General features: G+C 65.9%; 55 protein-coding genes and 1 pseudogene (3 of these 56 running past the window's edge). 11 read left to right on the forward strand and 45 right to left on the reverse strand.

Going from position 1 to position 56,719, the window contains the following annotated elements; all coding sequences use genetic code 11:
• The 3 genes in view from H0193_RS03010 to H0193_RS03020 are tightly spaced (at most 17 nt apart) and all read left to right on the forward strand, a layout consistent with a single transcriptional unit that may run on beyond the window.
• Window positions 1–307, forward strand: partial view of a polysaccharide deacetylase family protein gene (locus tag H0193_RS03010; protein WP_181888490.1) — the end only. 677 nt of this gene lie to the left of the window's left edge; the window shows 307 of its 984 coding nt (coding positions 678–984); its start codon lies beyond the left edge, outside the window; the stop codon is at window positions 305–307.
• Between the two features lie 17 nt (window positions 308–324).
• Window positions 325–684 (forward strand): hypothetical protein, encoded by a 360-nt coding sequence (locus H0193_RS03015; RefSeq protein ID WP_181888491.1) that lies wholly within the window; start codon window positions 325–327, stop codon window positions 682–684.
• 3 nt (window positions 685–687) lie between these two features.
• On the forward strand, window positions 688–1,539 hold the full coding sequence (locus H0193_RS03020; protein WP_181888492.1) for a hypothetical protein: 852 nt from the start codon (window positions 688–690) through the stop codon (window positions 1,537–1,539).
• On the opposite strand, the gene metK is transcribed toward H0193_RS03020, so the two are convergent.
• The 11 genes from metK to pyrR all read right to left on the reverse strand — a co-directional run bounded on the left by metK (window position 1,536) and on the right by pyrR (window position 13,153).
• The gene (metK, locus tag H0193_RS03025; protein ID WP_181888493.1) at window positions 1,536–2,753 is read right to left on the reverse strand and encodes a methionine adenosyltransferase; all 1,218 of its coding nucleotides are present in this window, start codon (window positions 2,751–2,753) and stop codon (window positions 1,536–1,538) included. The genes H0193_RS03020 and metK overlap by 4 nt on opposite strands.
• Before the next feature lie 122 nt (window positions 2,754–2,875).
• The gene (gene coaBC, locus H0193_RS03030) at window positions 2,876–4,111 is read right to left on the reverse strand and encodes a bifunctional phosphopantothenoylcysteine decarboxylase/phosphopantothenate--cysteine ligase CoaBC (protein WP_181888494.1); all 1,236 of its coding nucleotides are present in this window, start codon (window positions 4,109–4,111) and stop codon (window positions 2,876–2,878) included.
• A 100-nt stretch (window positions 4,112–4,211) separates the two neighbouring features.
• Window positions 4,212–4,508, reverse strand: coding sequence for a DNA-directed RNA polymerase subunit omega (gene rpoZ, locus H0193_RS03035; RefSeq protein WP_202032159.1), 297 nt, complete (start codon window positions 4,506–4,508; stop codon window positions 4,212–4,214).
• A gap of 35 nt (window positions 4,509–4,543) precedes the next feature.
• Window positions 4,544–5,131, reverse strand: coding sequence for a guanylate kinase (gene gmk / locus H0193_RS03040; RefSeq protein WP_181888496.1), 588 nt, complete (start codon window positions 5,129–5,131; stop codon window positions 4,544–4,546).
• 2 nt (window positions 5,132–5,133) lie between these two features.
• A complete protein-coding gene (mihF, locus tag H0193_RS03045; protein ID WP_181888497.1) occupies window positions 5,134–5,457 on the reverse strand; it encodes an integration host factor, actinobacterial type in 324 nt (107 codons plus the stop codon).
• Between the two features lie 223 nt (window positions 5,458–5,680).
• Window positions 5,681–6,508, reverse strand: coding sequence for an orotidine-5'-phosphate decarboxylase (gene pyrF, locus H0193_RS03050; protein ID WP_181888498.1), 828 nt, complete (start codon window positions 6,506–6,508; stop codon window positions 5,681–5,683).
• Window positions 6,508–9,864: a carbamoyl-phosphate synthase large subunit gene (gene carB, locus H0193_RS03055; protein ID WP_181888499.1), complete on the reverse strand. Its 3,357-nt coding sequence runs from the start codon at window positions 9,862–9,864 to the stop codon at window positions 6,508–6,510. The genes pyrF and carB overlap by 1 nt, the downstream gene beginning before the upstream one ends.
• Window positions 9,865–9,887: 23 nt before the next feature.
• Complete coding sequence (locus tag H0193_RS03060) at window positions 9,888–10,358, reverse strand: carbamoyl-phosphate synthase domain-containing protein (protein WP_181888500.1); 471 nt, start codon at window positions 10,356–10,358, stop codon at window positions 9,888–9,890.
• A 3-nt stretch (window positions 10,359–10,361) separates the two neighbouring features.
• Entirely contained in the window at window positions 10,362–11,645 is a 1,284-nt protein-coding gene (locus tag H0193_RS03065) for a dihydroorotase (protein ID WP_181888501.1), read from the reverse strand.
• Window positions 11,642–12,592 (reverse strand): aspartate carbamoyltransferase catalytic subunit, encoded by a 951-nt coding sequence (locus H0193_RS03070; protein ID WP_181888502.1) that lies wholly within the window; start codon window positions 12,590–12,592, stop codon window positions 11,642–11,644. Before H0193_RS03070 ends, H0193_RS03065 begins: the two co-directional genes overlap by 4 nt.
• Window positions 12,593–13,153 carry a bifunctional pyr operon transcriptional regulator/uracil phosphoribosyltransferase PyrR gene (gene pyrR, locus H0193_RS03075; RefSeq protein WP_181888503.1) on the reverse strand — a complete coding sequence of 187 codons (561 nt, stop codon included), beginning with the start codon at window positions 13,151–13,153 and terminating at the stop codon, window positions 12,593–12,595.
• Between the two features lie 130 nt (window positions 13,154–13,283).
• Between pyrR and H0193_RS03080 the strand changes: the two genes are divergently transcribed.
• Genes H0193_RS03080 through H0193_RS03090 form a run of 3 tightly spaced genes read left to right on the forward strand, consistent with a single transcriptional unit; the run spans window position 13,284 to window position 15,597 of the window.
• A complete protein-coding gene (locus H0193_RS03080; RefSeq protein WP_181888504.1) occupies window positions 13,284–14,615 on the forward strand; it encodes a TIGR01777 family oxidoreductase in 1,332 nt (443 codons plus the stop codon).
• A complete protein-coding gene (locus tag H0193_RS12435; RefSeq protein WP_181888505.1) occupies window positions 14,612–15,094 on the forward strand; it encodes a YbjN domain-containing protein in 483 nt (160 codons plus the stop codon). The genes H0193_RS03080 and H0193_RS12435 overlap by 4 nt, the downstream gene beginning before the upstream one ends.
• Window positions 15,094–15,597: a YbjN domain-containing protein gene (locus H0193_RS03090; RefSeq protein WP_181888506.1), complete on the forward strand. Its 504-nt coding sequence runs from the start codon at window positions 15,094–15,096 to the stop codon at window positions 15,595–15,597. Before H0193_RS12435 ends, H0193_RS03090 begins: the two co-directional genes overlap by 1 nt.
• Here H0193_RS03090 and H0193_RS03095 read toward each other — a convergent pair.
• From H0193_RS03095 to aspS, 16 genes and pseudogenes are all read right to left on the reverse strand, one after another.
• Window positions 15,594–16,436, reverse strand: a complete 843-nt coding sequence (locus H0193_RS03095; protein ID WP_181888507.1) for a PPK2 family polyphosphate kinase — start codon at window positions 16,434–16,436, stop codon at window positions 15,594–15,596. The two genes, H0193_RS03090 and H0193_RS03095, sit on opposite strands and share 4 nt — an antisense overlap.
• 238 nt (window positions 16,437–16,674) lie before the next feature.
• Window positions 16,675–17,181, reverse strand: a pseudogene (gene nusB / locus H0193_RS03100) (transcription antitermination factor NusB); the annotation flags it as partial.
• Entirely contained in the window at window positions 17,181–17,744 is a 564-nt protein-coding gene (gene efp, locus H0193_RS03105) for an elongation factor P (protein ID WP_181888509.1), read from the reverse strand. The gene efp and the pseudogene nusB, both read right to left, overlap by 1 nt.
• Window positions 17,745–17,795: 51 nt before the next feature.
• Window positions 17,796–18,887: an aminopeptidase P family protein gene (locus tag H0193_RS03110; protein WP_181888510.1), complete on the reverse strand. Its 1,092-nt coding sequence runs from the start codon at window positions 18,885–18,887 to the stop codon at window positions 17,796–17,798.
• A complete protein-coding gene (gene aroQ, locus H0193_RS03115; protein ID WP_181888511.1) occupies window positions 18,887–19,321 on the reverse strand; it encodes a type II 3-dehydroquinate dehydratase in 435 nt (144 codons plus the stop codon). The genes H0193_RS03110 and aroQ overlap by 1 nt, the downstream gene beginning before the upstream one ends.
• Before the next feature lie 2 nt (window positions 19,322–19,323).
• Window positions 19,324–20,376 (reverse strand): 3-dehydroquinate synthase, encoded by a 1,053-nt coding sequence (gene aroB / locus H0193_RS03120; RefSeq protein ID WP_181888512.1) that lies wholly within the window; start codon window positions 20,374–20,376, stop codon window positions 19,324–19,326.
• 24 nt (window positions 20,377–20,400) lie between these two features.
• Window positions 20,401–20,880: a shikimate kinase gene (locus tag H0193_RS03125; protein ID WP_236883491.1), complete on the reverse strand. Its 480-nt coding sequence runs from the start codon at window positions 20,878–20,880 to the stop codon at window positions 20,401–20,403.
• 191 nt (window positions 20,881–21,071) lie between these two features.
• A complete protein-coding gene (gene aroC, locus H0193_RS03130; RefSeq protein WP_181888514.1) occupies window positions 21,072–22,295 on the reverse strand; it encodes a chorismate synthase in 1,224 nt (407 codons plus the stop codon).
• A 37-nt stretch (window positions 22,296–22,332) separates the two neighbouring features.
• Window positions 22,333–22,758 (reverse strand): prepilin peptidase, encoded by a 426-nt coding sequence (locus H0193_RS03135; protein ID WP_181888515.1) that lies wholly within the window; start codon window positions 22,756–22,758, stop codon window positions 22,333–22,335.
• Window positions 22,759–22,768: 10 nt separating this feature from the next.
• Entirely contained in the window at window positions 22,769–23,587 is an 819-nt protein-coding gene (locus tag H0193_RS03140; RefSeq protein WP_181888516.1) for a shikimate dehydrogenase, read from the reverse strand.
• A 3-nt stretch (window positions 23,588–23,590) separates the two neighbouring features.
• Entirely contained in the window at window positions 23,591–24,718 is a 1,128-nt protein-coding gene (gene mltG / locus H0193_RS03145) for an endolytic transglycosylase MltG (protein WP_236883492.1), read from the reverse strand.
• A gap of 23 nt (window positions 24,719–24,741) precedes the next feature.
• Complete coding sequence (gene ruvX / locus H0193_RS03150; RefSeq protein ID WP_181888518.1) at window positions 24,742–25,230, reverse strand: Holliday junction resolvase RuvX; 489 nt, start codon at window positions 25,228–25,230, stop codon at window positions 24,742–24,744.
• A 146-nt stretch (window positions 25,231–25,376) separates the two neighbouring features.
• The gene (gene alaS, locus H0193_RS03155) at window positions 25,377–28,040 is read right to left on the reverse strand and encodes an alanine--tRNA ligase (RefSeq protein WP_181888519.1); all 2,664 of its coding nucleotides are present in this window, start codon (window positions 28,038–28,040) and stop codon (window positions 25,377–25,379) included.
• Between the two features lie 73 nt (window positions 28,041–28,113).
• Complete coding sequence (locus H0193_RS03160) at window positions 28,114–29,475, reverse strand: replication-associated recombination protein A (RefSeq protein ID WP_269509656.1); 1,362 nt, start codon at window positions 29,473–29,475, stop codon at window positions 28,114–28,116.
• Window positions 29,476–29,486: 11 nt separating this feature from the next.
• On the reverse strand, window positions 29,487–30,749 hold the full coding sequence (locus tag H0193_RS03165) for a phosphotransferase (RefSeq protein ID WP_181888520.1): 1,263 nt from the start codon (window positions 30,747–30,749) through the stop codon (window positions 29,487–29,489).
• A gap of 7 nt (window positions 30,750–30,756) precedes the next feature.
• Window positions 30,757–32,577: an aspartate--tRNA ligase gene (gene aspS / locus H0193_RS03170; RefSeq protein ID WP_181888521.1), complete on the reverse strand. Its 1,821-nt coding sequence runs from the start codon at window positions 32,575–32,577 to the stop codon at window positions 30,757–30,759.
• 157 nt (window positions 32,578–32,734) lie between these two features.
• On the opposite strand from aspS, the gene ypfJ reads away from it, so the two are divergent.
• From ypfJ to H0193_RS03185, 3 genes are read left to right on the forward strand one after another with little or no spacing between them, the layout of a single operon-like run.
• Window positions 32,735–33,658, forward strand: a complete 924-nt coding sequence (gene ypfJ / locus H0193_RS03175) for a KPN_02809 family neutral zinc metallopeptidase (protein ID WP_181888522.1) — start codon at window positions 32,735–32,737, stop codon at window positions 33,656–33,658.
• 53 nt (window positions 33,659–33,711) lie between these two features.
• Window positions 33,712–34,434, forward strand: a complete 723-nt coding sequence (locus H0193_RS03180; protein WP_181888523.1) for a CBS domain-containing protein — start codon at window positions 33,712–33,714, stop codon at window positions 34,432–34,434.
• A gap of 54 nt (window positions 34,435–34,488) precedes the next feature.
• Window positions 34,489–35,883 carry an L-serine ammonia-lyase gene (locus H0193_RS03185; RefSeq protein WP_181888524.1) on the forward strand — a complete coding sequence of 465 codons (1,395 nt, stop codon included), beginning with the start codon at window positions 34,489–34,491 and terminating at the stop codon, window positions 35,881–35,883.
• A gap of 3 nt (window positions 35,884–35,886) precedes the next feature.
• On the opposite strand, the gene hisS is transcribed toward H0193_RS03185, so the two are convergent.
• Window positions 35,887–37,173: a histidine--tRNA ligase gene (gene hisS / locus H0193_RS03190; protein WP_181888525.1), complete on the reverse strand. Its 1,287-nt coding sequence runs from the start codon at window positions 37,171–37,173 to the stop codon at window positions 35,887–35,889.
• Window positions 37,174–37,220: 47 nt separating this feature from the next.
• Window positions 37,221–37,856, reverse strand: coding sequence for an MBL fold metallo-hydrolase (locus H0193_RS03195; RefSeq protein ID WP_181888526.1), 636 nt, complete (start codon window positions 37,854–37,856; stop codon window positions 37,221–37,223).
• Between the two features lie 105 nt (window positions 37,857–37,961).
• Between H0193_RS03195 and H0193_RS03200 the strand changes: the two genes are divergently transcribed.
• Together H0193_RS03200 and H0193_RS03205 are read left to right on the forward strand one after the other, a co-directional pair.
• Window positions 37,962–38,921 carry a peptidylprolyl isomerase gene (locus tag H0193_RS03200; protein WP_181888527.1) on the forward strand — a complete coding sequence of 320 codons (960 nt, stop codon included), beginning with the start codon at window positions 37,962–37,964 and terminating at the stop codon, window positions 38,919–38,921.
• Window positions 38,922–39,063: 142 nt separating this feature from the next.
• On the forward strand, window positions 39,064–39,363 hold the full coding sequence (locus tag H0193_RS03205) for a hypothetical protein (protein ID WP_070843972.1): 300 nt from the start codon (window positions 39,064–39,066) through the stop codon (window positions 39,361–39,363).
• A gap of 225 nt (window positions 39,364–39,588) precedes the next feature.
• On the opposite strand, the gene H0193_RS12440 is transcribed toward H0193_RS03205, so the two are convergent.
• A complete protein-coding gene (locus H0193_RS12440; protein WP_181888528.1) occupies window positions 39,589–41,841 on the reverse strand; it encodes a 5'-nucleotidase C-terminal domain-containing protein in 2,253 nt (750 codons plus the stop codon).
• Window positions 41,842–42,026: 185 nt separating this feature from the next.
• Window positions 42,027–44,303 carry a RelA/SpoT family protein gene (locus H0193_RS03215; protein WP_181888529.1) on the reverse strand — a complete coding sequence of 759 codons (2,277 nt, stop codon included), beginning with the start codon at window positions 44,301–44,303 and terminating at the stop codon, window positions 42,027–42,029.
• 47 nt (window positions 44,304–44,350) lie between these two features.
• A complete protein-coding gene (locus tag H0193_RS03220; protein WP_181888530.1) occupies window positions 44,351–44,926 on the reverse strand; it encodes an adenine phosphoribosyltransferase in 576 nt (191 codons plus the stop codon).
• Window positions 44,927–44,942: 16 nt separating this feature from the next.
• Entirely contained in the window at window positions 44,943–46,565 is a 1,623-nt protein-coding gene (locus tag H0193_RS03225; protein ID WP_181888531.1) for an ABC transporter substrate-binding protein, read from the reverse strand.
• 14 nt (window positions 46,566–46,579) lie between these two features.
• Entirely contained in the window at window positions 46,580–47,770 is a 1,191-nt protein-coding gene (gene secF, locus H0193_RS03230; RefSeq protein WP_181888532.1) for a protein translocase subunit SecF, read from the reverse strand.
• Window positions 47,771–47,772: 2 nt separating this feature from the next.
• On the reverse strand, window positions 47,773–49,698 hold the full coding sequence (secD, locus tag H0193_RS03235; RefSeq protein WP_338026580.1) for a protein translocase subunit SecD: 1,926 nt from the start codon (window positions 49,696–49,698) through the stop codon (window positions 47,773–47,775).
• A gap of 157 nt (window positions 49,699–49,855) precedes the next feature.
• On the reverse strand, window positions 49,856–50,932 hold the full coding sequence (ruvB, locus tag H0193_RS03240; RefSeq protein ID WP_181888534.1) for a Holliday junction branch migration DNA helicase RuvB: 1,077 nt from the start codon (window positions 50,930–50,932) through the stop codon (window positions 49,856–49,858).
• A 10-nt stretch (window positions 50,933–50,942) separates the two neighbouring features.
• Window positions 50,943–51,557 (reverse strand): Holliday junction branch migration protein RuvA, encoded by a 615-nt coding sequence (gene ruvA / locus H0193_RS03245; RefSeq protein ID WP_181888535.1) that lies wholly within the window; start codon window positions 51,555–51,557, stop codon window positions 50,943–50,945.
• Window positions 51,554–52,087: a crossover junction endodeoxyribonuclease RuvC gene (gene ruvC, locus H0193_RS03250; protein ID WP_181888536.1), complete on the reverse strand. Its 534-nt coding sequence runs from the start codon at window positions 52,085–52,087 to the stop codon at window positions 51,554–51,556. Before ruvC ends, ruvA begins: the two co-directional genes overlap by 4 nt.
• Before the next feature lie 101 nt (window positions 52,088–52,188).
• Complete coding sequence (locus H0193_RS03255; RefSeq protein WP_181888537.1) at window positions 52,189–52,941, reverse strand: YebC/PmpR family DNA-binding transcriptional regulator; 753 nt, start codon at window positions 52,939–52,941, stop codon at window positions 52,189–52,191.
• A 66-nt stretch (window positions 52,942–53,007) separates the two neighbouring features.
• Window positions 53,008–53,463, reverse strand: coding sequence for a hypothetical protein (locus tag H0193_RS03260; RefSeq protein ID WP_181888538.1), 456 nt, complete (start codon window positions 53,461–53,463; stop codon window positions 53,008–53,010).
• The gene (locus H0193_RS03265) at window positions 53,460–54,548 is read right to left on the reverse strand and encodes a glycosyltransferase (protein ID WP_181889592.1); all 1,089 of its coding nucleotides are present in this window, start codon (window positions 54,546–54,548) and stop codon (window positions 53,460–53,462) included. The genes H0193_RS03260 and H0193_RS03265 overlap by 4 nt, the downstream gene beginning before the upstream one ends.
• A 5-nt stretch (window positions 54,549–54,553) precedes the next feature.
• Window positions 54,554–55,498, reverse strand: coding sequence for a phosphatidylinositol mannoside acyltransferase (locus tag H0193_RS03270; protein WP_181888539.1), 945 nt, complete (start codon window positions 55,496–55,498; stop codon window positions 54,554–54,556).
• Window positions 55,499–56,134 (reverse strand): phosphatidylinositol phosphate synthase, encoded by a 636-nt coding sequence (gene pgsA, locus H0193_RS03275; RefSeq protein ID WP_181888540.1) that lies wholly within the window; start codon window positions 56,132–56,134, stop codon window positions 55,499–55,501.
• A protein-coding gene (locus H0193_RS03280) for an ATP adenylyltransferase (RefSeq protein WP_236883403.1) crosses the window boundary here: on the reverse strand, window positions 56,127–56,719 show its 3' portion. It continues 16 nt past the right edge of the window; only the last 593 of its 609 coding nucleotides appear in the window; the start codon falls outside the window, past its right edge; its stop codon occupies window positions 56,127–56,129. Before H0193_RS03280 ends, pgsA begins: the two co-directional genes overlap by 8 nt.
• A protein-coding gene (gene thrS, locus H0193_RS03285; protein ID WP_181888541.1) for a threonine--tRNA ligase crosses the window boundary here: on the reverse strand, window position 56,719 shows a 1-nt sliver of it. Its footprint extends 2,054 nt past the window's final position; a 1-nt sliver of its 2,055-nt coding sequence is all that appears in the window; its start codon lies off the right edge, out of view; only part of the stop codon is in view: it crosses the right edge, with 1 base visible at window position 56,719. The genes H0193_RS03280 and thrS overlap by 17 nt, the downstream gene beginning before the upstream one ends.

The raw sequence follows: 56,719 nt of genomic DNA on the forward strand, positions 1-56,719 counted from the left end.
GCGCCCGCCCTACGGCTCCCACGACCCGCGCGTGGCGTCCGCCGCGGGTGCCCGCGGCATGGCGCTGGCCGTGTGGGACGTGGACACCGCCGACTGGCAGCACCGCAACCCCGCCACCACCTGCAAGCGGGCGGTGGACGGCGCACGCGAGGGCTCCATCATCCTCATGCACGACATCCACCAGCCAACCGTCGACGCGGCGGAGTGCGTCATCGACGGCCTGCGCGCCAAGGGGCTCAATCCCGTTGGCCTGGACGAGATGATCAAACGACCCGAGGCGGGCCACGTCTACACGCGCGCGGATTAGTTCCTATACTCTTGCCCGTGACTGAACAGCAGGACAACGGCGGCCGCCACGGATGGGTCAAAGCCATCCCCTACGCCATGCTCGCCGCCTACGCGCTCGGGCCCCTGCTGCTCATCCCGTTGGTGGGTAACCCGTGGGTGATGGTCGGGTTCATCTTCGCAGTGGCGATCATCGCCGGGCTTATCGACGGCATCGCCTTCCGCCCCACTTTGTCCCTGCCCCTTTTGACCGGGGTGGGCTTCTGGATCTCCAAGGCCCTGTACTTCAACGACGGCACGTTCATCTACTCCATCGCGGTGACGCTCGCCTGCGCGGCAGCGATGTGGGTGGGGTCGTTGGTGGGCGGCAGCTCGTCGAGAAGCAAGGCGGAGGCGTAGCCGATGGAAACCTGGAGCCTCAACCACCCCGAATACGGCCTGATCGAGGTCCGCGTCGGTTTCGACCGCGACTTCGCCGCCGAGGATCCCAGCTGGCCCGGCGACGAGGCGGACAAACCCGGCGCCCTGGCGACGGCGGAGAGCTCCCTCAAAGAGCGGATCAAACTGTGGACGAAAAACCCCACCGAGCGCATGGAGGTGCGCGTCAACGGCGAGGTGCAGCACCGCTACAACGACGTCGCAAGCGCCCGGCTGCCGCTGTTCGGCGACGGCCCGAAAGGCGGGCTGGAAACGCCGACGGGGCTCGGCACCGACCGCAAGAAACCGCACCTGAAGCTTCGGGTCAGTAGTTTCGACGAGCTGCTCAGCGTGGAGTTTCGCGAAGGCGACACGGTGGTGGAGTTCGACCCGCCCGCCGGCTCCCGCGGCGCGCACAGGCGCGAAACCATGCAGTCCAGCGAGCTCAAGCGCACCCTCATCCCCATGGCGGAAGGGCTGGGCAAGGGCGGCTGGGCGCTCGCGGTGCTCGTGCTCGGCCCGATCATCTCGAGGTTCATCGGCTGGCTAGTTGGGTTTTTGCCCGACTGGGACCTGCCCGACTGGCAGCTGCCGCACATGGACCTGCCGGTGCCGTCGCTGCCACATTTCAACCTGCCGATGCCAGACATCGACCTGCCGGAGTTCCCCGAGGTTCCCGAGTGGGCGCTGTGGCTGCTCGAGTACTCGAAGATCTGGGTGCCGGTGGTCATCGGCATCGTCGTCGGCGTGGTCGCGCTGCGCAACCACCGGCGTTCCGAGCAAGAAAAAGCCGCCTGGCAGGAACACCAGGCGGACAAGACACCGGAGACGGACTAGACGCCGGCGGCGCCCTTCAAGTCGTCGACCTTGTCGGTGCGCTCCCACGGCACGTCGATGTCCGTGCGGCCGAAGTGGCCGTACGCGGCGGTTTGCGCGTAGATCGGGCGCTTGAGGTCCAGCTCGCGGATGATCGCCTCGGGGCGCAGGTCGAAGACCTTCTCCACCGCCTGCTGGATGCTCTCGTCCGTCTGGCCCTCCGCGGCGGTGCCGAACGTCTCCACGTACAGCCCCACCGGGTTCGCGCGTCCGATGGCGTAGGCCACCTGCACCTCGACGCGCTCCGCTAGGCCCGCGGCGACAATATTCTTGGCCACCCAGCGCATCGCGTACGCGCCGGAACGGTCCACCTTTGAGGGGTCCTTGCCGGAAAACGCGCCGCCGCCGTGGCGAGCCATGCCGCCGTAGGTGTCCACGATGATCTTGCGGCCGGTCAGGCCGGCGTCGCTCATGGGGCCACCCTGGATGAAGGAGCCGGACGGGTTGACCAGAACCTTGGTGTCCTCGCGGTAGTACTGCTCCAGGTTTGCGTCCTTGAGCACCCAGTTGATCACGTGCTCGCGAAGCGCCGCCTCCAGCGCCTCGCCGGTGAAGTCCGGGTCGTGCTGGGTGGAGATGACGATCGTGTCGATGAACGCCGGGGTCTGGCCGTCGTAGGCGAAGGTCACCTGGGTCTTGCCGTCCGGGCGCAGCCCCTCGACGATGCCCTCGTGGCGCACCTGGGACAGGCGGCGGGCCAGGCGGTGCGCCGTGGAGATCGGCAGCGGCATATACTCCGGTGTCTCGTTGGTGGCGTAGCCGAACATCAGGCCCTGGTCGCCCGCGCCGGTCTGGTCGTCCTCGCCGGTGGAGGTGTTCTCGCGGACCTCCTGGGACGTCACCACGGAATCGTGGATCTCCGAGGACTGGTCGCCGATGGCGATGTTCACGCCGCAGCTGCGGCCGTCGAAGCCGACCTCAGAAGAGTCGAACCCGATCTCCACCAGCTTCTCGCGCACGATTCGCGCGATGTTGGAGTAGGCGGAAGTGCGCACCTCCCCCGCCACATGCACCTGGCCGGTCGTGGCGAGGGTCTCCACGGCCACCTTCGCGTCCGGGTCCTGAGCAAGCATGTCGTCCAGGATCGAGTCCGAAATCGCGTCGCAGATCTTGTCGGGGTGGCCCTCGGTGACCGATTCGCTTGTGAACAAGCGGAAGTACGTATCAGTGGACAAAGCAGTCTTTCCTTAGCGTCTATGCGAACGGGTAGCGTTCCGGCGGCGTCCAACGGCTGAAACGGGAACGGCACGTCGTGAAGTGATGCCCACGATAGACCAAGCTGTCTAAATGTGCAATGTCACTGCGAGAGTCGCTCGACGGCGTCCCAGATCCGGGCCGCGACCTCGTGCTTGGTGCCGTCGGGAATCTCCTCTTCGCGGCCGTCTGCGCTAAGCAGCCAGCCTCGGTTGCGGGCCTGGCCGAACACGCCGCCGCCGGCCACGGAGTTGAGCATGAGCATGTCCGCGCCCTTGCGCTTGAGCTTGGCGCGGCCATTTTCGAACTCGTTGTCCGTCTCTGCGGCGAAGCCGATGATGGTCGCGGCGGTCTCCCCCGCCTCCCGCATCTGGACCAAGCCCTTGAGGATGTCCGGGTTTTCGGTGAGGCGGATCGTGGACAGCGCGTCATCGGCTTTGCCCTTCTTCAGCTTCGTGCTCGCTTCTGCTTCTGGACGGAAATCCGCCACGGCAGCAGCCATAATCACCACGTCGGCCTCCGGCGCTCGTTCCGCCATCGCCTGTTGCATTTCGCGGGTGGAGCCGACCTTGATCACCTCCGCGCCCGACGGCGGATCCAGCGCATCGGTCGCCCCCGCCACTATGGTCACCTTCGCGCCTCGTTGCGCGGCGACGTCGCCGAGCGCGTAGCCCTGCTTGCCGGAGGACCGGTTGCCGATGTAGCGCACCGGGTCAATGTTCTCCTGGGTGCCGCCCGCGCTGATCAGCACGCGCTTGCCCGCAAGGGTCGGGGCGAATGTGCTAGTGCGCAGCACCGTGCGAGCGAGTTCGGCGATCACGTCCGGTTCCAGCAAACGCCCGGGCCCGGTGTCTTTGCCAGTGAGACGCCCGTGCGCGGGTTCAAGCACCGTGATACCCCGCTCGCGCAGCGTGGCGACGTTCGCCTGCGTGGCCGGGTTGAGCCACATCTCGGTGTGCATCGCGGGGGCAAGCACCACCGGGCACGTGGCGACGAGGATGGTCGAGGTGAGCAGGTCGTCCGCACGCCCCGCGGCGGCCCGAGCCATGAAGTCCGCGGTCGCTGGCGCCACGACGATCAGGTCGGCCTCCTGCCCCACCCGCACGTGCTGCACCTCGTCGACGCGGGTGAACACTCCGGTGTCCACCGGGTTGCCGCTCAACGCCTCGAACGTCGCCGCACCCACGAAATTGAGCGCGTTCTGCGTGGGGATCACCCGAACCTCATCACCCGCCTCTTTGAAGTTCCGGACAAGATGGCAGGCCTTGTACGCGGCGATACCGCCGGAGACTCCTACGACAACACGCAGCGGATGGGACGAGTGTGGGGCTTCGCTCATGAGCCCCAAGCATACAAAACCGCCGCCGCCCAGCATGATTCCTGGGCGGCGGCGGACACCTGCAGAGCGCTAGCACAGCGCACTGGCAATGGGGCGAGGCTTACTGGCCTTCCTCGTGCTCGAGCAGTCCTGCCTCGATCTCGCGCAGCGCGATCGACAACGGCTTCTCGCCCGGCTCTGGAGAGACCAGCGGGCCCACGAACTCGAAGACGCCGTCCTCGGAGTTCTGGTAGAAGCTGTTGATCTGGCGGGCACGCTTCGCTGCGAAGATGACGAGCGCGTACTTCGACGACACCTTGGTCAAAAGCTCGTCGGTCGGGGGCGCCGTAATGCCCTCCGGAGTGTCGTAAACGTTCTCCTGCTGGGTGGTTTCCTCAGCAGCGGACGTCTCGGACAAATCCTTGGTTGTGTTGCTCACGTGTAACCCACTCGCTAACTGTTGTTGGAAGATGTGCCTTGAAGAATGCCGGCGATGGTGGCCACTGCCGTGTCCACGTTGTCGTTGACCACCACGACATCGAACTCGCCCTGGGCGTCGAGCTCCTCGCGGGCGGTGGCGAGCCTGCGCTCGATCACCTCCGGGGTCTCGGTGCCGCGCCCGGTGAGCCGCTGGACAAGAATGTCCCACGACGGCGGCGCCAAAAACACGGTCTGCGCTTCTGGCAGCAGGCGCTTGATGTTCCGTGCACCTGCGAGGTCAACTTCGACGAGGACGGGACGGCCCGCATCCATGGCTTCCTGCACCGGCCCGGCGGGTGTGCCGGAGCGCTGCAGCCCTCCGTGGATGTCGGCCCACTCCAGCATCTCTCCGCGGTCGATGCGGCCCTGGAAGTGCTCCGGGGTGACAAAGAAGTAGTCTTTCCCGTCCACCTCACCCGGGCGCGGAGCGCGGGTGGTCATGGACACCGAGAAGTACAAATCCGGTACGGCACTGCGAAGGCCGCTCACCACCGTCGACTTACCCACCGCGGACGGGCCGGCCAACACGACCAGCTGTCCGCGGGGAGCCACCTCAGACACGACTAGTTCTCTTCGTAGCCGAAGCGCTCGAGCAGCGCGCGACGCTGACGGTCACCGAGGCCGCGCAGACGACGGGTCTGAGCGATCTCCAGCTCCTCCATGATCTCGCGGGCCTTGACCTTGCCCACCTTCGGCATTGCCTCGAGGAGTGCGGAGACCTTGGTCTTGCCGATGATCTCGTCGGTGTCAGCCTTGTTCAGGACGTCCTTGAGCGTGGTCTCGCCGCGCTTGAGGGATGCCTTCAGCTCAGCACGCGCCTTACGGGCCTCTGCTGCCTTCTCAAGTGCTGCCTTGCGCTGCTCATCGGTCAACTGTGGAAGTGCCACGGGTTCCTCCATGTAATAGTTACGAACAATTGTCCAGTCCGACATGTGCCGGATCCGGGGCGCACTCCTCCGAATGTCATCGGTGCAATTCGCCACGTTCGGCACAGTCTAACACTGCTTTATTCTGCAACGGTTCCGCGGAGCGCGTTGTACACCGCATTTCTCCACGTCACCGTGCGACGGGACTAAACTACCAGGGATTTTGCTGGGCAGTTAATAGACCCTAGCCTTTCGCCTGTTTCCCCAGGTCAGATACGCGTTTGCGCAGCTCAGCCACATCCGGACCAGCAGTGAGCACCGAACGCGAAACACTCGGGAAAACCAGGTGTCCAATTTCACCCGCGATGGCTTCCGCATCGGCCATCGTCGCTCCCTGCGCGCCCACTCCGGGCATCAGCACCGGGGCGTTCAGGCCGTCGAGCACCGGCGGGGTTTGCACGGTCGCGCCGACGACCACGCCGACGTGCCCGATGTATTCAGGATCGTCGGCACGGTTGTACTGCGCGCACTCGTCGACCATCCACTGCGAGAGCATCTTGCCGTCGATCGTGCCGGTTTGCAGCGCCACCGCCTCCGGATTGGAGTTGGCGGCCATGACAAACACGCCCTTGCCGTGCTGCGCAGCCAATTCGATTGCCGGGTCGAGCGATCCGACGCCGAGGTACGGGGTCACAGTCAGCGCGTCCGTCTCCAGCGGAGCACCGGGCGCAAGCCAGGCTGACGCGTATCCCGCCATCGTGGAGCCGATATCGCCGCGCTTCGCGTCGGCGATCACCAAGGTGCCGCTCTCGCGCAGCCGGGCGAGCGTGTTCTCGAGCACCGCGAATCCGGCTGCGCCGAAGCGCTCGAAAAACGCCACCTGCGGCTTGACTACCGCGGCGTGGCCCGCGAAGGCCTCCACACACGTCTCCGAGAACGCGCGCAGGCCCTCGACAGTGTTGTCCAGCCCCCACTGCTCGAGCAGCACGGCGTGCGGGTCAATGCCCACGCATAGACGGCCGTGCTCCTGCCCGGCCGCCACAAGGCGCTGGCTGAAGGTCTGCGCAGCCACTACTTCGCCTCTGCTTTGCCGTGCTCGAGCTCCTGCAGGCTAGTCACCGAGATTTCGTTGGCGCGGATAGCCTCGATGCCCTGCACCGCCGCGGTGACGCCCTGCACGGTGGTCATGATGGCCACGTCGGCGACGACGGCAGCCGCGCGGATGTCGTAGCCGTCGTGGCGCGCGCCAGCGGAACCTGCCGGGGTGTTGAGCACCAGGTCGATCTCGCCGTCGAGGATGCGGTCCACGATGGATTTGCCCTCGGCACCCTCACGGACCTGGGACCCCTTGAGCACAACCTCGCACTCGATGCCGTTGCGGCGCAGCATCTGGGCGGTACCCTCCGTGGCCAGCACCTTAAAGCCCATGGTGGACAGCCGCTGGATCGGGAAGATGAGGGTGCGCTTGTCGCGGTTGGCCAGCGAGACAAACACGGTGCCTTCGGTGGGCAGCTCGCCGAACGCGGCGGCCTCCGCCTTCGCGTACGCCACGCCAAACGACGGCGCCAGGCCCATGACCTCGCCGGTGGACTTCATCTCCGGGCCGAGGATGGTGTCCAGCAGCGCGCCGTCCGGGCGGCGGAAGCGGGTAAACGGCAGCACGGCTTCCTTCACCGCGATCGGGTGCTCCATCGGCAGCGAGCCGCCGTCGTAGTCGGACGGGATCAACCCCTCCGAACGCAGCTGGGCAATCGTAGTGCCCATCATGACGCGCGCGGCCGCCTTGGCCAGGTGCACGCCGGTGGCCTTGGACACAAACGGCACGGTGCGCGATGCGCGCGGGTTGGCCTCGATGACGTAGAGGATGTCGTCCTTGAGCGCGAACTGCACGTTCATCAGGCCCTTCACGCCGATACCGTGCGCGAGCGCCGCCGCGGAACGGCGGACGTTGGCGATGTCATCCGGGCCCAGCGTCATCGGCGGCAGCGCACACGCGGAGTCGCCGGAGTGGATGCCAGCTTCCTCGATGTGCTCCATCACGCCGCCGAGGTAGACGTCCGTGCCGTCGCAGAGCACGTCGACGTCGATCTCGATGGCGTTGTCCAGGAAGCGGTCCACCAGCACCGGGTGGTCCGGGGACAGTTCGGTGGCGCGCTCGATGTAATCGCGGAGGTTGTCCTCGTCGTAGACGATCTCCATGCCGCGCCCGCCCAGCACGTAGGAGGGGCGCACCAGCACCGGGTAGCCAATGCGGTCCGCCACCTCGCGCGCACCCTCGAAGGTGGTTGCGGTGCCGTAAGCCGGGGCCGGCAGGTTCGCCGCGTCGAGCACCTTGCCGAACTCGCCGCGGTCCTCCGCCATGTCGATGGCCTTGGGGGAGGTGCCAACCACGGGCACGCCGGCGTCCTCAAGCTGCTGCGCCAGCCCCAGCGGAGTCTGGCCGCCCAGCTGGACGATCACGCCGGCGACGGTGCCGGTGGCGGCCTCGGCGCGGTAGATCTCCATGACGTCCTCGAACGTCAGCGGCTCAAAGTAGAGGCGGTCCGCCGTATCGTAGTCGGTGGAGACAGTCTCCGGGTTGCAGTTGACCATCACCGTCTCGTATCCCACACGCGACAGCTCAAGCGCCGCGTGCACGCACGAGTAGTCGAACTCGATGCCCTGGCCGATGCGGTTCGGGCCCGAGCCGAGGATGATCACCTTCTCCTTCCCGCTGTCGCTCGAGGAAGAAACAACCTCATTTTCCGCGTCCGGGTCGAGCTCGTAGGCGGAGTACAGGTACGGCACCTTGGCGTCGAATTGGCCCGCGCAGGTATCCACGGTCTTAAAGGTCGGGGCAATCCCCAGCGACCAGCGCAGCTGGCGCACCCCGCACTCCCCCGCCAGCTCCGGGCGAAGCGCGGCGATCTGGGCGTCGGACAGGCCGAACGCCTTCGCCTCACGCAAAAGCTCGGCATCGAGCACCGGGGCGTCGACAAGCTGCTGCCTGAAGTCAATGAGCGCGACGAGCTCCTCCAGGAACCACGGGTCGATGCCGGAGGCCTCGTAGACCTCCTCGACGCTCGCGCCCAGGCGCAGCGCAAGCTCTACGTCGTAGAGACGCTTGTCGGTGGGCACCTTCAGGTCCTCGAGCACCGCGGCGGCGTCGGTTGCGCGCTCGTCGGCGAAGTACTCGTCCGGCTTGGTCCAGAAACCGTTCGGCTTGTCCTCCATCGAACGCATAACCTTGTTCAGGCCCTGGATGTAGTTGCGGCCGATGCCCATCGCCTCGCCCACAGCCTTCATGGACGTGCCCAGGGTCTCGTCGGAGCCAGGGAACTTCTCAAAGGCGAAACGCGGCATCTTCACGATGACGTAGTCGAGCGTCGGCTCCGCAAGCGCGGTGGTTTCGCCGCCGGTCATGTCGTTCGGGATTTCGTCGAGCGTGTAGCCGATGGCCAGCAGGGTGGCCACCTTGGCAATCGGGTAGCCGGTGGCCTTGGACGCCAGCGCCGAGGACCGCGACACGCGCGGGTTCATCTCGATGATGATCATTCGGCCGTCTTTGGGGTTGATGGCGAACTGGATGTTGCAGCCGCCCGTTTTCACGCCGACCTCGCGGATGATGGCCTTGCCCTGCTCGATCATGGCGGTGACCTCGGGCTCGGTCATCGTCAGCACCGGCGCCACGGTGACCGAGTCGCCGGTGTGCACACCCATCGCATCCACGTTCTCAATGGTGGCGATGGCGATGCAGTTATCCGCGGAGTCGCGGATGAGCTCCAGCTCGATTTCCTTCCAGCCCAGGATGGATTCCTCGATCAGCACGTTCGCCTCCGGCGAAGCCACCAGGCCGTCGCCGGCGATGCGGTGCAAATCATCCATGTCGTACGCCAGGCCGGAGCCGAGCCCGCCCATGGTGAACGAGGGGCGCACCACACACGGGAACCCCAGCTCCACGACGGTCTCCTCCACCTCTTCCATGGTGAAGCAGACGCGGGAGCGGGCGGATTCGCCGCCAATCTTGTCCACGATGTCCTTGAATTTCTGGCGGTCCTCGCCGCGCTCGATGGCGTCGATGTCCGCGCCGATGAGCTCCACGCCGTGCTTTTCCAGAATGCCGAGGCGGTCCAGCTTGATCGCCGTGTTCAGCGCAGTCTGGCCGCCGAGGGTGGGCAAAATAGCGTCGACCGGGTGGCCCTGCTCGGCTTCGCGGGCGAGGATGCGATCGATGTAGCCGGGCTCAATCGGTTCCACGTAGGTGTGGTCGGCAAACTCGGGGTCGGTCATGATCGTCGCCGGGTTCGAGTTGACCAGCGTCACCCGCAGGCCTTCGTCCTTGAGCACGCGGCACGCCTGGGTGCCGGAATAGTCGAACTCGCAGGCTTGGCCGATCACGATCGGGCCGGAGCCGATGACCAGGACGTGGTTCAAATCGTTACGCTTCATGTCTGTATCTCCTGGTCTTTCTCTTAGGCTTCTTGGCTTTCGACGGTGACCTGGCCCCGCACCATCTTTCCCTCGCGGGCAGCGGCGGCCAGGTGTCGGACGAGCTTGCGGGTGTCCACGCCCCACAGCCCGGTAATCCCCTGCGCCTCGAGCTCTTCGGCGAGGGTGCGCTGGGCGTTGTGGTTGGAAGCGATGCGCGCGAGGTCGCGCACGATGACTGCTGCGGCGGTGATGTCGGTGCTGCCGGATGCGCCCTCGCCGGTCCAGCCGACGTTGCCCACCTGCGGGGTGGCGAAGACGAGGATCTGGCCGGCGCGCTCGGCTTCGCACAGCTCGCGCTCGTAGCCGAACATGTCGGTGGTGAAAGCGACCTCGCCGGCGACTTCGTTCTCTGCAGGCATCGCGCCGAAGATGAAGCCGGGGAAGGCGGAGCCGTCGTCAAGCACGAGCGTTGCGCGCGTGCGCTGGGGTTGTGTGGTGGTGTTTTCAGACATGGTTTACGCCTTCTTCGAGTCGTAGGTTTGGGTGCCGCGCAGCCAGGTGCCAACCACGCGGGCGGAAAATTCGATGCCTTCGTACGGGGTGTTCGAGGCCTTGGACGCCATCTCATCGCCGTGGGCGGTCCACGGCGACTCCGGGTCCACCAGGACGAGGTTGGCCGGCTCGCCGACGTTGATCGGGCGGCCCTGGTCTTTCAGGCGCAGGATCTCGGCCGGCCGCTCGCTCATGACCTTGGCCACGAAGCGCCAATCGGCCAGCCCCGGCTCGACGAAGATGCGGTGGACCACGGCAAGGGAGGTCTCCAGGCCGAGCATGCCGGGCTTGGCGTTCTCGAACTCCACGCACTTGTCTTCGGAGCCGTGCGGGGCGTGGTCGGTGGCGACCACGTCGACGGTGCCGTCGAGAAGCGCCTGCTTGAGTGCCTCAGCGTCGCGCGCCTCGCGCAGCGGCGGGTTCACGCGGGACAGGCCGTCGTAGGTGGCGAGCTTCTCGTCGGTGAGCATGAGGGGGTGCGGGGTGACCTCGGCGGTGACGTCGATGCCCTGGTTCTTGGCAAAGCGCAAAAGCTCCACGGTGCCCTCGGTGGAGGCGTGGCACAGGTGGTAGCGGCCGCCGTAGTCGCGGGTCATGATCGCGTCGCGCGCCACAATGGACTCCTCCGCCACGCGCGGCCAACCGCGCAGCCCCAGGCGCGCGGCCTGCTCGCCCTCGTGGGCGACAGAGCCTTCAGTCATGCGGTGGTCCTCGGCGTGCTGCGCGAGCACCACGTCGTGCGCCTTGGCATACTCGATGGCCCGGCGCATCAGCTGAGGGTCGTTGACGCACTTGCCGTCGTCGGAGAACATGCGCACGCCGCTGCGGGACATAAGCCCGATCTCGGTGAGCTGCTCGCCCTTCAGCCCCTGGGAGATGGAGCCGACCGGGTAGACATCGCACTTGCCGTACTCCTGGCCCTTCGCCCACACCGCCTCGGCGAGGAACGGCTGGTCTATCACCGGGGAGGTGTTCGCCATGGTGAACACGGCGGTAAAACCGCCCTTGGCCGCGGCGTCGGAGCCGGTGGCGATGGTCTCGGTGTCCTCGCGGCCGGGCTCGCGCAGGTGCACGTGCATGTCCACCAGGCCCGGCAGCAGCACGTTGCCCCCGCAGTCCATGACCTCGTCCGCGTCGTCAAAGGGGTTCTCCCCGACCGCGTCGATCACGCCGTCGGCGACGTCGATGAGAATGTTGGTCACGTCCTCGCCGTACGGGCGGACGTTGTTCAAAGCGAGCGTGGTCACTTGCTGGCTCCTTCCTCATTGCCGCCCTGCTCTCCTGAGCTGGCGAGCAGCGTAAACAGCACGGCCATGCGGGTGTAGACACCGTTGGAGACCTGGCCCAGCACCACGGCGTTGTCGCGGTCCGCGACGTCGAAGTTGATTTCCATGCCGCGCAGCATTGGACCCGGGTGCATGATCAGCGCCGAGTCCTTCATGCGGTTCGCGCGGTCCTTGCTCAGCCCGTAGAGGGTGGCGTACTCGCGGTGCGACGGGAAGAAGCCGCCGTGCATGCGCTCAGCCTGCACGCGCAGCATCATCACCACGTCCGCCTGCTCGACCTCCGCGTCGAAGTCGTGCGACACGCGCGCCGGCCAGTACTGCACGCCGGTGGGCAGAAGCGTCGGCGGGGCCACCAGCACAACCTCTGCGCCGAGGGTGTGCAGCAGGTCCACGTTGGAGCGCGCCACGCGCGAGTGCAGGATGTCGCCGACGATGAGCACGGTCTTGCCGGCCACGTCGCCGATGTGCTGGCGCATAGTCACCGCGTCCAAAAGCGCCTGGGTGGGGTGCTGGTGCTGGCCGTCGCCTGCGTTGATGATGCTGGTCTCCGGCAGCCACGTGCGCAGAAGCTGGGATGCGCCCGAGGCCGGGTGGCGCATGATGATCGCGTCCGCGCCGATGGCCTCGAGGGTCGCCGCGGTGTCTTTGAGCGACTCGCCCTTCTTCACCGACGACGAGGACGCGGACAGGTTGATCACGTCCGCGCTCATCCACTTGCCCGCGGTCTCAAACGACGAGCGGGTGCGGGTGGAGTTTTCGTAGAACAGCGTCATCACGGTGCGGCCGCGCAGGGTGGGCAGCTTCTTTATCTCGCGGCCGTCCAGGGCTTCGCGAAAACGGTCCGCTTCGTCCATCAGGCCGACAATTTCCTCGCGGGTAAGGTCCGCGATGTCGATCAGGTGCTTCATTTACGCCTCCCTAGCCAGCGTGACCCGGTCCTCGGCATCGAGCGGCGTCAGCGAGACGGTGACGTCCTCGTCCTTCGAGGTGGGGATGTTTTTGCCCACGTAGTCTGCGCGGATGGGCAGTTCTCTGTGGCCGCGGTCCACCAGCACCGCCAGCTGGATGGCTGCGGGGCGGCCGATGTCGCGCAAGGAATCCAGCGCCGCGCGGATGGTGCGGCCGGAGTACAAAACGTCGTCGACAAGGATGACCACTGCCCCGTCAATGTCCACCGGGATGTTGGTGGGCCGCAGGGCGCGGTGGGGGCGGTTGCGCAGGTCGTCGCGGTAGAGCGTCACGTCCAGGCTGCCCACGGGGATTGCCACCCCGGAAAATTCTTCAACGGCCTCTGCGATGCGCTGCGCCAACGGCACTCCCCCGGACGGAATTCCCAGCAGCACAACCTGCGGACTGGTCTCATCGTCCAACGCCGTTTTTTCGATGATCTGGTGCGCGATGCGTGCAACAGTGCGGCCGACATCTTGAGCGTTCAGCAACTCAACGGTCGACCGTTCGTTCTCACTCATCGAACCTCCTTCCCCGCCTCACAGTGCGGAATTTAAAGGATTTCGAACCGGCCCCGCCTACCGGGGCCGTGTGTAGTCTTGGGACCGCGTTTCACCTTAGCACCTGCATGTATAAACCGGGAAGGATTCCATGGGCATCCACGCTGAGTACACCCTCCCCTTCGACCGCGGCACCGTCTGGCGCTGGCACACCCGCCCAGGCGCAGTCACCCGCCTTACCCCCGGATTCCTGCCGATGCGGGTGGCAAGCGAAGCGGCGTCGATACGCAGCGGCACCACAGTATTCCGCCTCCCCGCGGGCCAAAAGTGGGTCGCGCGCCACCTCTCCGACGGCTACGTCGCGGGCCACCAGTTCACCGACATCGCCGCGAACCAGCCGGTGCGCGCGACTACTGGTTGGCGCCACGTGCACCGCTTCGAGGACGCGGGCGAGGGCACATTGCTTATCGACGACGTCAGTGCCCGCATCCCAGAAGCCGCGCTCCGCCCCGCCTGGGCTTATCGCCAACGCCAGTTGGTGGAGGACCTGCGGTTCATCGCTTCCCTGCCTCACGCCGCCCCGAAGACGGTGGCCATGACCGGCTCCAGCGGCCTCGTCGGCACCCACCTGCGCGCGCAGCTAACCACCGCCGGGCACACCGTGATCCCGCTGGTGCGAGGCACAGCGGGCCCCGGCGAGCGGCACTGGGACATGGACAACCCGGCAGCTGACCTGCTAGCCGGCGTGGACGGGGTGATCCACCTCGCAGGCGAGACCATCATGGGCCGGTTCACCGAAGAAAAGAAGCGCAGCATCCGCGACTCGCGCGTGGAGCCCACCCGCAGACTCGCCCGCCTCGCCGCGGACTCGGGAGTGGAGGTCTTCGTCGGCGCCTCGGCGGTGGGGTACTACGGGACAGATGCTGGCAGCGTTCCACGCGCCGAGGCTGACGGGCCCGGCGAGGGGTTCTTGGCCGAGGTCTGCGACGCCTGGGAGCACGCCGCCAATGTCGACGGGATGCGCAGCGTGCACATCCGCACCGGGCTGGCGCTGTCCAGCGCTGGCGGGCTGTTGCCGGTGCTCAAGGCCAGCGTCAACGCGGGGCTCACCGCGCAGTTCGGCCGCGGCGATTTCTGGATGAGCTGGGTGGCGCTGGACGATCTGACCGATTTCTACGTGCGCGCCCTGCTGGACGAGACGGTCTCCGGGCCCGTCAACGCCACTGCGCCAGAGCCGGTGACCAACGCCGAAATGTCTTCCACCCTCGCTCGCCTGCTGCACCGGCCGGACGTATTTTCCATCCCGACGTTCGGCCCGAAACTGCTGCTGGGCGAAGAGGGCGCGCACGAGCTCGCGCTGGCGGACCAACGCGTCCTGCCCACCGTGGCCGCCGAACACGGCTGGCGGCTGCGCTACCCCACCCTCGACGCAGCCCTGCGCCACGAGTTGGGCCGCGAGCAGCTGCTAGTCTCGCAGGCGTGACTACAGATCAAACCGAAGAGCCCGTCCAGCCGAGCGAGCACCCCGAACGCAACGTGACCGAGCAGGTCACGCCCGAGGCCGTCGCCGCGATCTTCGAGGAAGAAAACCTCGAGTACCGCATCGAAGACCAGCTGGTGCGTTCCGGCTTCATTAACGCCGCCATTGCGGTCGTCATCGATGGCGATCACCTCGTGTTCGAGGCGCTGTGGCGCGGCGAGTTCCCCCGCGAGATGGCGCCGAAGGTGCTCTACGCGTGCAACGAGCACAACCAGACGCACTTCGCGCCCACCCTGCGTTTCTTCGAACGCGGCGAGGACCAGCTGGCCATCAGCGCCATCCGCGCGATGCGCATCGCCGAGGGTGCGTCGTTCAACCAGCTCGGCGCGTTCATCGCCAGCTCCATCGACACCACGTTGCAGGCCTTCGACTTTTTGAAGAACACTTTCCCCACCGTTGTCACCTGGGAGGAGCCGCAGTAATGAGCAACGCAACGCTCGTGACCATCGACCGCGTGATCAAGGCCATGGCCGGCCACGACGTGGAGGTCTCCGACGACCCCTCGGGCCGCGCGGGCCACGCCAACGTCAACGGCTACAATCTGCTGTTCGTGCTGCTGGATTCCGTGCTCATCGTCCGCGCGGACTCCGTCACCGACACCCCAGCCGACACGCCTGACGCCACGTTGTACCTGGCGGCGAACCAGGTCAACAGCTCCTACCTGGACGCGCGCGCCCTCGTGGTCAACCGCACCGAGAACCTCGTCGTGCGCACCGAAGCTGAGGTCCAGGTCGGTGCAGGGCTCGCAGACGACCAGCTTTCCAATTCGCTCAAGGCCGCCGTCGACGGCGTGCTGGCCACCCAGGACGCGATGCGCGCCCTGGTCGGCGAGATTCAGAAGCAGGCCGAGGCCGCCGGCGTCGCCCCGGCTGACGGCGAGACCGACTCCCCGGCCGAGCCCGACCCCACCGACTCCGCCGACTAGGAGTTCGCCAGACGCTCCAGCTCAACCTCGGGATCGAAATCGGCGGCAGGCCACTCGAGGTTGAGCGACTTGAGCGCATCGAAAAGCAATGCCTTGACCACCGTGCGGCAGTACTTCTTGTTGTCGGACGGGATGCAGTACCACGGCGCGACCTCTGTGGACGTGCGCGTCATGGCGATCTGATAGGCGGCCATGAACTGGCTCCACAGCTTGCGGTCCTCGATGTCGCTCGGGTTGTACTTCCAGTGCTTGTCCGCCCGCTCGATGCGCTTTTTCAGGTTCTCAGCCTGGAACTCGCGCGAGATGTGCGGCATCACCTTGATGATCTTCGTGCCACGCGACGCGAGCTCGTTCTCGAATTCCACGATCGCGCCGTAGCGGCGCTCGATCTCCTCCGGCGGCGCCATCTGCTTCACGCGCTGCACCAGCACGTCCTCGTAGTGCGAGCGGTCGAACACCGCGATCTGCCCCGGCTTGGGCAGGTGCGGGGTGAAGCGCCACAAGAAATCGTGGGCGGCTTCCTCCTCCGTCGGGCGCCCGAATCCCTGGACGCGCACGCCCTGCAGGTCCATGGTCGCCCCGATGACGTTGCGGACCATGCCGCCCTTGCCGGAGGTGTCCATGCCCTGCAGCACCAGCAGGATCGAACCGGCGTCCTCGTTGCCGGCGCGTCCGTTGGCGAAGAGCATCTCCTGCAGCTCATCTAGGTCGCCGTCATAGTCGTGGAACGCGTCGTCCACGTCCGAGACGCCCGGTGTCGCAGCTGGGTCCACGTCCGCGAGCTGGAAATCGGGTCCCACGAAAAACTGCTTGGCTTCCTCAACGGTGAGCTTCGACATGTCGCTTCCTTTCGGTGGTGTTCGGTCTGGAAGTCGAGTAAAGGAGGTCGAGTACGCCGCTCAATGGGCGTGTACTCGACCTCCTCTACTCGACTTTCTGCCGGGCCCAGTACTAGCCGCGGGTCCCGTCCGTCGCCGGTTCCCCGGCCTCCAAGTCTTCGGTGGACTCGGCGATCTCGTGCGCCGTGGCTGCGTCGGTGTCCTCCGCCTGCTCCAGCCCGGAGTCCTCTGAGTGCTCATCGGTGGGGGCACTCTCGTCCTCTACCGGGTAGGCGTCTTCCGCGCCCTCGCCGGCAAACGGCGAGTTGGACGCTGCGCGCTGGGCGATGCCGTCGAGCACGACGTTAATGTACGGCGCTGCCTGGGCCCCGGAGTACTCCGCGGCCATCTCCACCCCCTCGGCGATGGAGATCGGCGCGTCCACCTCGTCGTTGAACAGAATCTCCCACGCCGCAACGCGCAGGATCTGACGGTCCACGGCGGGCAGGCGGAACAGCTCCCAGTCCTCGGAGAGGTGGCGCTCAATAGCGTCGTCGAGGTCGTCCAGCTTCTCCGCCGCGCCCGCGACGATGGTGCGGGTGTAGTCCGCCACCGGCGCGACTGCGTTGAGCGGGTCCTGGGACAGCTGCGCGCGATCCTCCACGATCGCCACAGGATCGATGTCGCGGGTCTCCGCCTCGAAAAGGATGTCTACTGCCCGGCGGCGCGCACGGTAACGCGCGCCGTGTCGTTTGTAAACGGGCATTAGTTGTTCACGCGAGACAGGTACTCGCCGGTGCGGGTGTCCACCTTGACCACGTTGCCGGTCTCCAGGAACAACGGCACCTGGATCTCAGCGCCGGTCTCCAGGGTTGCCGGCTTGGTGCCGCCGGTGGAGCGGTCGCCCTGCAGGCCCGGCTCGGTCTGCTCGATCTTCAGATCCACAGAGATCGGCAGCTCGGCGAACAGCGCCTCGCCCTCGTGGAAGGAAACCTGCACGCGCATGTTCTCCAGCAGGAAGCGAGCGGCATCGCCGAACTTGTCTGCCGGCAGCTCGTACTGCTCGAACGTCTTGTCGTCCATGACAACGTAGTTGGTGCCGTCGTTGTACAGGTAGGTCATGTCGCGGCGGTCAACGGTTGCGGTCTCCACCTTCACACCAGCGTTCCAGGTCTTGTCCACGGTCTTGCCGGTGACAACGTCCTTGAGCTTGGTGCGCACGAACGCCGGGCCCTTGCCGGGCTTGACGTGCTGGAACTCGATGATCTGCTGCAGCTTGCCTTCGTTCTTCAGCACCAGGCCGTTCTTGAAATCGGCGGTAGTTGCCATGGTAAGTACCTTCCTCCTGGGAGTATCGGGGCGTGTGCAAACACAGCAATGTTACAGCACTGTCAGTTCCTTGGTGTACTCCGTGATCACCTTCGGCGCCGCCGAGGTGATGATGAGCGTGTCCTCAATACGCACGCCGGCCTTGCCCGGGATGTAGATGCCGGGCTCGATGGTCAAGGTCATACCCTCCTCGAGCACGCCGGAACCGGTCTTTGCCGCGCTGGGAGCCTCGTGCACGTCCAGCCCCACGCCGTGGCCCGTGGAGTGCACGAAGTACTCGCCGTATCCGGCCTCCTCGATCACGTCGCGGCAGGCCTTGTCCACGTCCACAAGCTTCGTCCCCGGCACCGCCGCTTTCACTCCCGCGAGCTGGGAGGCGAGGGTGACCTCGTAGATCTCGCGCTCAAGGGTGCCGATCTCCCCGATCGCGAACGTGCGGGTCATATCCGAGTTGAAGCCGAGGCGGTGCATGCCGAAGTCGGTGGTGACCAGATCGCCCTCCGCGATCACGCGGTCGCCGGCGCTGTGGTGCGGCTTCGCCGAGTTCGGCCCGGATGCGACGATGGTGTCGAAGCTGACGCGCTCCGCGCCGAGCACGCGCATGCGGTATTCAAGGTCCGCCGCCACTTCCCGCTCGGTGCGGCCGGCGCGCAGCTCGCCGGCGTCCAACAGCCCCTCGAGTGCCTCAACCGTCAGCTCCGCAGCCTCCGTCAAGCGCGTGAGTTCCAGGTTGTCCTTGATCAGACGGATCTCCTCGATCACCCCGCTCACCGGCACGAGCGTGACCCCCTCGGGGCACGCCTCGCGCAACTTCTCCAGCTGGGCAACCGAAACGTAGTCGGCCTCGAAGCCAACGCGGTGGCCCTCGGCGGCCTTGGACAGCATGGCCACGCCGACGTTGCGCTCGATGGTGGCCGCAATGTCCGGCACTTCCTCGCCGATCTGGGTGGTGTAGCGCCCGTCGGTGGCAATTGCGGCGGTGCGGTCCTTCGACACCAGCATCGCGCCGTTCGACCCGGAGAAGCCAGACAGGTAGCGCACGTGGGTCAGGTGGGTGACCAGCATGTCGTCGATGCGGCGCTCCGCCAGCTTCGTGGACAGTTTGCGGCGACGGTCCTCAAAACGGGTGTCTGCCAATGCCATTAGAGCCTCCTTGCGTAGTACTCGAGCGCGAGCCGGTAGCCGTCCACCCCCAACCCCGCAATGACGCCTTCGGCGATCGGCGAAAGGTAGGAGTGCGCCCGAAACGGCTCGCGCGCGTGCACGTTGGAAATGTGCACCTCGATAAAGCCGTGGTGATCTTTCAGTTCTACCAGCGCGTCGCGCAGCGCGACTGAGGTATGGGTAAATCCGCCGGGATTAATCACCACGGCCCACCCGTTGTCCGCCGCCTCGTGCACCCAGTCGATCAGCTCGCCCTCGTGGTTGGACTGGCGGCACTCCACCTCCACGCCGAGCTCGCCGCCGCGCTCACACAATTGCTTCTCGACGTCCGCCAGCGTCACCGACCCGTAGATCTCCGGCTGCCGCTTGCCCAGCCTGTTCAAGTTTGGCCCGTTGAGCACCAGAATCTTCATCGCTACTCCGAAATCGCCTCGTACGCCGCGCGCATCTCTTCCACCGTCGCGTCCTCCAGCCGGGTGGCCGAGCCCAACCCGTCGAGGACGACGAAGCGGATACGCCCGTCGCGGTTCTTCTTGTCCAGCAGCATTGCGTCGTGCAGCTCGTCGAACGCGCCCGCCTCGTAACGGGTGGGAAGGCCCGCCTTTGTCAGGATTTCTTCGTGGAGGGCGACCAACGGGGCGTCGATAAGCTTCCTGCCCAATGACAGGTGGGCGACGAACATCATGCCCACCGCAACCGCGTTGCCGTGGCGCCAGGTGTAGTTCTCGCGGCGTTCAATGGCGTGGCCGAGGGTGTGGCCGTAGTTGAGAATCTCGCGCAGGCCGGACTCCTTGAGGTCCTGCCCGACAACATTCGCCTTCACCGCCACGGAACGGCGCACCAGCTCCGGCCAGTGGTGCTCGGCGCCGTCCTGGTAGAGCTCCAAAATGCGCGGGTCCGCAATAAAGCCGGTTTTGATCAGCTCGGCGGAGCCTGAGACCACTTCCGCCTCAGGAAGGGTGTCGATGCGGGCGAGGTCGATAAACACGCTGTCCGGCTCGTGGAACGCCCCGACGAGATTCTTGCCCGCCGCCGTGTTGATGCCGGTCTTGCCGCCGACGGCCGCATCCACCATGGCCAGAAGCGTGGTAGGCACCTGCACGACCTTGATGCCGCGCATCCACGTCGCCGCGGCGAAGCCAGCGAGATCCGTCACTGCGCCGCCGCCGAGGCCGACAACGACGTCCTGGCGGGAAAAGCTGTGCGCGCCGAGGGTGTCCCACAGACTGGAAAGCACAGCCAGGTCCTTGCCTGCTTCCGCATCCGGCACGCACACCGCCACCGGCTCCACACCGGCGGACTCAAGCTGCTGCGCAAACTCGCTTGCGGCATCAGCCAGCGGCACCTGGTGCACGACGAGTGCGCGGCGCGCGCCGACCTGTGCGACGCGCTGAGCCGCCTGGCCCAGGTTGCCGCGCCCGATATTGACCGCGTACGGGCTTTGCCCCGTCACCTCAACTACAGCCATGCGCCTCGCCTTTCTCCCGCAGGGCTAATCCACGTCAATGAACCCGAGGACTTCCGCCACCACACGCTGCGGTGGGCGCTCGTCCGTGCGCACGCGGAAGCTGGAGACCTCCCGGTAGAAGGACTCTCGCTGCTCCAAAAGGTCCCGGTAGCGCTGTTCGCGGTCCTCGCCGTCGAGCACCGGACGCGACGCATCCTCCGCCGTGCGGCGAATTCCTTCCTCGGCGGTGACGTCGATCCACACCACGGTGTGGCGCTGCAGGAGCGTGCGCACCTCTTCGGTGACAATCGCGCCGCCGCCGAGGCTGACCACCCCGCCGGTGGCGAGCGCGCGGGCCACGTAGCCCACCTCGAGCTCGCGGAAGGCGTCTTCGCCGAGCTCCGAGTACAACTCGCCGCAGGCCTTGCCCTCGCCCTGCTCCATGAGGAGATCGGAGTCCACGATGGGCAGGTTCAGTGCGCTGGCGATCCGCCGGCCGATCGTCGACTTGCCCGCTCCCGGCATGCCCACCAGCACAACACGCGGCGCGGAGTGCACCAATGCAGGCGCCGCAGTGACGAGTTCGGTCGCACTCGGCGCATCGTTCTCGTCGAACGGTGTTGCGCTGTCCGCGCCATCAGCGCGCGCGGCTTCCGGAGCGAGACCGTGCACCAAATCGTTGACAATATCTGCCGGGGATGCCCCGGCCGGAGTGGTCATGCCAAATCCTCCTCTCGGGCGAACGCGAGCCGGTCCGCCGCGTACGCGCGGTACGCCTCCACGTTGCGTCGAACCTCATCCACAGTATCGCCGCCGAACTTCTCCGACACTGCTTGCGCGAGCACCAGCGCCACCATCGCCTCAGCGACGACACCACCAGCGGGCACCGCGCACACGTCCGAACGCTGGTGAATGCCGGTGGCGGCTTCCCCGGTGGACATGTCCACGGTCTTCAGCGCGCGCGGGACAGTCGAAATCGGCTTCATGGCCGCACGCACACGCAACTGCTCGCCGTTGGTCATGCCGCCCTCGAGGCCGCCGGCACGGTTCGTGGAACGTGTCACGCCGCCCTGCCCGCGCACCATCTCGTCGTGCGCCTGCGAACCCCGGCGGCGGGCCTCCTCGAAACCGTCGCCGACCTCGACACCCTTCACAGACTGGATGCCCATCAGCGCGCCAGCCAGGCGCGCGTCAAGGCGGCGTTCGCCGGAGACGTGCGAGCCCAGGCCGACCGGCAAACCGTCCACGATGACCTCGACAACGCCGCCGAGGGTGTCCCCGTCCTTCTTCGCAGCCTCGATGCGGGCGACCATGTCCGCCTCCGCTTCTTTGTCGTAGGCGCGGACCGGGGAGGCGTCGATAGCCTCAATGTCCTCGACGCTCGGGTGCGGCCCTGCGTACGGGGCGGACTCGCCGATGGAGATCACGTGCGAGAACACCTCCACACCGAGGGTTTCGCGCAGGAAGCTACGGGCCACAGTCGCAGCCGCCACGCGCGCCGCGGTCTCGCGCGCGGACGAGCGCTCGAGCACCGGACGGGCGGAGTCGAAGCCGTACTTGATCATGCCCGCGAAGTCTGCGTGGCCCGGGCGCGGGCGGGTCAGCGACGCGCCGCGCCCGGACGACATGGCCTTCGCCACCTCCGGATCCTCCATGTCCACGGGTTCCGCGGACATGATCGTGGTCCACTTCGGCCACTCGGTGTTGCCGATCTGAATGGTGATGGGGCTGCCGATGGAGGTCCCGTGGACCACGCCGGTGAGAAGCGTAAGCTCATCGGCCTCGAACTTCATGCGTGCTCCACGCCCGTATCCGAGCCGGCGGCGCGCCAGCTGGTGGGCGATGTCTTCCTTGCGCACCGGCAATCCAGCCGGCGCGTTTTCCACTAACGCAATGAGGGCTTGGCCGTGCGACTCCCCGGCCGTTGTCCAACGAAGCATGGCGACATTCTTGCACAAGCCCCGCCAAATTCGGCCCTCAAACCCCCGAATACATACACAAAAAAGGAAACAGCGCCCATCCGGCTCCAAGCATCGACGGCCCGTGCGGCACCGCGCGCATCCCCGTAACGACAGCGACAGCAACACTGAGCAGGCCCGATAGCCCAATCGCCGCGACGACGCCGAGGGGCCCTCCCACGGCCGCGCAAGCCACCCCGAGCGGTACCGCGAGCTTGACGTCTCCCCCGCCAATTCCGCGGCCCACGAGAAGGTACAGCGCCGGCCACACCAGCCCCCACGCCAACGGCGGGTGCCACACGCACGCGATGGCAGCCGCCACCGCAGGCGGGACAGTCAACGGGTCCGGCAACCTGCGCTCGCGGATGTCGTAGGCCCCCAGCAGCGCCGACCACCCGAGAAAAACCACCCCTGCCGCAAACGCGGCGTATCCCCCGATCCCCATGCCCGCGAGGTTAGTGGGACTGCTCCCAGTGGCGCAACAGCGCCTCACGCATCGCCTCGCGCGGAGCGTCAACGCCGGTGAACTGCTCGAACTGGGCGTAGGACTGCCCCGCCAGCATGGACAACCCGCCCACCACCGGGTAGCCGTTCGAAGCGGCACGAATCGCTAGCGGGGTCGGCCACGGGTTGTAGATCACGTCGAACACCGGAGCGTGCCCGAGCTGTTCAGCGTGCTGCTCCAGCACATCCGCGGGCACAGTGGACGCGACGACATCGGCCTGCAGCGCCACGCTCTCCAAGTCAGCGTCGTAGGTGCAGAAGGACACATCTATCCCCTGCGCCAGCTCCACATACTCAGCAGCACGGTCCGAACGGTTGACCACCGTGACCTGTTCGCAGCCGAGCTCGCGCAGCGCCCACATCACCGCCCGTGCGGTGCCGCCGGCGCCGACAAGCACGGCGCGCTTCGGAAGGGTGTGCCCCAACAGCTCCCTCAACGCCACTAGGGCGCCCTCGCAATCGGTGTTGTCGGCGCGCCAGTGGCCGTCGACACGCGTGAGTGTGTTCGCGGAACCGATCTGTTGCGCGCGCTCAGTCACCTCGTCCGCAAAATCCAGCGCCGCAAACTTGCACGGCATGGTCACCGAGAAGCCGCGGTAGGTCTCGCCGGATTCCCGCACGACCCGGGAAAGCTCCTCTGCCTGGCAGAGAATCCTGGTATATTCCCAGCCCTCAAGGCCCGCCGCCTCGTACCCGGCGCCATGCAGCACCGGAGACAGCGAGTGCGCGATGGGCGAGCCGAGGACCGCTGCGCGGTGGGTGATCTCCATGAGCTAGCGCTGCGAGTCCAGCACGCCGGAGTCCACCGCACGCTGGGTGTCGTTGAGGTGCTGCTCGAAGGTGTCGTTGAAGATGGTCGTGCCGTCTTTGTCCACGGTGACGAAGAACAGCCAGTTGCCCTCGGCCGGGTGCTCCATCGCCTCGATGGCCTCGATCGACGGAGAGGCGATCGGGGTCTGCGGCAGACCGTCCATGGCGTAGGTGTTCCACGGGGTCACCCGACCACGGTCCTCGTCGGTCGTGGCGACCTCGACGGACGGCAGGCCGTAGTTGACCGTGGAGTCGAACTCCAGGCGCATCGGCTCATCCAGACGGTTGAGGATCACTCGCGCGACCTTGTCGAACTCGCCGGCCGGAGCCTCGCGCTCAACCAGCGACGCCGCCGTGAGCAATTCGTACGGGGTCAGGCCGACAGCCTTTGCGCGGCCGACAATGTCGGTGGATTCGTACTGCTTGGCGGACCGGGTGATCAGGTCAGTCAGGATCTCCTCCGCGCTCGCGTGCGGATCAATGACGTCCTCGCCCGGAGCGATCAGGCCCTCAAGACGCTTCGCGTCGCCTGCGCGTCCGGCCACCGTTTCTCGCGCCCACTCGGGCACGCCGAGGGTTTCCGGATCTGCATCCGCCGCAACCTTGTTCAGATCCTCCAGATTCACGCAATCAGATGCTGGCTTCTCGCCGCACGCGGCCTGCTGAATCATGGTGAGGATGCCCAGGCGCTTCTGCCCGCCGAGGATGTTGATGTCCATCAAGGTCGCGCCGCCGTAGACCTGCAGCGGCGTGACGCGTTGCTGCGGGTCGAGCAGCGCGTCCACGGCGGACTCGGCGCTCATCTCCCCCTGCAGGCGGTAGAAACCGGGCTGGATGTTGTCGGCGTTTTGGTTGTTCGCCGCAGCAGTCTGGAATGCGTTGTCGGAGGCGACGATGCCGCGCTCTTCAAGCTCCGGGCCGAGCGCGGACAGGCTTGCGCCCTCCTTGATCTGCACTACCTGCTCCTCGCCGTTGCCCGTGCCCTCGTAATCCGACACGTTGTTGCCGCGGGCGATGGCGATCCAGGCGATCAAGCCGATGATCAGCAGGAGCGAAGCAACCAGCACTGCGGTGCTGCGTGTGCGCCGCATGGCGGCCTGTCGTGGGGTCACGGTTAAATCTCCTTGAGGTAGTTCTTGCGGCCGTCCAGCCATGATTGCAGAATCTCCACCGCCGCCGCCTGGTCGATCACGGCGCGCGCGTCCTTTTCGCGCACGCCTGAAGCTCGCAGCGCGTGCGTGGCGGCGACCGTGGTCAGTCGCTCGTCCGCCATTTTCACCGGCACGTCGCTGCGCCGCTTGATGCGGAACGCGATTTCTTTCGCGTGCTTGACGCTCTTGGAGCCGTCGCCGTTGAGGTTCGACGGCAGTCCGACAACGACCTCCACGGCGTCGAGCTCGTCGATAAGCTCAAGCAAACGCTCGATGTCTTCGCCGTCGCGGTCCTTGAACCCGGTGACCCGGCGGACCGTTTCCACCGGGGTGGCAAGCGTCGCGTCCTTGTCGGAGGAGGCCACGCCGATGCGGACGGTGCCCACATCAATGCCGATGCGGCGGCCCTGCCCCGGGTCGTCAACCCCCGGGGTGTCTGGCTGCACCTTCATCCGTGTGTCCTTTCCACCTTCGACGGCTACGTAAACAACAGACCGGTTACCGGCGGGGCGGTTAACTGGCCTTAGTTAAACCTAACCGTTTCCTGTGGAACCGGCGGGGCGCTTCTTCGGCGTGTCACGCATTACAGCGCTGGTTGTCAGGCGAGCGACTCACGCACTGCGCGCAGCGCGTCCTCGATTCCGGCCGGGTTTGCACCGGTGCCCTGCGCCAGGTCCGGCTTTCCGCCGCCCTTGCCGTCGACGTACTGGCCGATCAGCTTGACCAGGTCACCGGCCTTCACGCCGGACTGAACGGCCTGCGGCGTCGCGGCTGCGGCCAGCGACACCTTGCCGTCCACCTGGGACAGCAGCACGATCACTGCGTCTTCTGCCTGCAGCTTGCCCCGCAGGTCGTTGGCGATCGTGCGCAGGTCGCCGGTGGTGATGCCTTCGGGCAGCTGCTTTGCGACGACTCGGTGCACGCCGAGCGTCTGCGCCTCATCCGCCAGGTTTGCGGTGGACGCCAGAAGCTGCTGACGGTGCAGGTTCTCAATCTCCTTCTCGGCCGCGCGCAGGCGCTCGGTCAACTGGGCGATTCGGTCCGGCAGCTCCTCGGTCGGGGCCTTCAGCTCCGCAGCCAGGCCGGACGCAAGCGCGGCCTCCTTGGACAGGAACTTGAAGGAGTCCATGCCGGAGTACGCCTCGATGCGGCGGGCGCCGGAGCCGACGGAGGATTCGCCGAGGACGGCCACCGGGCCGATCTGCGAGGCGTGCTCGACGTGAGTGCCGCCGCACAGCTCAATGGAGAACGGCCCGCCGATCTCCACCACGCGCACGGTGTCGCCGTAGCTCTCGCCGAACAGCGCCATCGCGCCCATTTCTTTCGCATGGTCGAGAGAGGTTTCAATCGTGTTGACTGCGAAGTCCGCGTCCACCGCCTGGTTGGTGATGGTGGCGATTTCCTCGAGCTGCGCGTCCGTGAGCTGGTCGGTGTAGTTGAAGTCGAAGCGCAGGTAACCCGGCTTGTTCAAGGAACCAGCCTGGACTGCGGTGGGGCCGAGCACCTGGCGGATCGCGGCGTGGATCAGGTGGGTCGCGGAGTGCGCCTGGCGAGCGCCGTGGCGCCACGCCTCGTCCACCTCGGCGGTGACGGTGGAGCCCAGATCGAGCCCGCCGTTTTGCACCGTGGCCTTGTGCAGCCACAGTTTCTTGCCCACTCGCTGCACGTCGTTGACGTTGAGGATGGTGTCGCCCATGAGCAGGCGGCCGCGGTCGGCCATCTGGCCGCCGGATTCGGCGTACATCGGGGTCACATCCAGGATGACCTCGACCTCGTCGCCTTGGGCGACCTCGCCGACCTTCTCGCCGCCGCGCACCAGGCCGATCACCTTCGCGTCGTGGGTGAGCTGGTCGTAGCCCACGAACTCGGTCGGGTTGGCGTCCACCCATTCGCGGTAGAGCGACTCGTCCACATTGCGGTGCTTCTTCGCCTTGTTGTCGGCCTTGGCGCGCTCGCGCTGCTCCTGCATGGCGGCGTTGAAGGCGTCCATGTCCACGTCCAGGCCAGCCTCGCGGGCCATCTCCACGGTCAGGTCGATCGGGAAACCGTAGGTGTCGTGCAGCTCGAAGGCTTGCGCGCCCGGCAGGACCTTGGCGCCGGATGCGGAGACGGCGGAGGCGGCTTCGTCGAAACGCGAGGTGCCCGCCTCAAGTGTCTTGGAGAACGCCTTCTCCTCGGCTACCGCCACGCGCAAGATGCGCTCGCGGTTGTCGTCGATCTCCGGGAACGACGGGGTCATCGTGTCCATGATGGTGTTCATCAGCGTCTCCATGACCGGGCCGGTCGCTCCCAGCAGGCGCGCGGAGCGGATGATGCGGCGCAGCAGGCGGCGCAGGATGTAGCCGCGGCCCTCGTTGGACGGGGTCACGCCGTCGAGGATGATCATCATGCCGGTACGTGCGTGGTCGGCGACGACGCGGAAGCGCACGTCGTCGTCCTTGTTGCCGGCGTCGTACTTCGCGCCAGTCAGCTCCACGGCAGCGTCGATGACGGGGCGCAAAAGGTCGGTCTCGTAGACGTTGTCCACGCCCTGCAGGATGCAAGCGACGCGCTCGATGCCCATGCCGGTATCGATGTTCTTCTGCGGCAGCTCACCGACGATATCGAAGTTGCCTTTCTTGTCGCCCTCGCCGCGGATGGACTCCATGAACACGAGGTTCCAGATCTCCATGTAGCGGTTGTCGTCGGCGACCGGGCCGCCCTCGACGCCGTATTCCGGGCCGCGGTCGTAGTAGATCTCCGAGCACGGGCCGCAGGGGCCGGGGATACCCATGGACCAGAAGTTGTCTTCCATGCCCATGCGCTGGATGCGCTCCTCCGGAATGCCGATCTTGTCGCGCCAGATCGAGGCGGCCTCATCGTCGTCCAAGTAGACGGTCACCCACAGGCGCTCCGGGTCCAGGCCCAGCCCGCCGTCCTCGACAGCGCCGGTGAGCAGGGTCCAGGCGTGCGTGATCGCGCCTTCCTTGAAGTACTGGCCGAAGGAGAAGTTGCCGGCCATCTGGAAAAACGTGTTGTGGCGGGTGGTGATGCCCACTTCCTCGATGTCCAGGGTGCGCACGCACTTCTGGATGGATGTGGCGGTGCCGTTTGCGAAATCCGGAGTCTGGTCGCCCAAAAAGTACGGCTTGAACGGCACCATGCCGGCGTTGACGAACAGCAGCGTCGGATCGTCCAGAATCAGCGGAGCGCTGGGCACCGGGGTGTGTCCCGCCTCGACGAAGTGGTTGGTGAACCGCTCTCGGATCTCATGGGTCTGCACGCGTGATTGTCCTTTCAGCAGCGCCGGTTTTTATCCGCGCTTACTCTACCCCGCGCCTCGACGCCGCCAGGTGTCACCGCCCGCGGACGAGGTCCCTCAGCCGCCCGATGTAGTCCTTGATGCGCCGCTCCGCCCCGTGGTCGGTGGGTTCGTAGTACACGGCGTCTTCGAGGCCGTCGGGCATGTACTGCTGCTTCACGACGCCCAAAGGATCATCATGCGGATAGACATAGCCCACCGCATTGCCCATGGCCTTCGCCCCTTCGTAGTGCCCGTCACGCAGGTGCGCCGGCACCGGCGGGGCGTGTCCCGCGCGCACGTCCGCCAAGGCCCGGTCGATCGACTGGATCACCGAGGGCGACTTCGGTGCCGTGGCCAAATGAATCGTCGCCTGCGCGAGCGCCAGCCTGCCTTCCGGCATGCCGATGAACTGCACTGCGTTCGCCGCCGCGTTGGCGGTCTGCAGCGCGGTCGGGTCCGCCATGCCGATATCTTCGGATGCGTGGATGACAAGGCGCCGGGCGATAAACCGTGGGTCCTCCCCCGCCTCGATCATCCGCGCGAGATAGTGCAGTGCGGCATCCACGTCGGAGCCGCGGATGGATTTGATGAACGCGCTGACGATGTCGTAGTGCTGATCGCCGTCGCGGTCGTAGCGCACTACCGCACGGTTGACGTTTTCCTTGACAGTGTCGACGGTGATTGTCTCCCCCGGCTGCACCGCTTCGGCCGCGGCCTCCAAGTAGGTCAGCGCGCGGCGTGCATCGCCGCCGGCGAGGAGGACAAGTTGGTCCCGTGCGGCGTCGTCAAGCTTGAATGCGCCGTTGAATCCGCGCTCGTCCGCCATCGCCCGGTCGAGCACCCTGCCCAAGTCCTCCGCATCGAGGGACTCCAGCTTCAGCAGCAGCGAGCGCGACAAAAGCGGCGCAACCACGCTGAAGCTCGGGTTTTCCGTGGTCGCCGCGACAAGCAGCACGGTGCGGTTTTCCACGGCGGCGAGCAGCGCATCCTGCTGCGTCTTGGAAAAACGGTGCACCTCGTCGATGAACAGCACCGTCTTCTCCCCGCGGATCAGGTCGCGGCGCGCCTCGTCGATGACGGCACGCACCTCTTTCACGCCAGAAGACAGCGCCGAGAGCGCGACGAAGTTCTGCCCCATCGCAGACGCGATCAACGAGGCGATCGTGGTCTTGCCGGTCCCCGGCGGGCCGTAGAGGATCACGGAGGCGGCCCCGGAGCCGTCGATAAGCCTGCGCAACGGTTTGCCCTCACTGAGCAGGTGGCGCTGGCCCGCGATCTCGTCGAGGGTCCGCGGCCGCATGCGCGCGGCCAACGGCGCGGACGCCCCCGCCTCAAAAAAGGCAGTCCCGCGGTTGCCGGAATCGCCGCGGCTGTTGTTGCCGCCTGCGGCAGCGAATAGTCCCTCTTGTTCCACGCGCACCTCTCTTAGCGCAAGCGCTCAGCCAGCGTTTGCGCGAACTCGCTTATCGTGCGGTACGCGGGGTCCTTGCCGGTGCCCGCGAACGCGGCGAGGGACTCGAACGTCTCGCGCAAGTCCCGGCGCACCAGCGCCTCATCGGCGGTAAACGGCCCCTGCGAGTGCGGCCGCAGCACATCTCCGGCGTAGTCCGCAGAGTGTTCTTCGGTTTCGGCGCTCGCTTCCAACGGACCCAGGTCGGACACGTCAAGGCCAGCGGCCTCGAAGTCCTCCTTGAGCTTGGCGTCGTGTTCCACCAACTCGGCTGGGCTCACCGGATCCAGCATGGCCACGCTACTCATCGCCCAGCCGATGAGCCCCGCAGTAATCCGCGCCTGCAACGTATCCGGGTGCTCCACGCTCGGCCAGATGCCGCGCACCTCGCTCACCCACGCGTCGATGAACGCCTCGGTGGCGGCGGCGTTGAACGGCTGCGCCGCAAGAAACACCGGGAAGCGGGCAACCACAAACGCCACATCGAACGTGACGTCCCTGTAACCCGCCCACTCGTAGTCCAGGAAATGGAACGAGTTGCCGGTTTGGATGATGTTGTCCGGCGTCAAGTCGAACGGGGTGAACGCACGCATCCCGCCGCGCAGTAGCCGGGTAAGCACGTTCGTGGCGGCGAAGCGGACCTCGCCAGGAATGTCGATTCCAGCCCGCTCCAGGAACTCCACGCCGATACGGATGCGGTGCGACAGCAGGCGGTCACGCAAAAGCTGCAGGTTCGCCGAGTTCTTCCGCGAACGCGTCATGCGCTGAAACAGCACGTTGAACGCGTCTTCATCGTCCGCGGTACCGGCGTGCATTTTGCCCAGCGCGCGGCCAAGGCGGCGCAGGAGATCCACGTGGGTTTCCGGGTCCGCGTCCTGCAGCAGGTCCGCGAGCGTGCGGCCGTCACCCAGATCCGAAATGATCAGGATGCGCTGCGCGGTGTCGTAGCCCAGCAGCACCGGGCCCGGGCGCACTTCCTCGCTTAACGACGTGGCGAACTGGTACGCCACCGTCTCGCGCAGAAACGCCGCATCCGCCAGCTCGTCGCCGGTAGCCGGCGAGTGCTTCACCACCACCGAGCGGTGCTGGAAAAACGGGTTGTTCACAACACGTGCCCGGAACACGTCCGCAAGCCCTGAGCCGTCGAGCCTTTCGACGTCGACAAGCTGCTGCTCGCCGCCGTAGCGCTTGGTCAGTATGTCGGCGGCTGCGCGGATGATCTCCTGCGTATCGCCCATCGCTGGCCTACTTTTCGTCGCCGGCCCCGGCCTCGCCGCCCTGTGCTTCGGCGTCCTTCTTCGGCTTGAAGTCCACGCCGGTCTCCTTGCGCTGCTCCGCCGGGATCGGCGCCGGAGCATCCGTCAGCGGATCGACGCCGCCGCCCGACTTCGGGAAGGCGATGACGTCGCGGATGGACTCGAAGCCGCCGAGTAGGGACACGATGCGGTCCCAGCCGAAGGCGATGCCGCCGTGCGGCGGGGCACCGTACTGGAAGGCGTCCAGCAGGAAGCCGAACTTCTCGTCTGCTTCCTCGTCGGTGATGCCCATGACCTCGAACACGCGCTTCTGCACGTCGTGCTCGTGGATACGGATGGAGCCGCCGCCGATCTCGTTGCCGTTACAGACAATGTCGTAGGCGTACGCGAGCGCCTCGCCCGGGTTCTCCTCGAAGTTGTCCAGGTACTCCGGCTTCGGGGAGGTGAAAGCGTGGTGGACGGCGGTCCACTTGGAGTGGCCGAGAGCGACATCGCCGGAGGCCGTCGCATCCGCGGCCGGCTCGAACAGCGGCGCGTCGACGACCCAGGTGAACGCCCAGTCGCCGTCCTTGATCAGGTCCAGCTTGCGGGCGATCTCGCCGCGGGCTGCGCCCAGCAGCGCGCGGGACGCCTTCGTCTCACCTGCCGCGAAGAAGATGCAGTCGCCCGGCTTTGCGCCCACGTGCGCGGCAATGCCGGCCTTCTCCTCGTCGGTGATGTTCTTGGCCACCGGACCGGTCAGCTCGCCGTCCTCCTGCACGAGGATGTACGCCAGGCCCTTCGCGCCGCGCTGCTTCGCCCACTCCTGCCACGCGTCGAGCTGGCGACGCGGCTGGGAAGCGCCACCGTCCATGACCACAGCGCCAACGTACTCGGCCTTGAACACGCGGAAGGTGGTGTCCTTGAAGAACTCGGTGCACTCCACCAGCGGGATGTCGAAGCGCAGGTCCGGCTTGTCGGAGCCGTACTTCTCCATCGCTTCCTTGTAGGTCATGCGCGGGATGGGCGTCTGGATGTCGTAGCCGATCAGCTTCCACAACTCGACCAAGATCTCCTCGGCGAGCTTGATGATGTCGTCTTGGTCCACGAAGCTGGCCTCAACGTCCAGCTGGGTGAACTCCGGCTGGCGGTCCGCGCGGAAATCCTCGTCGCGGTAGCAGCGCGCCAGCTGGTAGTAGCGCTCCATGCCCGCCACCATGAGCAGCTGCTTGAACAACTGTGGCGACTGCGGCAGGGCGTACCAGGAGCCCGGCTTCAAACGAGCCGGCACCAAAAAGTCGCGTGCGCCCTCCGGGGTGGAACGGGTCAGCGTCGGCGTTTCAATCTCAGTGAAGTCGTGGCTGTCCAGCACGCGGCGGGCAGCCTGGTTCACCTTCGCGCGAAGACGAATCGCCCTCGCCTGGCGCTCGCGGCGCAAGTCCAGGTAGCGGTAGCGCAGGCGGGCTTCCTCGCCGACCTCGCTGGAGGAAGCGTCCTCGATCTGGAACGGCAGGGCCGCGGCCTTGTTGAGCACCTTCAAGTCGGTGACGTTGACCTCAATCTCGCCGGAGGCCAAATTCGGGTTGGCGGACCCCTCCGGGCGCGGCTCGACGGTGCCGGTGACCTGGATGACGTACTCGCTGCGCAGGTCGTGCGCAGCCTCGGCCACCTCGGACTCGCGGAAGACCACCTGGGCCAAGCCAGAGCGATCGCGCAGGTCGATAAAGATCACGCCGCCATGGTCGCGACGACGGGCCACCCAGCCGGTGAGCGTGACAGTTTGGCCGTCCAGTTCTTTATTCAGGTTCCCCGCAAGGTGAGTGCGCAGCAAGGTATCCACGTCCTTCCACGTGATGGCAAATCTAACCTGTAAAAGTTTACCCGCCGTCTCGTCGCAGTGCGCCCGGCCCCTCTCGCTGATGGGGCGACACAGGCGCCAACCGACCCAGATCCCACACGTGCCCTAGTTATTTGGCACAATTCTGGCCATGACTTTCAGAGGCGATTACGCACAGGGCCAAGGCGGCAACGTCAATACCAGCTCCGGCGGCGGCCGCGGAGGCGGCGGCTTAGGCAACGGCGCGATGATGTTGCTGCCGCTCCTGCTGCGCGGAGGCGGCGGCGGAACCATCATTTTGGTCCTGCTGGCGCTGCTGTACTTCAGCGGCGCGTTTGACGGCATTCTCGGCGGAGGGGGCGACTCCCAGTCGCAGTCCCAGGGCGAATACTCCCTGGAGCACTGCCAGGAAGCAGGTTCCTCCAACGAGTACGACGACTGCCGGGCAGCCGCAACGATGGGATCGCTAAACGCCATCTGGGCCGACGTGCTGCCCGCCCAGTCCGACACCCAGTTCACCAAACCGGAAATGACCATCTTCAAGGGCAGCGTGAACTCCGGTTGCGGTTACGCCAGCTCGGACACCGGACCGTTCTACTGCCCGCAGGACAAAACCGCCTATCTGGACGTGAGCTTCTTCGACCAGCTGTCGCAGCTCGGCGGCTCTAACGGGCCGCTGGCGCAGGAGTACGCCACCGCGCACGAGTACGGCCACCACATCCAGAACCTTGAGGGCACCCTGGGCCTAAGCGACTACAAGAATCCGGGCCAGGATTCCGCCGCGGTGGCAATCGAGCTGCAGGCCGACTGCTACGCGGGCCTGTGGGCGCACCACGCCTCCAAGGGTGACAACGCCGCTCTGGAGCCGATCACCGACGAGCAGCTGCAGCAGGCTCTGCAGTCCGCGCAGTCCATCGGCGACGACAACATTCAGAAGCGCTCCGGCGGCGAGGTCGATCCGGACGCGTGGACCCACGGCTCCTCCGAGCAGCGCATGCAGGCGTTCAAGTCCGGCTACGAATCCGGCCAGATGTCGTCCTGCGACACGCTCAACCGCGGCGTGTACAAGAGCTAAACCGCCTCTGTTCCGCACCGCTTTCGAAACGGCACGGCGCTACAGTGGCCGGCATGAGCAATGCTGAGCCCAACCGCGCCGTGCCGTTTCTTGCTGCGTTCAACTCCATCGAGAAGTTCTTGCGCAGTGAACTCGATGCCAAACGGTCCGATTCGTTTTCCTGGATGGCCAGGCTGGCGGCGAAGAAGGGAGTCATCACGCTCGAGCAGTCTGAGACGCTGCAGGAGTTCGCGGATCTGCGCAACGCGATCAGCCACGGCGAGTACGACAACCTGCGCCCGATCGCCGAGCCGCTGCCGGAAACTGTCGCTGAGATCGAGCGGATCCGGGATTCCCTGCTCGCCCCGACGCTGGCCTTAGACGTCATTGAGCACCAGCAGGTGGTCACCTTCTCCCCCGACACCGACATCCACGAGCCGTTGGACATCATCGCCTCGCAAGGCCTCGCCCAGTTCCCGGTCTACGACGGTGGCGAGTGCGTCGGTTTGCTCACCACCAACGCGATTGCGCGGTGGCTGGCGGCGGAGCTGCGTGACGACGACACGATTGCGGCAGGCACCGTGGCCGAGGTGCTCGAGCACAGCGGCAAATTGGACCAGCCGATTTTTCTGCCGCGCACCGTCACCGCCGCAGCCGCGGTCGAGGCGCTGAGCACACCGCTTGCCTCCGGCGCGGTCCCCCGCCTCGCCATCATCACAGAGCACGGAAAGCCCACTCAGAAGCCGCTGTCGGTGCTGGGTGCGACCGGCATTCCGGCCCTCGCCCAGGAAGCGTAAAACACCGCTTTTCCTGTGGCGCCGCGCACCTTTTCGTGCTGTAGTATCCCCGGCATGTCTGCAAACTTTGTGAGCGTTGTCGACCTGTTCAGTATTGGTATCGGCCCCTCGTCGTCCCACACTGTGGGCCCGATGCGCGCGGCCCAAGCATTCATTGACAAACTCGACACCTACCCAGCCAAGGTGCTGGTTGAATTGCGCGGCTCCCTGGCAGCCACCGGCGTCGGCCACGGCACCGACCGCGCTGCCCTCTTGGGCCTAGTCGGCTACACCCCCACCACCACGTCTGCCGATATTGCGCCGAAGCCGGGTGAGCCGATTCCCTCCACCGGCACCGTTTCCGGGCCCATCGGCACCGTTGAATACGAGCTCAGGTTCGACCCTGCTCCTGTCGCCGCACACCCGAACTGCCTCATTTTCGACGCGTGGGATGCAGACGGCAACGTGCTCGCAGAGCGCGAGGACTACTACTCCGTCGGCGGCGGGTTTATTCAGGACCGCTGGGAGATGGAAGCGCACCGCGACGAATCCGGCGTCGCGGCAGCGCGCGACATCCCGTCTGTGCCTTACCCCTTCGACACCGCGGCCGAACTCATGCAGCGTTGCGACGAGACCGGCCTGACCATCGCGGAGATCATGCGCGCGAACGAGGAGTCCATCCACGGCAGCGAGAAGCTCGACGCCCACCTGGACGCGGTGTGGAACGTGATGCAGGAATGCGTCGCACACGGCTTGAAGACGGATGGCACGCTGCCCGGCGGGTTGAACGTCAAGCGGCGAGCGAACCGCCTCCACCGCCTGCTCACCGCCGAATACCAAGCTTCCACTGCGCGCGGGCTGGACGCGATGGAGTGGGTCAACCTCTACGCCTTGGCTGTCAACGAGGAAAACGCCGCGCACGGCCAGGTTGTCACCGCGCCAACGAACGGCGCGGCCGGCATCATCCCCGCGGTGATGCACTACTGCCGCGACTTCACCGACGATTTCACCGTAGAGCGCGCCCGCGAATTTTTGCTCACTGCCGGCGCGGTCGGCTCGATCATCAAAACCAACGCGTCGATTTCCGGCGCCGAGGTCGGTTGCCAGGGCGAGGTCGGCTCCGCGTCTTCCATGGCTGCCGCAGGCATGTGCGCCGCCCTCGGAGGCACGCCTGCCCAGGTGGAAAACGCCGCCGAGATTGCCCTCGAGCACAACCTGGGGCTGACCTGCGACCCCGTCGGCGGCCTCGTGCAGGTGCCCTGCATCGAGCGCAACGCCATCGGCGGCGTGAAGGCCATCAACGCGGCGCGCCTGGCCAAGCTGGGCGACGGCACCAACATCGTCACCCTCGATGACGTGGTGGAGACCATGGCCGCCACCGGCCGCGACATGATGACGCAGTACAAGGAGACGTCCATGGGCGGCCTGGCGGTGCAGCTAGGCCTGCCGGTGAACATCACCGAATGCTAGTAACTAGGCTCCCGTGACCGCCTGAGTCACCGCCTGAACAGAGAGCTCCACGGACTCCTGCGAGTGTTCCGCGAGGTTCTTCACCGCCACCTCGCCGGCTTCCAGCTCGCGCTCGCCGAGCACGAGCGCGTACCTCGCACCGGCGCGGTCGGCGCCCTTCATCGAGCCCTTGAGTCCGCGCTGCCCGTAGGACATGTCGGCGGACACGCCGGCGGCGCGGAGCTCGTCGATAAGTTTGCTCATCTTCACGCGAGCCTCGTCGCCGATCGCGATGCCGAAGACGTCCACGCGGTGGGCCGCCTCGTCCAACTCCACGCCTTCTGCCTCAAGCGCGAGCACGGCGCGGTCCACGCCGAGGCCGTAGCCGATGCCGGACAGGTCCGGGCCGCCGATCTGGGCCATAAGACCGTCGTAGCGGCCGCCGCCGCCGATGCCGGACTGCGCGCCCAGGCCGTCGTGGACGAACTCGAAGGTGGTCTTGGTGTAGTAGTCCAGGCCGCGCACCATGCGTGGATTGATCACGTACGGCACGCCGAAGCTGTCCAGCGCCGCGGTGACGGCCTCGAAGTGGGCGCGGCACTCGTCGCAGAGGTGGTCCAGCATCAGCGGCGCATCCGCGGTCATCTCGCGGACCTCTTCGCGCTTGTCGTCCAACACACGCAGCGGATTGAGCTCTGCGCGCTTGCGGGTCTCCTCATCCAACGGCAGGTCGAAGAGGAACTCCTGCAGCTTCTCCCGGTACGCCGGGCGGCAATTCCTGTCGCCGAGGCTGGTCAGCTCCAGACGGAACCCGCTTAAGCCGATGGCGCGGTAGCTGCGGTCCGCCAGCGCGATGACCTCAGCGTCCAGCAACGGATCGTCCATGCCGATGGCCTCAACGCCCACCTGCTGCAGCTGGCGGTACCGGCCGGCCTGGGGGCGCTCGTAGCGGAAGAACGGGCCGTAGTAGTTCAGCTTCACCGGCAGGTAGCCGCGGTCCATGTTGTGCTCGATGAAGGAGCGCATCACGCCTGCGGTGCCCTCCGGGCGCAGCGTGACGGAACGGCCGCCGCGGTCCTCGAAGGTGTACATCTCCTTGCTCACCACGTCCGTGGACTCGCCCACACCGCGGGCAAACAGCGTCGTGTCCTCGAACACCGGCAACTCAATGTGCTGGTAGCCGGCGATGCGCGCCTGGCGGGCGAACTCGTCGCGCACATGGATAAACGCCGCCGATTGCGGCGGCACGTAGTCCGGCACGCCTTTCGGGGCGGAAAGCTTCTGAAACTGGTCGTTCTTGTTCTCGCTCACACCGCGCAAGTCTAGTGCAGGCAACCTCGCCCGGGACGAGTGCCCGATTAGCGGTCGGCGTTGGCCTGGCGCAGGTACGGGTTGGTTGCGCGCTCCTGTGCAACGGTCGTGGCGGGACCGTGGCCGGGCAGCACCTGCAGCTCGTCGTCCAAGTCCCACACCGGCCCGCGGAGGCTCTCCTGCATCTGCGCCGGGTCCGAGTCCGGCAGGTCCGTGCGGCCAATCGATCCGCGGAACAGCACGTCGCCGGAAAAAACCACCTCGTCCGCAACCAGCATCACGCAGCCCGGCGAGTGCCCCGGTGCGTGCACGATCCGCAGGTCCACTCCTGCCACGGTCAGCGTCTGCCCGTCCTCAAGTGGCGTCGGATTGTCGATTGGGGGCATGGCGGAGGCGTCGTAAAGCTGGCGCGCCTGCTCGCTCACCCCCTCGCCGCGCAGCAGCATGAACGCGTCCGCTGGGTGGACAAACGTCTCCACCCCGAACGCGGCGGCGTCGCGGATGTGGTCGATGTGGCCGTGCGTGAGCACCACCGCCTCCACGTTCAGCCCCTGCTCCTGCGCCATCTGGCTCACCGCTTCATGCGCGCCCAGCCCCGGATCGATCACAAACGCGCGATCCCCGTTGGCAACGACATAGCAGTTGGTTTGAAAAGGTCCTGCTGCGAAACCGGCGATTCTCATGCTGGCCACTATAACGGTGCTGATAGGCTTTCTAGCCGTTCAAGGGCGGATGCTTATCGACGTCTACTCCGCCCATCCCGACAAATTGGCGAGGTGTAAACCCCAGTGGCATCGAACGAAAAGCGCGGCAAGGAAGCCCTGTCCCACCTGAAAAGCGAGCTGGATTCGCGCGACCGCAAGGAGAAGTCCCGCCCGTGGTCGGTGGCGGCGATCTCCGCGGCCGTCATCGCGCTGATCGGCGGCGGCATCTACTTCGCGGCCAACAACGACAGCGGCGAGGACCTCGCCGCCTCCGAATCCACCGCCGCGTCCGAGGCCACCACCGAGGAGCAGGAGCCGTTCGACTCGTCGAAGTTCGAGCCGATCGCCACCAAGCGCGAGCAGGCGCTGCCGGCGACTGTGAACTGCACTTACAACGAGGCTGACGAGCAGGGCGGCGACGGCGTTGGCACCCCGAAGACCGACGGCGTGTCCACCGAGGGCACCCTCACCGTCGAGCTGGACACCAACCAGGGCCCGATCGGCATGGAGCTGGACCGTGCGGCCTCCCCGTGCACCGTCAACGCCGTCGAGTACCTCGCCGAGGAAGGCTTCTACAACGACACTGTCTGCCACCGCCTGACCACCGGCGACGGCCTGAAGGTGCTCCAGTGCGGCGACCGCGCCGGCACCGGCGCCGGCGGCCCGGGCTTCCAGTTCGCAAACGAGCTGCCCACCGACCAGGCACTCGAGGGCATCGACCTGTCTGAGGCGGGCATCCCAGAAGGCGCGTCCGAGGAAGAGATGATGCAGGCCAAGACGATGATGCTGCAGCAGAACAGCCAGCCGCAGCGTTACGACCGCGGCACCATCGCTATGGCGAACGCCGGCGTGGACACCAACGGCTCCCAGTTCTTCCTCAACTACGGCGACTCCGTGCTGCCGCCGCTGTACACCTACTTCGGCCACATCGACGACGAAGGCCTTTCCACCTTGGACAAGATTGCCGAGGCCGGCGTCGAGGGCGGCGAACAGGACGGCGCCCCGGCAGACGAGGTCCGTATCAAGAAGGCGACCGTGAAGTAGCAGCGGGCAGTAACGCTTCAGCCCGTTGAAGCGACGTAGCTCTGGGAATCGCCTCAGAGCTTACTGTCCTAGGTAGCGCTCTACCAGCGCACCCGATAGCATTCCGAGAAGCACACACATTTTTACGAGTGAGGAAAATTCGATGAAGCTTCGCACCAGCCTTGCAGCGGCAGCAACCGCCACCGCGGTCATGGTTTCTGGCGCCGCAGTCGCCGACGCAGCTCCGACGGTCAACGACACCGCAGAGAGCAAGTCCAAGGACTCCGGCGGCAAGGACTCCGACAAGAGGACCATCAAGGACAGCCTGTCCTCCTCGAGTGAAGAGGGCTCCTCTATCGAGGACATGAGCCCGGAGGAGCTGAAGAGCTGGATCGCCGTGGTCACCGCGATCATCGGCATGCTCACCCAGGTGCTGTCCATCGCGTCTAAGTTCGCGCGTTAGAGCCACCGCGTTCTCGCACGGGGCACACTCGCGCCGCTGCGCAAAACACAACCGGCTACCTACTACCGGCTACCAGCGAAAATTTCCGTTGGTAACCGGCTCTAGGTAGCCGGTTCTTTTCGTTCCAGCCCCACGACCGCGCCAACGGCGACGCCGCCGCTCCCCCTCGCGGGAAACGGCGGCGTTGTCGCGTGCAGCCTCTATCAGGTCAGGATCGTGCTCGTCCTACTTGTTGTTGTTCAGCAGCGCGATCGGGCCAAGCACGGAGTCAATCGGGAACGCCAGCGCCAGCGGCAGCACGAGAGCCAGGACAGCGGCGATGATGCCGAGAATGACGCCAATCGGAGCGTCGGAGGAGGAAGAAGCGGAGCTTTGCTCCTCGGTCGGCTTCTGCTCCTCGGTCGGCTTCTCTTCCGGAGCCGGCTTCTGCTCCTCGGTCGGCTTCTGCTCCTCGGTCGGCTTCTCTTCCGGAGCCGGCTTCTGCTCCTCGGTCGGCTTCTCTTCCGGAGCCGGCTTTTCAGCCTCGGCAACAGTTACCGGCAAGGACACCTTGGTGCCTTTGTCGGTGGTGATCTCCAGGGTCTGCTCGCCGGACACGCCCGCCGGGATCTCCAGCTCAATCTTTGCGCGGCCCTGCTCGCCTAAGCCCTTGTCGGCGTCGGTGACCGCGTTGTCGACGTCGGCGGTAGCCGTTGCCTCGCCCACCTTCGCGGTGACGGTCTCAGCCTGCGCCTCGCCCTCGGAGGAGTAGCTCAGGGAGGTCAGCTCGATGGTGTTCTTCTGGCCAGCCTTCAGACCGCCCTCCGGGAGCACCACGCCGACGTCCTTTTGGCCCTCACGGACCTGGGCGTCGCCGGTCTGCAGGTAGTCCACAAATGCCTGCAGATCGTTGTAGCCCACATCGTTGCGGTCGCGGACTTCGTCAGCGTTGATCAGGGCGTCGCCACCGTCGAGCAGGAAGGTCGACGCTGCAACGGTGTAGTCCTTCTCCGGATCCACGGACTCGCCGTTGATCTGGATGTCCAGGATGCGGTTGCCACGCTCAGCGTTCGGGTTGTACGTGTAGGACACGTTGTCGGACAGGCCCATGTCCAGACGCGGGCGACCCGACTTTGCTGCAACCTCCGGGGTCTGCCACTGATTCTCCAACGCTTCCTTGATGGCGGCGCCGGACAGCTTGGCAACAGCGATGTTGTTGCCGAACGGCTGGACGGTGGCGGCCTGTTCGTAGGTCACATCGCCCTTGGTCAGGTCCGCACGAACACCGCCGGCGTTCATCACACCGAAGTCGATCTCGGTGTCGAGGAATGCGGAAAGCGCAGCGACGGCGGACTGCGCCAGCATGTTGTTCGCGGTGGACTCGGTGCCGCGGTTGGAGCCTGGCTTATCCTCCGGATTGGAGCCACGCTTGAAGTCGGCGGCGATGTTGGCGACGACCTTCTGGCCGAGCTCGCTGGCAATCTTGTCTGCCTCTGCAACGATCTTCTCAACCTCGGCATCAGGGGTGATGCCGAGCTCCTCGAGCTGCGACGCCTCGATCTGGCGACCGTCGACCTCGACGAGCTTCTTCTCGGCCTTATCGTAGGTGAAAGCAATATCGGTGACGACCTTGCCGTACTCGTGGGACTGCGCGTACGGAACCTTGCCGTCGCGGTCGAGCTCCAGGCGCTTGATGTGGTCATCGCCACCGAATACGAAATCGACGTACTTCGCGTCGAGCTTCGGTGCGCTGGTGTGGGCCGGATCGTGAATCAGAGCGATGACGAGGTCAGCCTTGCCGGACTCCTTGAGCTTCTTGGCCTCGACGTTGACCTGCTCGGCGGAATCCGTGAACTTCACACCCGCAACGTTGGCCGGGCTGGACTTTTCCGGGGTGAGGTTGGAGGTCGTGCCCACCAGGGCAACCTTCACGCCCTCCTTCTCCACGATGGTGTACGGCTTCACCGGTTGCTCGCCATCAACGAAGATGTTCGCGCCGAGCTGCTTGTCATTGGTGCCCGGAACGATGCGGTCGATCAGGTCCTGGTAGCCCTTATCGAACTCGTGGTTGCCCACAGCGGAGCCGTCGGTGCCGATGGCTTTGATGAAGTCCATCGTGTACTTGTCGTCGGAGATGAAGGAAACGAACGCCGAGCCACCCTGGTTGTCACCGGAGGTGGTGACGATGGTGTTCGGGTTCTGCTCACGCAGGTAGTTCATGATGCCCGCGACATTGGCGGCACCCATCTCGTCGCCGGCCTTCGGGGTGATTTCCTTGACTTCCTTGCCATTCTCGTCGAGGACCGGGTTGCCTGCGGCGTCCTTCACCGTGGTCGTGGACGGGTTGTACTTCAGGCGACCGTGGAAGTCGGTGATGTTGGCAACGTTGATGGTGACCTGGTCAGCCTCAGCTGCTGCAGCGAACGGTGCTGCGGTGAGCACCACAGCGGTCGTGGTGGTTGCGGCGATCAGGGCGCCAGCGCGACGGAAATCAAACACGGGAGACTCCTCGGTGTCGGGGGATGGTGTCCTTCCCTTTTATCCCTGATTCCTCCACTCCGCAGCGCAACTTCCCGCCACTCGCCGCTCTGCGCTGGGAAAATAACCTCGCGTCCACCAACATTTCATCTATTGGACACCTTAAGGTCGGCTCAGAGGAGGGCGTGGGCAACCGTTGGACGTCGTTAGGCAGTCACGCGATAGACGTCGAAGACTCCCTCAATGTTGCGGATCTGGTTCATGATGGAACCGAGCTGCTTGATGTCGGAGACCTCGATGGTCAAACGGATCGTGGCGATGCGGTCGTCGCCCGCCTGGGACGACATTGCCAAAATTGGCAGTTTCGCCTCCGAGAGCACCCCGGTGGTCTCGGTGAGCAGGCCGTTGCGGTCCAGCGCCTCCAGCTGGATGGTGGCTCGCGACGCGCTCTTGTGCGAGCGTTGGTTCGCCCACTCGACGTCCACCAGGCGCTCCGGCTCGTCCTTGAGCTTGTTGGCGTTCGTGCAATCCGTCCGGTGCACCGACACTCCCCCGCCGCGGGTGACAAAACCGAAGATGGCGTCGCCGGGCACCGGCTGGCAGCACTTGGCCAGCTTCGCCATCACATCCGGGCTGCCCTCCACCAGAATCGCGGGGCCGTCGCCGCTGGCCTGCGGGCGCACCAGCGCCGACATCGGGGTGCGCGCGGTGAGCGCATCGACGGCATCGTCATCGCCGCCGAACATGTCCATGAGCAGGTGCGCGACGTGCTGGGAGGAAACATTGCCAGCACCGATAGCGGTGTACAGCGCGTCCACGTCCTGGTAGTGCAGCCGCGTGGCCACCTGCCGCATCGACTCGTTGGTGAACAGGCGGTGCATGGGCAGCCCGCCGCGCTGCACTTCTGCGGCGAGCGCGTCGCGGCCTGCCTCAAGCTGTTCTTCGCGGCGCTCCTTGGCAAACCACTGGCGGATCTTCGCTTTTGCGCGCGGGGAGACAACGAAGTCCTGCCAGTCGCGCGACGGGCCCGCGTTCTGGTCCTTGGAGGTGAAAATCTCCACCCGGTCGCCGGACTTGAGCTCGGTTTCCAGCGTGACCAGCTTGCCGTTGACTTTGGCGCCGATGCAGCGGTGGCCGACCTCGGTGTGCACCGCATACGCGAAGTCCACCGGCGTGGACCCCGCAGGCAGGTCCACCACGTCGCCCTTCGGGGTGAAGGCGAAGATCTGCTGGCTGGTCAGGTCGTAGCGCAGAGAATCCAGAAACTCGTTCGGGTCCGCGGCTTCCTTCTGCCAGTCCAGCAGCTGGCGCATCCACGCCATCTGGTCCACCTCGGACTGGTCGCCCTTGTGCGAGCCCTTCGTCTCCTTGTAGCGCCAGTGCGCCGCAACACCGAACTCAGCGTTGTAGTGCATCTCGTGGGTGCGCACCTGCACCTCGAGCGGGCGGCCCGTCTGCGTCATCACAGTCGTGTGCAGCGACTGGTACACACCGAAACGCGGGTTGGAGATGTAGTCCTTGAACCGGCCCGGCATCACGGAGTACAGGGAGTGGACCACGCCGATGGCCGCGTAGCAATCGTTGACGGTGTCCACCAGCACGCGCATGCCAACCAGGTCGAAGATCTCGTTGAAGTCGTGGCCCCGCACGGACATCTTCTGGTAGATGGACCAGTAGTGCTTCGGGCGGCCCATCACCTCGGCTGTGATGCCGTTGGATGCGAGCTCGCGCTGCAGCACCTCGGTGATCTCCCGCAGCGCCCTGTCGCGCGACGGCGCATGGTCCGCAACCATGCGAACGATCTCCTCGTACTTCTTCGGCTGCAGGATGGCAAAGGCCAAGTCTTCCAGTTCCCACTTCACGCTGGCCATGCCCAAGCGGTGCGCCAGCGGGGCGATGACGTCAAGTGTTTCCTGCGCCTTCTTCGCCTGCTTCTCCGGCGGCAAAAAGCGCATCGTGCGCATGTTGTGCAGGCGGTCCGCCACCTTGATCACCAGCACGCGCGGATCTTCCGCCATAGCAACGATCATCTTGCGGATCGTCTCCGCCTCCGCCGCCGCACCGAGGGCGACCTTGTCCAGCTTGGTTACGCCGTTGACCAGCTTGGCTACCTCGGGCCCGAAGTCGCGGGTGAGGTCGTCCAACGAGTAATCGGTGTCCTCCACCGTGTCGTGTAAAAGCGCCGCCACCAGCGTGGTGGTGTCCATGCCAATTTCGGCACAGATGGTCGCAACCGCCAGCGGGTGCGTGATGTACGGATCGCCCGACTTGCGGAACACGCCCTCGTGCAGGCGCTCCGCGGTGGAGTAGGCGCGGTCGAGCAGCTCCGCGTCCGCCTTCGGGTGGAACTTGCGGTGAAGCGACAGCAGCGGGTCCAGCACTGGGTTTGTCTTGGAGCGGCTGTTGCCCGTCAACGAGCGCGCTAGCCGGGCAGACATGCTGCGCACGGAGGGGCCTGTCCTCTTCACCGGCTTGTCAGTCATTCCCAGCCTCCGATTCCAGAACTACTCCAGCGACTAAAAGCGTAATCCTACGCCTTCTCGGGGTGCTCTTCGCCGAGGACCACCAGCGGAGCGTCGCCAAGCTTGCTGCGCCCGCCGAGGCCCGCCACCTCAAGAACGACCACATAGCCTGCGACGGTGCCTCCGGCGCGCTCGATCAGGTCGCGGGCGGCGACGAGGGTGCCGCCGGTGGCCAGCACGTCGTCCACAAGCACGATGCTCTTGCCGCTGATGTCCACGCCGTCCGCCGGAATCTCCAGTGCGGCCGAGCTGTATTCGGTGGTGTACTCCTGCGTGATCACCGGCGGCGGCAGCTTGCCCTTCTTGCGGATGGCCAAGATGCCGGTGCCGAGCTCATACGCCACAGCAGAGCCGAGCAGGAACCCGCGCGCGTCCAAACCGCCGACGAGGTCCGCGCCAAGCTTGCGGCTGGCGGTGGCCATTTCCGCGATGACGATGTTCAGCGCCGCCGGGTCCGCGAGCACCGGTGTGAGGTCTTCGAACAGGACTCCCTCTTCCGGGAAGTCCTGCACCTGGCGGATCTTGTCCTTCAGCGCGTCTCGGGCGGTGGCGTAGCGGTTGCCGTCGATAGGTGTGGGGGCCATTGGTTGAATTCTCCTGTTAGTTTTCGGCCGGGGTTGTCTCTGAATTCAGCTGCCACCGGTCCATGTTCCAGCCGATGCCGGCAAGACCCGTGTACGGCACCACGTTACGCACTGCACCGTCCACCGCGAAGGTGCGGGGCTGTGCGGCCAGCGGAATGGACGGCAGCTGCTTCCATAGGTGACCTTCCTGCGCGCGCAGGGCGCCGAGTTCCTGGGCGCGGTTGTTCGCGGACGGGAACTCCCGCATCGGGTCCGTGGCGTGCAAGATCACATCGGCGGCACCGTCGGTCCAGGTCTCGGTGCCCCATTCGTCGTACTCCGCCCGAGGCAAGTCCGCAAGCGTTTTACCGCCCTCGGTCACGTCAGTGACCGTGATACCGGCGGGCTCGCAGGTGCGGCGGATGGACTCCACCATGGCGGCGAACCGCGCATCCGGGTAGGGGTAGCCGATGCGAATCTCTGTGCCCGAAAGCGCAGACGCGGCTTCGATGTCCACGTCGAGATTGGGGGCTGCGACGTCGTTGAGGCGCGCCGCCAGTGGGTCAGCGTGCTGCAGCACGTGCAGCGGTGCGACGGGCACGTCGAGGCCGGCGACACCGCTGGATGCCTTAGCGACGGCACGCGGGTCCACGCACTTGGCAAACGCCTGGCGGTTCTCGGGGATCGCCCACATGCCGATCTCCGGGAACGTCAACGCCTCAGTCAGCTCGCCGATCTGGGTGTCAACGCTGAGCCGGTTGCCTTCGGCGTTGACGTTGTGCCATGCCGGGGAGGTCTCGCGCAGATCGCCGATGCGCAGCGCCTCGTCCGCCGCCAGTTCTCCGGAGTCAGCGGACCCGGGCCAGACAACCATTTCTGAAGTCTGCGGCGCGTCGCCGTAATAGTGCTCGTTAGCGACTAGCGTCACCTCACCGCGCTCTCCTACCTCAGCGATCTTGAAGGGGCCGAAGGACACCTGCAGATCGGGGTCGAACTCGGAGAGGCTGAAGCCGTGGCGCCACACATTGGCAATTGGTTTGAGCAGGGAGAAATCGCCAGACTGCAAGTCGTGGTCCAGCTCCTCAACGCTCTTGTCCAGCTTCGCGGCCACGGCGTGGGCTGGCAGCACCGTGCCGGCGTCGAACAATCCGCGCCAGCGTGCGCCCCGCTTCTCTTTGAACGTCAAAGTGAATTCTTTGGCGCCTGGGGTGCACGACAGCGCTTCCGTGTCGTCGAAAAGCGGCATGTGCGATCCGAACATGCCCGGATAATGCCCGGCTGTGAACGTGAGCAAGTAGTCGGAACAAGTCACCGGCGTGCCGTCGGAAAAGACCGCGGCGTCGGACAAGGTGTAGATCACCTTGCGCTGATCGCTCGGCAGCACCTGGGTGGTGACCAAATCCGTGTTCGGGATCATCTGCCCGCTCGGGCCCGGCACGTACACACCCGGGTACAAACGACCAGATAGCACCTCAGCCATGTCGGTGGCGCCCTCGAGCGTGCCGGCATTTGTGGTGCGCAGTTCACCGAGCACCTGGTAGCCGAACAGCTTCTTCGACTGGTTGTCGTCGTTGTCTGCCGTGCCGCACCCTGCGAGCGAGGCATAACCGATGGCCGCGGCGGCAACCGCGGCTAGTCCCCGTATGAAACGTCCTGCCATGTGCGTGCCGCCGTCTACCGCCCGGGACGCCAGGTTGCGGATCCGGCGGTACCGTCAGTTGCGGCGTCGGTGCGCCGCACTGGCGTGGCCACCTGGCGCTTCTCGTGGGCGACCTCCTCGGTCGTCGCTTCCTCCAACTCGCTGGTTCCGCGGGCGCGGTAGCGCTCCACTGCGGCGTTGTGCTCCTTGTACTTCTTCTTCCGGTTCACCAGGCTCACCAGCAGCGGCGTAGCCAGGAACAGCGAGGAGAAGATGCCCTCGATCACGCCGATGAGCTGGATCAGCGCCAGGTCCTTCAGCGTGCCCACGCCAAGCATCCACACCGCCACGACCATCAGCGCCACGATCGGCAGCGCCGAGATCACGGAGGTGGAGATGGAACGCATCACCGTCTGGTTCACGGCCAGGTTTGCCTCTTCGGCGTAGGTGGAGCGCCGCGAATCTAGCACGCCCGAGGTGTTCTCGCGCACCTTGTCAAACACGATGACGGTGTCGTACAGGGAGAAGGTCAGCACCGTGAGCAGGCCGATGATCATCGCCGGCGTGACTTCTAGGCCGAACAGGGCGTAGAAGCCGGCGATCAGGACACCGTCCACGACGAGCGCGGCCATGGCGGCGGCCGCCATTTCACGCTGCAGGCGGACAGCCACGTACACGGCAGCGGCGACCATGAACACCGCCATCGCCAGCAGCATGCGGTTCGTAATGGTTGAACCCCAAGACTCCGACACCGTGGAGTCGCCGATGGCGTCGGCGCTGGGCTCGCCGGTGTGGTCTTCAACCTGGTACTCGTCGAAGATTGCCTGGCGTGCGGCGTCGATCTGTTCCTGGCTGAGGTGCTCGGAGTTGATCTCCAGGGTGCGTGTGTCGCCGGCGCCCACGATCTGGGTCAGTTCCGGAGTTACGCCAGTGGCGTCGACGAAGGTCTCCTCCACTTGCTCGGCGACGAGGTCGCCGGCCGGCATGGTCATCTTGGTGCCGCCTTCGAAATCGATGCCCATGTTGAATCCACGCAGCAGCATTGCCAGCAGCGAAATCACCACAAGCACGAACGTGATGCCGTACCAGAGCTTGCGGCGTCCCACGAAGTCGATGGCGCCGGAGCCGTCGTAGAGCGTCTCCGCGGAGCGCTTCGCCTTCACGGGGGCGGCGGTGCCCGCCGCGTCAGTGGAGGTGTGTGTCGATGTTGCCTTGGTGCTCGACATGTCTAGATCTCCTCATTCGTTGCGGCCGGTTCGAGCTCATGCTTTTCGACGCCATCCTGCTCCCCGACGCCACGGGTTTCCGCACGCCGTGCTTCTGCAGTCTTGAACGCCTTGCCCATGCCGTTGACGGACGGCTTGGACCAGAACTTGCTGCGCGACGCGATGATCAGCAGCGGCGCGGTGACAAGGAAGGTCACAACCAGGTCGAAGACGGTGGTCAGGCCCATGGTGAAGGCGAAGCCCTTCACGTCGCCGACAGCCAGGAAGTAGATGATGACCGCGGCGATCAATGTGACCATGTTGCCGGTGACGACCGTGTCCTTCGCGCGCTGCCAACCGGATGCGGAGGCGGAGCGGAACGTCTTGCCCTTGCGCACCTCATCCTTAATGCGCTCGTAGATGACGATGAACGAGTCGGCGGTTGCGCCGATGCCGATGACAAGGCCGGCGATGCCGGACAGGTCCAGCGAGTAGCCGATCCAGCGGCCCAGCAGCACCAGCGTGCCGTAGACGAGCGCGCCTGAGGCAACCAGCGAGGCCAGGGAGATCAGGCCGTAGAGGCGGTAGTAGGCGAAGACGAACAGCGCCACCAGGATCAGGCCCACCAGGCCGGAGTACAGACCGGCCTTCAGGGATGCCTGGCCAAGTGACGGCGGCACGGACAGTGCGGTGCCGCCCGGCTCGCCGTTTTCACCGGCGAAGGACAGCGGTAGCGCGCCGTAGCGCAGGTTGTTGGCAAGGCTTTCAGCCTCTTCCTGAGTGAAGTTGCCGGTGATGGACGTTGCGTTGCCGACCGGGGTCGCGCCCTGGATCACCGGCGCGGAAATCACCTGGGAGTCCAGAGTGATGGCGATCTGCTTCTGCAGCATCTCGCTGGTCAGGCGTGCCCACGTCTCGGAACCGTTGGGCTCGCCCGCCTGGCTGAAGGCGAAGCTGATTTCCATTTGGCTGGACTGCGGGTTGAAGCCGCCGGTGATCGCGCGGTTGGTGTCGATCTGCTCGCCGGTCAGGCGCGGTCCGTCTGGATCGGTGACACCGTCGAGCAAGGGAACCTCGTCGAGAAGCAGCGCCTGGCCCGAAGTCGGGTCACAGGAAACGAGCGGAAGGTCCGCCTTGTCGGAACCGGCGAGCGGGTCGGTGATCTGGCCCATGCAGCGCGCGGACATGAGCGTCAGGGCCGCGAACTGCTCCGTCGGATCAGTGGACTGGCGGGTGCGGCGCAGCATGTCCGTCGTTTCCTGGCGGCGCTCCGCCGCCTCCACCGGGCCGTCCGGCTCCGGCAGCGGCTCGGCGCTCAGCTGCGGGACGTCCTTCGGCGCGGCAGGCTCTTCCTCTTCCTTCGGCGCGGCGTCCTTGCCCTCGCCGTTTGGATCCTGCGGATTTTCGGCAGCCTTTTCGTTCTCCTTCTCCGCCGCCTCCTTGCGGGCCGCGATCTGGGTGAGCACTGCCTGGCCCTCTTGCGGGGTGAAAATGCCGTACTCGACCCACTCGTTGGTCATGTCCAGGATGACATCGTCGACCTTTGTGCTGTCCGCCGCCGGCGGGTCGAGCACCGGACGGAAGAACAGCTGGGAAGTCTGGCCGATGTTGCGGATCTCAGCGGTGTCGTCGCCGGCTGCCTCGATGACAATCGTGTTGCCGTCCACGACCACGGACGCGCCGGAGACACCCATGCCGTTGACACGGTTTTCAAGGATCTTGCGGGCGTCCTGCAACTGCTCGTTGGTCGGTTCCTCGCCCTGCGGGACTAGGGTCACGCGCGTGCCGCCCTGCAGGTCGATGCCGAGCTTCGGCTCAGCGGATTTGCTTCCGGTGAAAAAGACTAGGGCGTAGACGCCGATGACAATGAGGGCGAAAAGCGCGAGTAGCCGGGCAGGCCAGCGCTTCTTCCCCTTCACTTCGCGGGACCGCCGAGTGCTGTTGGACACTGAGCTGACTCCTCTGCTTTCCGAGCTCCAATTTTTCTCCTCCACCTGGCCCCAAAACACCCATGAAGCGGCATGAGTGAACAGCGTGCCGGTGAAGACACAACGGAACATGCTACGGCATAGCCCCGCAAAACCAGCAGTCCGGTCCGTGTCAGCCTTAATAGAGCGACATTTGGCCCGGTGCGTCCGGCGGCGCCTGCAGCCCCAGGTGCTCCCACGCCGCCGCCGTGGCCACCCGCCCACGCCCGGTGCGCGACATCAGGCCGGCGCGCACGAGGTAGGGCTCGCACACCTCTTCAATAGTGCCCGGCTCCTCACCGACCGCGATGGCGAGCGTGCCCACTCCCACCGGTCCCCCGCCGTGGCCGCGGATCAGCGCGTCCAGCACCGCCCTATCCAGCCGGTCAAGGCCGAGCTCGTCCACGTCGAACACGCTCAGCGCCGAGCGCGCGGCACCAAGGTCGACGTGTCCGTCGCCGTGCACATCCGCGAAATCGCGCACGCGCCGCAGCAGGCGGTTAGCGATGCGCGGCGTGCCGCGGGAGCGCGAGGCAATCTCCACCGCGGCGTCGGTGTCAATGCCGACCCCCAAGATTTGCGCGGCGCGGCTGACCACCTTGGTCAGGTCCTCCACGTCGTAGAACTCCATTTGCGCGGTAAAGCCGAAGCGGTCACGCAAAGGACCGGTGAGCATGCCGGCGCGGGTGGTGGCGCCGACGAGGGTAAACGGCGGAATCTCCAGCGGGATCGACGTCGCACCGGGGCCTTTGCCGACGATGACGTCGATGCGGAAATCCTCCATCGCCATGTAGAGCATTTCCTCAGCCGGGCGGGCGATGCGGTGGATTTCGTCGATGAAAAGCACGTCGCCTTCCATCAGATTGGACAGCATTGCCGCGAGGTCACCCGCGCGCTCGAGGGCCGGGCCAGATGTCATCCGCAGGGAGGTGCCCAGCTCTTGCGCGACGATCATGGCCATGGTCGTCTTGCCCAGGCCGGGCGGGCCGGACAGCAGAATGTGGTCCGGGGTCACACCGCGGCTTCGCGCGCCCGCGAGCACGAGGTTGAGCTGCTCGCGCACCTTCGGCTGGCCGATAAATTCGTTGATCGACTTTGGGCGCAGCGAACGCTCAATGTCGTGCTCGTCTGCTTGCGCATGCGCGTCTACTGGCGACGGCGGCTTCGCCGCGAACCCGTCCGGCAGTTCAAACTCTGTCTTCTCCACGTCGGACACGGCTGCCTCCCTACTTCTTGCCCAGCTGGCTCAGCGCCTGGCGCAGCAACGCGGACGCGTCTTCGTCCGGGTTCTCCTGCACCAGCGCATCCACCACCGGCCTTGCCGATCGCTCCTGGAAGCCCAGCCCGACGAGAGCCTCGACCACCTGCTCGGAGACCAGCGAAGTGCCCTTTGCGGCAGTGGCGGGTCCGCCGGCAGCTGCAGCGTCGCCCGCCGGCACGAAAGCCTCCACCTTGTCCTTGAGCTCTAGGGCAATGCGCTCCGCCATCTTCTTGCCCACACCGGGGATGGATTGAATCGCCTTCACGTCCCCGGACGCGATATGGGAGGACAACTCCCCCGGTTCGAAGACAGAAAGGGCGGCAAGTGCGAGCTTGGGGCCCAGCCCGGAGACGGTCTGCAGCTTGTGGAACATCTCGCGGGTGTCCGTGTCACCGAAGCCGTAGAGGGTCACGCCGTCGTCCTTGACCACCATGGACGTCATCACCCGGCATGTCTCGCCCCGGGTGAGACGTCCGAGCGTCTGGGGTGCGGCCAAGAAGCGGTAGCCCACGCCGGAGCACTCGATCACTGCGTGGTCGAGCCCGATGGTGAGCACTTCGCCGTTGAGAGAATCAATCATTGGTTCGCCGCTTTCATGGTCAACTGGTTGGTTCGTGCGATCAAGGGGGCGCGCCAGCAATGACACACCGCGATGGCCAGCGCGTCTGCCGCATCCGCGGGTTTCGGCGCCTCGGACAGTCCGAGAATGCGGGTGATCATCGCAGTCATCTGCTTCTTGTCCGCCCTGCCGTTGCCGGAGATGGCTTTCTTTACCTCGGACGGGGTGTACATGTGCACCGGGATCCCGCGCTCCGCGGCGGCGAGCACCATCACGCCCACAGCGTGGGCGGTGTGCATGACCGTGGAGACGTTCCCCCGCTCGAAAATGCGCTCCATGGCGATGACGTCTGGCTGGTAGTCGTCGATCCACTCGCCTACGGCGCGGGAGAGGCGCAAAAGACGCTCCGCGAGTTCCGCGGTAGACGGGGTGCGCACGACGCCGACGGCGACGGGGATGATTTGGCGGCCACGTCCCGCCTGCACCACGGAAAGACCGCACCGCGTCAAGCCAGGGTCGATGCCCATGACCCGCAGACCCTCCAGCGACATTGCCTCTCCTTTCCGCACATGTGACACATATGTTCTACCACAGTAGACACAGCAAACGCCCGCGCCACAGTCAGCGGCACGGGCGTTTACGCGAATCGGATCTAGTCCTCGAGCTGCGCGGCCACTTCGTCGGAGATGCTCATGTTGGTGTAGACATTTTGCACATCGTCGGAGTCTTCGAGGGCGTCGATGATGCGCATCATCTTCTTCGCGCTCTCAGCGTCAACCTCGACCTCAACGTCGGCACGGAACTCCTGCCCGGCGTCTTCGATCTCAATGCCCTCGCCGCCGAGCGCCTCGCGCACCGCCGGCAGGTCGGTCGGCTTGCAGGTGATCTCGAATTCATCGCCGAGGTCGTTGACTTCCTCAGCTCCGGCGTCGAGCACCGCCATGAGCACGTCGTCCTCGCTGAGCTCACCCTTCTGGATGGTCACCACACCAGTGCGCTCGAACATGTAGCCGACAGAACCGGACTCGCCCAGGTTGCCGCCGTTCTTGGTCATAGCGGTGCGCACCTCGGTGGCCGCGCGGTTGCGGTTGTCCGTCAGGCACTCGATGAGCACGGCGACGCCGTTGACGCCGTACCCCTCGTACATCACGGTCTCCCAGTTCGCGCCGCCGGCTTCCTCACCGGAGCCGCGCTTGCGGGCGCGCTCGATGTTGTCGCCCGGCACCGAGGCCTTCTTGGCCTTGCGGATCATGTCGTCCAAGGTGGGGTTCGCGGCCGGGTCGCCGCCGCCGGTTCGTGCTGCGACCTCGATGTCCTTAATCATCTTCGCCCACAACTTCGACCGCTTCGCGTCGTTTGCGGCCTTCTTGTGCTTCGTGGTTGCCCACTTTGAGTGGCCCGACATAACGCACCCCTTTTCCTCGGTTGACGTGTAACAGACGGTATTATACGCACCGCCTCAATCAAGCTCTTACCGGTCACCTCGCGCAAACTGTGGCAATGCCGCCGTGCCTCCGAGGCGGAAGATGCTTACCGACGGCCGAAGGCGCAGCGCACGCGTATCCGCCACAGCGTCGTCGTAGAACCGCGTCGCCAGCTCAACCCGGATGTCCGCGTCACTGAGCGCGCCCGGCGCCTCCTTGCCTGCGATCCGCTCGGCCACCTGGGCCGAGAGTTGCTCCTCCTGCGTAAGACGTGTGTGTATGTCCTGCGGTGTCATCCTGACGTGCTCCGCATCTTCCGCGGCGGAACGAAGCTCGGGGTAGATGGCAGCGATGACAGCGCAGCGCCGGTCCAGCGCCGCCTGCAAGGCGTCGCGCGAACGGTCGAGCCGGATGTGCAGCCGGTTGAGCCGCTGCGCCGTGTTGTAGGCCCACGCAGCCAGCAGCGTCACCACCACCGCCACGGCGATCCACACCAAAGTCATAGCCACCCTTCCACCCCGACCTTCTCCCCGATCGACACAACCTCGTACACCGCCAGCACCTGACGTGCCACAACCGACCAGTCGAAGTCTTCGGCCCGCTTCACGCCGCGGGCGGCGAGGTCAGCGCGGAGCGGGGCGTCGTCGATAAGCAACTGCAACTGCTGCGCGAGCGCCGACACATCGCTGGGAGGAAACAACACCCCCGAACCCTCGCCGCAGACCGCGGCGAACGCCGGAATGTCGCTGGCCACGACGGCGCAGCCGGCGGCCATCGCCTCCACGAGCACGATCCCGAAGGATTCACCGCCGAGGTTCGGCGCGACGAAGATGTCGGCGCGACCGAGGATCTTAGCCTTCTCCGCCTCGGGGACCAGGCCCGTAAATTCGACGCCCTCGACCTCGCGGGGCGCGCCAGCTCCAATAACCGTGACCCGGGGCTTTTGCGGAAGCTGGTCCACAGCCTGCAAAAACACCTCCAGGCCCTTGCGGGGCTCGTCCAATCGCCCCAGGAAGACCACTTCTGGCCTTGCCTGGTTTCCCGAAGCGCGCCGCGCCTTTTTAAACCGGGCGGTGTCCACGCCGTTGGGGATGATCACGGGGTCGGTGCCCACCTGCTGCGACTGCCAGCGCCACGCCTCCTCGCTGACCGCAATACCGGCTCGGATCTTTTCCAGACTGCCGCGCAGCGCGGGCAACGCAAGTTTGAGTGCGTACGAGGAATCCGCCGAGGCGTGGTACGTGGCCACGATCGGGCCGGTGGCCATGCGCAGCGCGGCCATGGAGTAGCTCGGCGAGTTCGGCTCATGCACGTGCAGGATGTCGAAGTTTCCGCGCTCGACGAACTGGCGCGTGGTGCGGCGCACCTGAGGGCCGAAGGACAGCCGCGCGACCGAGCCGTTGTAGCGCACCGGCACGGCGATACCGCCGCGGGTCACCCACTCCGGAAGGTCGACGCTGTCGGAGGCCGGTCCGAGTACCTCGGTGTGGTGGCCCATTGTGCGCAGCTGGGCGGCAAGGTCAAGCACGTGGGCTTGAACGCCGCCCGGCACGTTGAAGGAATACGGGCACACCAGACCAATCCGCACCTCGGCTACCTCCTCCGTTTGGGATGCTCGCGCGACCGCCGCTCCAGCTCCCTGCGACGGCTCGGCTGCGGCCTGTCTGAGGGCCATAACGGCTGCAGCATATGCCAGTCCGTCGGATGGGCGGCGATGTTTTCTGCAAACTGGTCGGCCACCCGCTGCGCCGTGTCCTCGAGCGTTGCCGCCTCCACCGGGGCGGAGATACTGAAGCCCCAGCCGGGATTGCGCCACGTGCCCGTGAACCAGGAGTGGGCCACAAGCAGCGTCGCGCCGGTGTCCCGCGCTAGCTTGGCCGGGCCCGCCGGAAAAGTCGTTTCCTCGCCGAAGAACGTCACCGGCACCCCGTGGCGCGAGAAGTCCCGCTCCCCCAGCAGGCACACGATCCCGCCGTCTAACAGCACTTCCTTCAGCCGCTCGAACGGGGGCTGCTCGCCCCCTGTCAGCGGCACCACCTCGAAGCCGAGCGACTCCCGGAACTTAACGAAGGCGTCAAACAGCGCTTCGGGCTCGAGCCGTTCGGCGACGGTGGTGAACCCTCCATAGTTTTCAGCCAGCCACGTTCCCGCCATGTCCCAGTTGCCGGTGTGCGGCAGCGTGAGCACGACGCCTTTGACGCGCGCCACGGCGGCGTCGAGGTGTTCGCGGCCGACCACCCCGGCAGAAAGCGCAGCGTTCAACCCCGGGTCGCCCACCATTCGCGGCAGGCGGAAGGCCTCCAGCCAGTAGCGCGCGTAGGAGCGCGTAGCGTCGCGCACCAACTCCCGCGTGACGTTTTCCGGCCCCACCACGCGGGTGAGGTTGCGCCGCAGCATCTCCATGCCCGCGCCGTCGCCAGAGGCCCGGTCAGCGGCCCACTGCGCGGCCCGCGCGGTCAGTCGCTGCGGAAGCGCGCCGACGATTATCCAGCCGGCGATGTAGCCCGCGGCGACAATTCGCTCCCGCACGGAAGCCATTTACGCTCCCGCCGGCGGCGCAATCTTCGCGTCCGCTCCCCTGTCGCGCCCGGCGAACATCAGGCGCTGGACCACAGTGATCACGGACCCGATCAGCAGGATCCACAGCGAAACCACCACGGCGTTTGGCACGCCGAAGCCTTCTAGCGCGATGCCGCCGAGGCCCAGGATCAACCGTTCAGGGCGTTCGATCAGGCCGCCGACGATCTTCAACCCGCCGGCCTCGCCGCGCGCCTTGATGTAGCTGATCGTCTGCGAGAGCACGATGACCGCCAGGCACACCGCCACGTTGACGGGCGCGGCGTCCGCGACGTAGATCAGCCACATCGCGATCGCGCCGAACAGCGCGCCGTCGGTAAGCCTGTCGCAGCTCGCGTCTAGCGTCGCGCCGAATGCGGTGCCCCCGCCGCGCAGTCTGGCCATCGTGCCGTCGACCATGTCGAAGGCGGCGAAGAGCAGGCTGAGCACCGCCGCCCACACCAGGTGGCCGGTGGGGATGAGCACCATCGCTGTCAGCATGGTCAGCACGGTGCCCGCAACAGTTGTTGCGTTCGGCGTCAGTCCGATCTTCAGCAGCCCCTTCGCCACCGGCTCAACCACCACAGTGGCGGGTTTGCGTCCATGCACGCTAAGCATCGCGTTCACCTGCTTCCATCTCGTGGACTTCGCGCCAGCCTTCGGCAAGCAGCGCCCGTGTTTCCCGCAGCAGTTGCGGCAGCACCTTGGTGCCGCCGATGACGGTCATGAAGTTCGCGTCGCCCGCCCAGCGCGGCACCACGTGCAGGTGCAGGTGGTCGCCCACCGACCCGCCCGAGGCCTTGCCCAGGTTGAGCCCGACGTTGATCGCCTCCGGCTTAGACACTCGCTTGAGTGTTTTCACCGCATGCTTCGCAAACGCCATCAGCTCGGCTGTCTCCGCGTCGGTGAGTTCTTCCAGCTCAGCGACCTTGCGGTACGGCACCACCATCAGGTGCCCGGCGTTGTACGGGTACAGGTTGCACACCGCGTACACCGTCTCCCCGCGCGCGACGATCAGGCCGTCCTCGTCGCTCATCTCCGGGATGTCGAGGAAGGGATCGCCTGTGCTTCTCGACGATCCTTCGGCCTCCCCCGTCTCCTCCCCCGCCGGCATCTGGGTGATGTAGCTGGAGCGGTACGGTGCCCACAGACGGGCAAGTCGGTCCGGGTCGCCCACGCCGGTATCGACGTAGGTCTCCCCGT

This window comes from Corynebacterium haematomassiliense, assembly GCF_013978595.1.
Classification (GTDB): domain Bacteria; phylum Actinomycetota; class Actinomycetes; order Mycobacteriales; family Mycobacteriaceae; genus Corynebacterium; species Corynebacterium lehmanniae.

Excerpts from the sequence above, each read along its gene's own strand:
- H0193_RS03020 (WP_181888492.1), top strand. The coding sequence starts at position 688 with ATGGAAACCTGGAGCCTCAACCACCCCGAATACGGCCTGATCGAGGTC.
- coaBC (WP_181888494.1), bottom strand. The coding sequence starts at position 4,111 with ATGAGCGAAGCCCCACACTCGTCCCATCCGCTGCGTGTTGTCGTAGGA.
- carB (WP_181888499.1), bottom strand. The coding sequence starts at position 9,864 with ATGAAGCGTAACGATTTGAACCACGTCCTGGTCATCGGCTCCGGCCCG.
- H0193_RS03060 (WP_181888500.1), bottom strand. The coding sequence starts at position 10,358 with ATGTCTGAAAACACCACCACACAACCCCAGCGCACGCGCGCAACGCTC.
- H0193_RS03070 (WP_181888502.1), bottom strand. The coding sequence starts at position 12,592 with ATGAAGCACCTGATCGACATCGCGGACCTTACCCGCGAGGAAATTGTC.
- pyrR (WP_181888503.1), bottom strand. The coding sequence starts at position 13,153 with ATGAGTGAGAACGAACGGTCGACCGTTGAGTTGCTGAACGCTCAAGAT.
- H0193_RS03080 (WP_181888504.1), top strand. The coding sequence starts at position 13,284 with ATGGGCATCCACGCTGAGTACACCCTCCCCTTCGACCGCGGCACCGTC.
- H0193_RS03090 (WP_181888506.1), top strand. The coding sequence starts at position 15,094 with ATGAGCAACGCAACGCTCGTGACCATCGACCGCGTGATCAAGGCCATG.
- H0193_RS03095 (WP_181888507.1), bottom strand. The coding sequence starts at position 16,436 with ATGTCGAAGCTCACCGTTGAGGAAGCCAAGCAGTTTTTCGTGGGACCC.
- efp (WP_181888509.1), bottom strand. The coding sequence starts at position 17,744 with ATGGCAACTACCGCCGATTTCAAGAACGGCCTGGTGCTGAAGAACGAA.
- H0193_RS03110 (WP_181888510.1), bottom strand. The coding sequence starts at position 18,887 with ATGGCATTGGCAGACACCCGTTTTGAGGACCGTCGCCGCAAACTGTCC.
- aroQ (WP_181888511.1), bottom strand. The coding sequence starts at position 19,321 with ATGAAGATTCTGGTGCTCAACGGGCCAAACTTGAACAGGCTGGGCAAG.
- aroB (WP_181888512.1), bottom strand. The coding sequence starts at position 20,376 with ATGGCTGTAGTTGAGGTGACGGGGCAAAGCCCGTACGCGGTCAATATC.
- H0193_RS03125 (WP_236883491.1), bottom strand. The coding sequence starts at position 20,880 with ATGCCGGGAGCGGGCAAGTCGACGATCGGCCGGCGGATCGCCAGCGCA.
- aroC (WP_181888514.1), bottom strand. The coding sequence starts at position 22,295 with ATGCTTCGTTGGACAACGGCCGGGGAGTCGCACGGCCAAGCCCTCATT.
- H0193_RS03135 (WP_181888515.1), bottom strand. The coding sequence starts at position 22,758 with ATGGGGATCGGGGGATACGCCGCGTTTGCGGCAGGGGTGGTTTTTCTC.
- H0193_RS03140 (WP_181888516.1), bottom strand. The coding sequence starts at position 23,587 with ATGGAGATCACCCACCGCGCAGCGGTCCTCGGCTCGCCCATCGCGCAC.
- mltG (WP_236883492.1), bottom strand. The coding sequence starts at position 24,718 with ATGCGGCGCACACGCAGCACCGCAGTGCTGGTTGCTTCGCTCCTGCTG.
- ruvX (WP_181888518.1), bottom strand. The coding sequence starts at position 25,230 with ATGAAGGTGCAGCCAGACACCCCGGGGGTTGACGACCCGGGGCAGGGC.
- H0193_RS03165 (WP_181888520.1), bottom strand. The coding sequence starts at position 30,749 with ATGGGCGATACGCAGGAGATCATCCGCGCAGCCGCCGACATACTGACC.
- ypfJ (WP_181888522.1), top strand. The coding sequence starts at position 32,735 with ATGACTTTCAGAGGCGATTACGCACAGGGCCAAGGCGGCAACGTCAAT.
- H0193_RS03180 (WP_181888523.1), top strand. The coding sequence starts at position 33,712 with ATGAGCAATGCTGAGCCCAACCGCGCCGTGCCGTTTCTTGCTGCGTTC.
- H0193_RS03185 (WP_181888524.1), top strand. The coding sequence starts at position 34,489 with ATGTCTGCAAACTTTGTGAGCGTTGTCGACCTGTTCAGTATTGGTATC.
- H0193_RS03195 (WP_181888526.1), bottom strand. The coding sequence starts at position 37,856 with ATGAGAATCGCCGGTTTCGCAGCAGGACCTTTTCAAACCAACTGCTAT.
- H0193_RS03205 (WP_070843972.1), top strand. The coding sequence starts at position 39,064 with ATGAAGCTTCGCACCAGCCTTGCAGCGGCAGCAACCGCCACCGCGGTC.
- H0193_RS03215 (WP_181888529.1), bottom strand. The coding sequence starts at position 44,303 with ATGACTGACAAGCCGGTGAAGAGGACAGGCCCCTCCGTGCGCAGCATG.
- H0193_RS03220 (WP_181888530.1), bottom strand. The coding sequence starts at position 44,926 with ATGGCCCCCACACCTATCGACGGCAACCGCTACGCCACCGCCCGAGAC.
- H0193_RS03225 (WP_181888531.1), bottom strand. The coding sequence starts at position 46,565 with ATGGCAGGACGTTTCATACGGGGACTAGCCGCGGTTGCCGCCGCGGCC.
- secF (WP_181888532.1), bottom strand. The coding sequence starts at position 47,770 with ATGTCGAGCACCAAGGCAACATCGACACACACCTCCACTGACGCGGCG.
- ruvA (WP_181888535.1), bottom strand. The coding sequence starts at position 51,557 with ATGATTGATTCTCTCAACGGCGAAGTGCTCACCATCGGGCTCGACCAC.
- ruvC (WP_181888536.1), bottom strand. The coding sequence starts at position 52,087 with ATGTCGCTGGAGGGTCTGCGGGTCATGGGCATCGACCCTGGCTTGACG.
- H0193_RS03255 (WP_181888537.1), bottom strand. The coding sequence starts at position 52,941 with ATGTCGGGCCACTCAAAGTGGGCAACCACGAAGCACAAGAAGGCCGCA.
- H0193_RS03260 (WP_181888538.1), bottom strand. The coding sequence starts at position 53,463 with ATGACTTTGGTGTGGATCGCCGTGGCGGTGGTGGTGACGCTGCTGGCT.
- H0193_RS03270 (WP_181888539.1), bottom strand. The coding sequence starts at position 55,498 with ATGGCTTCCGTGCGGGAGCGAATTGTCGCCGCGGGCTACATCGCCGGC.
- pgsA (WP_181888540.1), bottom strand. The coding sequence starts at position 56,134 with ATGCTTAGCGTGCATGGACGCAAACCCGCCACTGTGGTGGTTGAGCCG.